This window comes from Paenibacillus sp. FSL P4-0127, assembly GCF_038007325.1.
Classification (GTDB): domain Bacteria; phylum Bacillota; class Bacilli; order Paenibacillales; family Paenibacillaceae; genus Fontibacillus; species Fontibacillus macerans.
Window position 1 is genome coordinate 1 of the sequence record NZ_JBBOWY010000001.1, and the last position, 57,671, is coordinate 57,671.

A 57,671-nucleotide genomic window follows, 5' to 3' on the forward strand; every position below is an offset into this window, starting at 1 on the left:
GCGAAAGCTGACACCGGGACGGATTACGCCCATACTGATCGCTGTTCACCTTCACGTCTCCGGAGAGCAGCTCCCGGGCATCGAACTCTCCCACGGCATGGCGTATTTTGTGCAGCATCGACCAGGCGGTCTTGTAGGCGACCCGGATCACCTGGCGCAGCCGCAGCGCCGAGATCCCATCAGGGAGTAGGAACAACTCCAGCGCCTGGAACCACTTCACCAGGGGGAGATGCGTTCCTTCAAAAATCGTGCCGACCAAAGGCGATGTTTGATGCTTGCACTTTCCGCACTCGAATAAGGGGATATGCCGGGAGGTCAGGCGGCTGCACCGGGTGTAAGTGCAGCGCGGGCAGACGAAGCCGTTTGGCCACTTCATCGCGATCAGCGCCTCCATGCAGTCCTGCTCGCTGTTAAAACGGCTGCTGAATGATTGAAGTTCCGTTCCCGCATTGATCTCCATGTTTACTCGCCCCCGAATCAATAATTTACGAACATAAGTTCCATTTATTTCATTATAACAAACATGTGTTCCCTTATCAAGCCGAAAATCTCACCTGAAACGCCTCATTTTTTCCTCATCTTTTTTGTTTTTTCTTCTCTCTTTTTTGGAACCTTTGCTCTAGCCCTCTCCCCCCCTGCTCCCTGCTCCTGAACGAAAGGAATAATCGTGCAAAGGCAAGCAACAGGCAGGGCCACCAAGATCACGAGCCCTTTAGACAACCCCCTCACCTAGCATCGATGTGACACTGCTCGAAACGGCCACGGTGCAAAAGGCAAATACACTGGCCCCACCGGATCGTGACGCTGCTACATCGTTGACGCTTCCTCAACGAAGCAGCCTAGAAAGCCGGGAGGACACTGTCCGCCTTTGATTCGGCGTCAACTCCGGCAATGGATTACTGCTTTACCCAGCTACATCAAGGCTTGTCTGCCGATGTTTTGCTGCGAATTTTGAAGTTATAAATTTTCAAAAAAAACCGGTCCTTTGAGGACCGGTTCTTCTCTCCGTCACTTTCGGCAGCTGTTTTATCCCGCTTGTTTGACGATATACTCCAAATCGCCCAGCATCAGCTTGGCAAAGCTGGAGTTGATGCCTTTTCCGCCTTGCGCGTTGATCGTCTGCTTCAATACATTGATTTTTCGCTTGCGCTCACGGTCTGTTTTCGCCTTTTGCAGGGAGCTGATCTTGGCGTCCAGGCTTTGGGCGATTCCCTTCTTCACGTAGCCTGCCGCTTCTCCGGCATCAACCAGCTCGTCCAGATGGGCGATGTCGATCGTAACCGTAAAGTCGAATTGCCCCGCAGAATGGAGCCCGGCCGCATCCGTCGCGCTGACGACCAGTTTATGTTTGCCCGCCGCCAAAGAAAGCGGCGTAATTTCGTGCAAACTGGCGATTTGGCGGCCGTCCAATTGATACACCGTATTTTTCACACCGCTGACGGCGTCCTCGACGTCAACTTGAATCGGAAGCTCGGTTTCGATTTGCAAAAACTGCCGTTCCCCGGAAAAATGAATCACCGGCGATCCGTGGTCGATATTAATGTATAGCGTTTTTGCCGTTTCGCTATTCCCGGCCCGATCCCACGACCGGTATTCGATCACGTATTTGCCGTCCTCGGTCAGCAGAATCGGTGAGGCATAGGCGAGCCACTCCCCGCCGTTGATCCGGTATTCGGTCCGTTCCAAACCGCTCCCGCCTTCGTCCTGTGCCGATAAGTAGACCGTAACGTCCTCCGGATTGTACAGCTCCTGCCCCGCGGCACCCGAAGCGTTCGCCTGGGTCACCGGAGCCAGCGTATCTTCTTCCGCACCGCTAAGCACAACGTGATCCAGAGAGAGCGGCTTCAGCTGGTACGTCCCGCGAAAAACCGAAGCGACGCCGGTGATGTCCACCTTGGAACCCGCCGGGAAAAGCGCGCTGAATGCCGCCATGTCCACGCCGGTTCGGCCATCGAAACGGACGCGCGTCGCAGCGCCGCCGCCTTTGACGGCGTTAAATTCAAACGAACCGGCCGGAGAAGCCGCGGCCATGTCTTGAACCGCCACATCGGTTAACGTGATGAACTGTCCCTGATTGCCGTCCGTGACCGCCTCCTGCTCGATCGGCTGCGGAAGCGGAGCGGTCCCTTTCTTTTCGATCGTGAGCGGATTTTCCAGCTCAACCTCCCCGTTGTACAAGGTCCGGGTGGCGCTGATGCGAATCAGATCGCCCGCATGGTAGCCGGAGGCCGTTTGGAACACGTAAACGCCGGCCGTATCGTCCTGGAGGTAAAACCCTTGTCCGCCAAACAGCCCCGGCTCGGACGTAATCACGCCCTCCACGGTAACGACCGTGCCGTCGGCCGCCGAACGGGCCGCGGCGATCGTGGCCAATTCCGGCACCTGCGGATGGTCGCCCGGCAGCGGCTCGGCAGCGACGTCGGCGATCGCCACCGTCTTCGTCAGCGCGTTGCCGCTCCCCTGCTTGAGCCGCAGGTTGGCGCTCGCGGCCGTCACGCCCGGCTTGAGCTGGACGGCCAAGTCCTTTGCCGCGTGCCCCCGGGCATCCCCCGTCAGTGAAAACGCCGGGCTGTAATTGTAGTCGGACCAGGTGCCGTCAGCGTTTTTGAAGCGGGCGATCTGTTCTCCGCCGGCCAGGTAAATGCCGACTTTAAGGTCCGATACCGTCTGGCCAGGCGTTAGGCCGTCGGCTGTCAAGCGGATCTGGAACTCCTGCGCGCTTGGCAGTTGCGCCTGGTGCACGAACGCGTACTTAGGCTCCGCGGCGGGCGCTTGTGCCGAGCCGTAGGAGCCCGGCTTGAACGTCGCCGGGTCGTACCATTTATAGCCGGGGGCCGGTTGGGCCCAAGGCTCCGGCTGCGGCTCGGTGGTGGCGGCCGGCTCCTCGGACGGCTTCAACTGGGTCGGTTCATCCAGCTCAAGCCCCGGCACCTCGGCGAAGGAAGTGTAGCTTTCGTCGTTGGCCAGCCACTTCACAATTTGCACCAGGAACAGCCCGTCGTCGACTTCCTTGAAGCCGTCGTACGTCGTTTTCTTCTGGCCGTTTTCTTCTCTTACATATTTTGGAGTTGCATCCTCCACGGGCGAAGAATCGCCGATAAAGGCCGCTTTGCCGAGCCCAAGCTTGGACACCGCCGCATACGCTCCTTCATCTCTGCCCCCGCCGTTGTAGACGCCTTCGTCTACCGCGTTCCCCCAGGCCGGAACGCCTTCAGGAACGTAAACTAGGCCTTTTGCTTGTTGCGGATTCAAAACCGCCAGCGTAGAGCCGGCATGCATGGCCACGGCCCCAACGCCTTTCGTGATGCCAAACGACTGCGACGGGCTGACGACGTCGTTCGCATTAACGTCCCCAAGGGCGTTATAGCGGAACCGCACGCCGAAATTGTCCGCCAGCCAATCGGAGCTCGTTACCCCCTGCATCGCCGGAGAGGCTGCTTCTTCCGCGCTCATGCCTTTAGCCGGATTCTCATATGCTCCGCGGCGGAAGCCGTTGAACACTTCGGAGGCGTCCCAGCGGTTTTTGTTGCGGTCGGCATTATAATGGTCGGATATGAAAAATACCGCTCCGCCGTCCTCGACATACTCCACCAGCGCCTCTTGCTCCGCGGCTTTAAAAGGCACATTCGCTTCGGGAATGACGAAGACATCGTAGTCACGAAGCGCGTCGTACGTGATCGCTGTTTCACCGAACGTATACGGGATCGGCCGCTCCAGCGCCTCGACCGTGAAGCCCGCCCCGCGCAGCCCGTCGGCGAAATCGGAAAACGCGCCGTCGATCACCCAATCGGCCGCGCCGGCGGTTTGGGCGTGCGTATTGTCAAACAGCACTTTTTTGCCGGTGCCGTCCGGCAATTCTGGGATTTGTCCCGGATCTCCCGGAGGTTGGCCCGGGTCTCCCGGATTTTCGCCAGGATTTTCTCCTGGATTCTCACCAGGGTTTCCGCCCGGGTTTTCCGGCTCTCCGGGGTTCTCGCCCGGTTCCCCCGGTTTTTCCGGTTCGCCTGGTTCGCCCGGCTGCGCTGCGGCAAACTCAAGCGCCGTCACGCTTTTTAATCCGGGAAAATTGTTGTACGCGGCCAGCATGCCGGACACCGAAACCTGCTTGCCGATGATATCCGGGTTGCTTTGCAGGCCGAATTCGGCTCTCGGTCCGGACGGAATCTGCACATCGACGAGTTTGGCTTTATCCCGCTCTCCGGCCGTATCCGCGATCAAAAAGTTATAATCATTGCCGAACGGCGCTTCGAAATCGGCGGTCTGCGACCCGGCGGCATGTCCGACGATATAACCGGTTACCGTAACGGATTCGCCGCTGTTTCCTTTGGCGATAGCTTCGGCTACGCTGATCCCTGCAGCTGCAGATTCGCCTTTCTCCGTTGTCATGGAAGTCGTTGGCTCCGTGACGGCTTCGTTGCCCGCGGCCGCCTCCGCTGTGATGTACTCTTGTTCCGCTGCATTTGCCGGCTCCGCCGCTTCCGCGGCCAAACCCGGTACTCCCGTTATGCCCAAAGCGCCGGCCAATATCAGGCCAAGCAGTTTCTTGCTCCAACGCCTCCTCATCATGGATCGACTCCTCCTCAAATTTAAGATGAACTACCTCCTCATCATAGAGATGGATCAAAAACAGACTGTTTACGTTTTGTTAAAGTATTGTAAAATTGTATTTTTTACTAATATATAGGCTTATTGTCTTATTTATAGAGTTTTGCGGCGGCTATTAAATAGATATTCCGACAGTCCGATATATAAGCAAGTTAGTTCTTTGGAACTATTTCATGACTTTTCATGAAAACTACTTTCATCAAGAGATGCGGACGGAGGTACATATGTATTGTTCAAACTGTGGAAAACTTTTGGAAAAAGAGGACAAATTTTGCGCGGGATGCGGAGCACCGGCCAAACCTCGGCAAAATGAGCCCGCTGTTCCCCTCCCCCCTGCCGAGCCAGGCAAGACCCCAGGGAAGGCCGGAGAAAGCCAACCTCCGTCAGAATTCGGAGTTCCTGCCGAGGAGCTTGAACTGTTCATAGGCAAACGCGCGGGCGCATATTTTCAAAAATGGCGCCAAGACCACCGCTGGAATTGGCCCGCTTTTCTGTTCGGCGGCTTTTGGCTGCTGTATCGGGGGATGTATTTGTACTGGCTGATCTATCTGATCGTATGCTCGCTTATTATCAACATCGTCGGCTCTCTTGTATTTCCGGGTTATCAGGTCTCTTTCAGCCTGGTCATCACGATGTTAACCTTGCAGCTTGCCTTAAAAATATCCTTTGCCGTGGCGGCCAATTCCATCTATCTGCATCATGCCCGGCGCAAAATAAAGGCTTTGGGCTACAGGTACCCAAACGACCGGGAAACCCGGGAGACAAAAATCGCACAAGCGGGTGAGACAAGCCTTTACATCCCGATTGCCTTGGCCCTGCTGCCTTTTTTGCTGGCGGTGGTTTACGGGCTGTTCTCCTTCCTGCATACGTATCAGCAAATCCAGCAAGTGATCGACTCCGAAGTTCAGGAAAGCCGGTATCCTTGACGGTGTGATCGAGGGGCATAACGGCAGTATGTTGGTTCCGGTTCACTTAACGTAACGGACCGGAAAGACGTTATTCGCTCATTTCCCGGATATTTCCCGCTGTAACGGACTCCAATGCCGCTAATCGGCTTCTTGGCGGGAGATTTTCTACGGTTTGGAGGAGATAAGGTCCCCTCGGTCCGTTAGACCGCATTGCGGCGCGTCAGCGGCGACGGCACTTAACCCGCGCCGCGCCGAAAAAGGGCTGTCCCAAAGACCATACATATGGCCTTCAGGACAGCCCTATTGCATTTCGTTTAGCGAAGAAGCCCGAAAGCCGCGTTTCTAAACCCCCGCCTTTTTCAGCATGCCGCGCGCGATCCAGACGCCCGCCGCGCCGGCCTGAGCCAGCCCGCGGGTGATGCCCGCTCCGTCGCCGCCGCAGAATAAGCCGCCGATTTCCGTTTCCAGCGACTCGGTCAGCTTCGGGCGGGCGGAATAAAACTTCGCTTCCACGCCGTAAAACAGCGTATGCTCGGAGGCGATCCCCGGCGTTACTTTATCGAGCGCTTCGACCATTTCGATCAGGCTTTTCATCGTATTGTACGGCAGCACGAGGCCAAGGTCGCCAGGCACGGCCTCTTTGAGCGTCGGCTCGAGAAAACCTTCGGCAATGCGGCCGGCGGTAGAGCGGCGGCCCCGGAGAATGTCGCCGTATTTTTGCACGATGACTCCGCCATTGGACAGGTCGTTGGCCCGCTGGCAAATCTCCCGCGCATATTCGTTGGGCTTATCGAACGGTTCGGTAAACTTGTGCGAAACGAGCAGGGCAAAGTTCGTGTTTTGCGAACCGAGCGCAGGGTCTTTAAACGAATGGCCGTTGGCGGCCATAACCCCGCTGTGGTTTTCGACGACCACATGCCCGGACGGATTGCTGCAAAACGTGCGCACCCGCGTGCCGACCGAAGTGTTGTAAATGAATTTCCCTTCGTACAGATGCTCGTTAATCTCGAGCATGACCACGTCCGACGTTTCCACGCGCACCCCGACATCCACCTGGTTGTTGGTCATTTTCAAGCGGCGTTTCTTCAAAATGTCCGTCAACCAGGCGGAGCCGTCCCGTCCGGGAGCGACCATGACCAGATCGGCCTCGTGCGTCTCCCCCGATTTAAGCTGAATTCCGCAAACTTGATGGCCCCCGTCGGATTTAACCGTGATCAGGTCCTCCACCTCCGCCTTGAACATCATGTCGATCCGGGTGTTCAAATACTCGTAGATCGATTTCAGAATTTCGAGGTTTTGTTCCGTCCCCAAATGGCGGACCTGCGCCCGCAGCAGCTTCAGCCCCGCGGCGTATCCGCGCTGCTCGATTCCGCGCACCGCTTCGGTCAGCGGGTCGGTGATGTTCGTCGCGGCGCCGTGCTCCAAATTGACCGCATCGACGTATTTGATCAGCTCCAGCACTTGGGAAGGAGCGATATAATCGCTCAGCCAGCCGCCGAATTCGGTCGTAATGTTGAACTTTCCGTCGCTGTACGCTCCCGCTCCGCCAAACCCGGCCGTAATCGAACAGGCCGGCAGGCAGCCGGCGTACTCTTTTTTTCCGGCCGGAGGCGGGCAAAGCGTAATTTTCTCCTCCAAAATCGGACAGCGGCGGCGGTAAATATCGTGCCCCTTATCCACCAGAAGCACCTTCCAGTGAGGCGCCTTCCGCGTCAGTTCATAACAGGCAAAAATCCCCGCCGGCCCGGCCCCAACCACAATTGCATCGTATTTACTCATCTGCTTCCTCCTGATAGGAATAATAGTCAACGGGCGAACAAACCCGGAAAAAACAAAAAATCCCGGCTATCCAATAGGTATGCGAAAGCTCCTATTCGTAGCCAGGAATTTAGGGTTCCTTGTAGAGACCCCCGATCCGTATTACCGGGGATATACGAAATCAAAATATTAACATATTCGGTTTCCAGCAACAATCCGAGTATATGAGAAACAAACGTATAAGTCAAGGGAAATTCCTTTTTATTATTCGGTTTTCGAAGTATTTGTGATGTTTTTTATTTTTAATGCCGTCATAAATTTTGCAAAACACGAACATTTCTCGAAAATCCCTCTTTATATCTAAACAATGCTGATTAGCATTGCTTCCGGATCATATTGTATAATAGTAAAGTAATTTATTTTATTTTAAATCATAAGGAGTAGATGCAAAGAATGGACAGTGACAGGCTTTTGGTGTTGAATTTGGTATTGGTCGTAATCCTTATCGCTTTAACGGCATTTTTCGTGGCGGTAGAGTTTGCGATTGTTCGTGTTCGGGGCAGCAGGGTGGATCAATTGATCGCCGAGGGACGCAAAAACGCGCTCGCGGTCAAAACGGTAACGACCCATCTGGACGGCTATCTATCCGCCTGCCAATTGGGGATTACGATCACCGCGCTCGGACTCGGGTGGCTCGGGGAGCCTACGGTGGAGAAGATACTGCATCCGCTGTTCCACAGCCTCCATGTACCTGATACACTAAGCAGTGCGCTATCTTTTATCATCGCTTTTGTAGTTATCACTTATTTGCACGTCGTTGTGGGTGAACTGGCGCCAAAAACGATGGCCATCCGCAAATCCGAGGAAATCGCCTTGCTTACGGCCAAACCGTTGATCCTGTTTACCAAAATCATGCGCCCGTTTATTTGGGCCTTGAACGGATCGGCGAACCAGCTCGTGCGCTTGTTCGGCATCAAGCCGGCTTCCGAGCATGAAGAGGCCCACTCCGAGGAAGAGCTGCAAATCATCATTAATGAAAGCTTTGAAAGCGGCAAAATCAATCAAAGCGAATACGGCTACGTAAGCCGGATTTTTGCCTTCGACAACTTGCTGGCCAAAGAAATTATGGTCCCCCGCACCGACATGGTGTGCTTATATACAGACAAGTCGCGGCAGGAAAATCTCGAAATTATCAAAGAGCAGCAATACACCCGATTCCCTGTCGTCGAAGGAAGCAAAGACAACGTCATCGGGATCATCAATACGAAACAGTTTTTCCTCGCCCACGAGAGCAACCCGAATCTGGATATCGCTTCGATCCTGCAGCCGGTCATGGCCGTCTCGGAAGTGATGCCGGTCAACGAGCTGCTCAAAAAAATGCAGCAGGAAGGTACTCACATCGCCATACTGATCGACGAATACGGGGGTACGGCCGGACTGGTAACGATTGAGGACATTCTCGAGGAAATCGTCGGGGAAATCCGCGACGAATTCGATAAAGAGGAAGAAGAGCCGGTCGTGCAGCTCAGCGACACCCATGTCATCGCCCAGGGAACGGTAACGGTTAACCAGATTAACGAGCTGCTGCTCACCGATCTCAGCACCGAGGAAGTCGATACGATCGGCGGCTGGCTGTTCGGGATGAACCCCGGCATGGACGTCGGCGAAACGCTGGAGCACGAGGATTTGACCTTTAAGCTGCTGGAAAAAGAACCGCACCGGTTCCGCAAGCTGGAAATCGTAAAAAGGGCCGCGGTAGAGGCCAGATAGCCGGATAATCGGGAGCCGGATCGCTTTAGGATAAAAAAGGCTGTCCGCAGGTTAACCAAAACTTGCGGCAGCCTTTTCGGTTTCTTCGGGAGGAAGGCTTTGAAGCTTAGACTCACGGGAGCTGCCGCCGGACTTCGGCCACTTCATCATCCCGGGGCATTTCATCGCCGTAACGGACTTTATAGTACAAGCGGACAAGGAGGCCCGCCCCCGTATTTTGCAGCTCCTTGACGCCGGCTGCCGCCAGCGGCGCCGGTCCCGGCCCATCGGCCGCGCGGGCTGCAAACAATTTAGGCCCGGCAGGCTTTGCGCCCTCGCCGGCAGCCGCGGGTTTGGCGAATACGGCCTCCCTTGCGGCCTTGGCGGCCTCCGCCTCCGCCGCGGCCGCGGCCAGCTTGCTGGCGTAGCCCGGCTTTTCCGCTTTCTCCTTCACCTTGCCCGCCGCCTTGCCGCGTCCCGTTTTTACGGCGCGTTCCCGCCTAATATCCAAGGCCGTTTCATAGGGCGTAAGATGCGGTTTGATCCGATACCCGCCTTTACGCTCCGCCTGCAGCATACGGCGGTACAAATAGCGGACTCTCTCCCGATTGTCCCGCAGCTCTTCCCAGCGTTCGGCTTTTCCGGGACGGAGCAGGGCCGTCCCCGCTTTTTTCCACTTTTTGAGCGCAGCTTCCCATGTGAAAATACGGACTTCCTCGTCGCGGTAGGCGGCGTTTTCCTCCACGGCCTTCTCCCGGCGCAGCAAATCCAGCAGGCGGTCGATCGCCCGGCGCCATACTCCGCCCGCGTTCCGGTAAAGCCAATACAAGCCGAAACCAAGGGCTGCCGCAAGGGCAAGGATGCCGATGGAATAAAAAGCGATGTCCAAGAGCCGCGACCAGATTCCCGGCTCGTGCGCCTCCGCCGCCGGCTGCATCGGCTGCATGGGCGGCAGCTCCACCGCTTGTTCCGGCGGCGGCTCCTGCTTCCCCGGGCGGGCCAGCCATTGGACAAACGTTTTCACCATGCCCCACAGCTGGCGGCCGAGCCACCCGCCCGCCCCGGCCGCCAGCGCCAGGGCGACGATGACGATAACGCCGATGAACAGGCGGTTATGGCGTTTCAAGCCGCCGGGAAGCCGCTCCGCTGGATCGCCGGACAGAAAGCTGTAGCGCAGGAGGCTGTCGTTCGTAACGAACAAGGCCAGCGCCAAGCAGGCCGCCCCCGACCAGGTGAGCAGCGGGACCGTTCCTTCGAGCCCGGGAATACGCGGGAAGACGATGCCGGCGACAAAGTATAAGGCGATGCCGGACCAGTACAGGCGGAAATTGCCGATCCGCAAAGCGGCCGTAAGCCCCTGGAGGCAGCTGAACGCGCCGGCGGCAAACCAGAAGCCGGCGCGCACCATCGCAAGCGCGAGGGCCATGGGCTTGGCCGGGCCAGCGATGGAACCCGCGGCCGCAGCCGCGCCGGTACCAGTGCCAACAATGGCATTGACATTAGTAGTAGCACCAGCATCCGCGTTGGCGACCGCGCCGGTCCACGTCCCGCTCCAAGCCTCTGCCCAGGCGCCGGCGCCTGCCCAAACCGCTGCCAGGGCAAGCACCGCTCCCAGCAGCAAGGCGGCGGCCCACCGCTGCCACACCCTGCGCAGCCGGTTGCGCAGCAGCACGCCCCCTAGCGATGCCAGCGGCAGCACTCCCAGCCAAACCGCCTCCCCCGGCCCCAGCAAATAGGCCTGAGCGGCGAGCCAAACCGGGAGCAGCAGGCCCAGTTCGACTTGGCAGGACAGCCAAAGCTTTAACGAGCTGTATATGTAAGCGGAACCATTGGGTTTCGCGCCAATCGCTTTCCCCTGGCTTGCATCTGGTTTCACGCCAATAACCTCCATTATTTTATAACTGGAACCGGCTCTTCAGAACATGTATATCAACTCATTCACCGATAAAATCATCATACCATAACCGTGGCGGATCCGGCGCCATTTCTGTCCGTGCATCGTCACTCATCACATAGAAAGGCGGCCTCCCCGGTTGCTATTCCGGAGAACGGCCGCTTTGTCGCTTTGTTGCCTTGGCGCCGATATCCATTTCATGCTTACATCGCCGCCGAGCCGGACGGCCAAGGTAAGGTCCATTGGAAAATTCCAATTAGGTTGACGGAAAGTGCGCGCCATCTTGAGATCTCATTGGAAATATCCAATCAAGCGGCTATATTTACCGGCAAATTTTAATTCTATTGGATATTTCCACTCAAAACGGCGGGTCAGCTCTCAGCATATGAACGATTAAACAACCAAGCTAGCAAAAAGACGTCTTTCCCAACAGTCAGCCAACCGAAGTTTCGGTATACTCGGCGCCATCCTCGGCGGCGGTGCCGACGCGTTGAACGAGCAGCGGGTTTTTGCGCGCTTCCGCTTCGAACTCCACCATTTCCTGCAGCCCGGCATAAAACGAGTAAGCCGGCTGCCACCACAACACGTCGCGGGCTTTGCCGTTATCCAGCACGCTATGCTCGATATCGCCCGATTGCGGGGGGCGGTGCTGCGGCGATACGTTTCTCCCGCTCAGCTCCCTGAGAACGTCGACGGCTTCCAGGAGGGAAATCCCGGTGCCGCTGCTGATGTTCATGACCTGCCGGGACCCGGTGCGCAGCGCCGCCGCGTTGGCCGCCGCCACATCCTTTACATAAATAAAGTCGCGCGTCTGGCTGCCGTCCCCGTACACTTCGAGCGGCAGCCCCGCTATCATGCGTTCCACGAACGCCGTGAGCACCCCGTCCTCCCCGGTCCGGGTTTCGCGTATTCCGTAGACGTTGGCATACCGGAGAATGGAATAATCCAAATTGTACCGCCCGGCAAAAGACTGGATGTACATTTCCGCGACCAGCTTGGAGACGCCGTAACAGGACAACGGCTCCGTCGCATGCGTTTCCTTGACGGGAACCTCCCGCGGATTGCCGTAAACCGCGGCGGATGAAGCGTAGATGATTTTCCGCACCTCGTAACGCGCGCACAGCTGAAGGAGCCGGATCGTCCCCATAATGTTCGTTTCCGCATCGTCCAGCGGTTTTTGCAAGGAGCGTTGGACGCTGATCTGCGCCGCGAGGTGAATGACGGAGTCCGGCCGTTCTAAGGCAAAAACATGCTCCAGCTCCTCCGACACGATATCCAGCTGATACACGGTCACCGACTTGTCCCTGCCCAGGTTCCTGACCGCCGCGGCCCGGTCGACCACCACCACTTGGTCTCCTTGCGCCACAAGAAGTTCTACCGTATGCCGCCCAATAAATCCCGCTCCCCCAGTTACTAACACTTTCATTGTTCCGACTCTCCCATTCCACGGTTTTCCGCCAGATTTCACTGTCTCAAACACCATATGTCAGCAATTTCCGGAATATACTCCGCGGTGCCGGATAATCGCAGGCCGGCGATCGCAGCCCGGCTCGCAAACTCGTGCGGCGCAGTTTTCCCCGCCTTTTTCCCGCACCCATAGAATAGAAGGCGCCAATGGCAAATATACTGCTATGAAGCTAGCAAAGAAGCCCGCAAATATACCTATTCCGGAGATGGAGAGGAACTATGAAAATACCCAAAAAACTGGTCATATCGATATTGATGCTGGTGCTTGTCCTGTGCGGAAGCACGCTATGGCTGTACTTGAAATTCGAGCCGTCCCGGCATTTTCGCAGCGCCGATATCCCGGTGTTGGCTTCGCCTTCGTCCGTCCCGGAAGCGAAAGCGAACGAAGGCGTAAATCCAAACGCCGGCCTTTCCGGCACAGATGGCCGCCCGGAAGCCGGCGGCCTTGGCGGCAACGAAGGAAACGCCCAAAACGAAGGGGCCGTTAAAAAAGCGGCCGGCAGCTTCAACATCCTGCTGCTGGCGACGGATGCGCGAGCCGCAGAAGCCTCCCGGACCGATGTGCTAATGCTGGTTCACGTCAATCCGAAAAACGGTTCCGTCCATCTGTTGTCGATTCCCAGGGACACCCGGGTCCGCCTGCCGGGCATCGGCCTGACCAAAATCAACCACGCCCACGCGATGGCGGAAGCGCGCGGCAAAAGCGCTCACGCCGGCACCGAAGCGGCGATCCAAGCGGTTAGCAATCTTTGCGGATGCTCCATCAACTATTACGTCAAAACCGATTTTGCAGGGTTCGAGCATTTCGTCGACACGATCGGCGGCATCGACATTGAGCTCGATTCCCCCGTCCGGCTGACCTATCACCATTTGACGCTGCCCGCCGGCAACCAGCATTGGGACGGCCAAACGGCGCTTCGCTTCGTCCGGGAGCGCAAATCGCTGCCGGACGGGGACAACGCCCGCCAGCAAAACCAGGCGCTGGTGCTCAAAGCGATCGCGCAAAAGCTGCTCGTCCCCGACAACCTGTCCCGGCTGCCCGACTTGGCCAACCAGGCGCTGAAGGACTTTCTCGACACGAATCTCACCAAAAGCGATATGATCAGCCTCGCCTGGATGGCCAAAAATATCGAAGCCGCCGACATCGGCTATACTCAGTTTCCGGGCAACAGCGGCAAAGCCTACGATCCGCTTGTGAAGACCGATCTGTATTATTGGATGCCGGATATGGCGGCCTGGGAGCAAATGTCCGGCGAAGTTTTGGGGGATTAAGCGATGCCTTTCGGGAACGGGGGCAAGCCGGGCCGGTTCAGCCGCCGAAGCAAACGGCCGCGATGGAATACGAAATTGGCCGTGTTGGCGCTGCTTGGCCTGGCCGTTTGCCTGGCGCCGGCGATCTGCCGCCTGCAAGCAACGTTCACTGCGCCTACGGCCGTATTGAACGTCAAGGATGCCGGAGCCAAAGGAGACGGTATCGCCGACGATACCGAGGCGTTTCGGCAAACGCTGCGTTTGGCCGCTGACTCAAGACGCGGCGCCGAAGTGATCGTTCCGGCGGGAACCTACCTGCTGCGGCCGGATCAACCGCTGCCGCTCGGCAACCATGTGTCCGTACGCGGACAGGGGAGTCCGGTGCTGAAATTCGCCGCCGCGCCCGATGCCGGACACGGCTTCGAAGCCATCAATATTGCCGGCCGGGACATCCGCCTGGAAGGTCTGGTTATCGACGGCGGTTACCGCCTCAACCGCGGCATCGGCATCCATACCGGCTCGTCCGACGTACGGATCACCGGCAGCGTCATTCGGCATTTCGGCCCTTCGGACGATCCGCAAAGCCCGCTTTTCAACTCCGTTGTTTCCGGCCTGATGATTTATGGCGGCACCGAACAGATCACAATCCGAGGCTGCACGATTACCGGCATCGCAGCGGCCCACCATCCTCCGGTGGCGCGCGGGATCATGGTCTGGAGCGAACCCGGCAAGCCGTTTGCCCGGTTCGTCAACATCACCGGCAACGTCATTTCGCATATTACGCCGCGGGAGGACGCGGATGGAATATTTTTTGACAAGCCGCCCGCCGAATCGCCATTATCCCGCTCCGTCATCGAAGGCAACCTCATCCACCACGCCGCCAAACGGGGGATAAAAATCTCCGCACCGGGGGTAACCGTCACCCGCAACCGTATAACCAATTCTTTTTCCGGCGATAACCGCTACTTGTTTCCGCCGGACGATCCGCTTCCGCAGGATATGTATTCGGCCATTTCCGTTTATGCCAGCTATGTGACCGTGTCGGGCAATTCGATCGGCGGAACGGGCAGCTACTACGCGGCGATTGAAGCCGATGCCGGGCCGCTGCATGATCTCGTCATCGAAAACAACAAAATTTCCGGCGGCACCGCGGCTTTCCGGCAAAATACGAGCGGAATCCGCCTGGGCGAGGTCCGCCGCTTCCGCATCACAGGGAACACGATCAGCCAGGTGGAAAAGGGAATCCGCCTGTCCCCGGAGGCGGAAGCGGAAAAGCGCAAGGGAACGGGAAAAATTGCGGACAATAGCATCGCAGACGATAATGTCGCGGAACCCCCGGAATAGCTGGCGGCTTGGGCGAAAAGGCGGAACGAACGAAAAAGCGGCCGACTTTCCCGTCGGCCGCCCAACTTTTTAATACCGTTTTATCTCAAAAGATGAACAATGCTTAATCTCGTTTACGCCTACGCCGGTTACGCTTGGTTGGACGAAGGATCGGCCATATGGAAAACTTCCCATATATGCCCGTTTATGTCCTGAAAACCCCACTGGTACATAAAGCCGTGATCCTGCGGATCACTCGACGGGACTGCCCCGGCGGCAAAGGCTTTATTGACGATTTCGTCCACGTGTTCGCGGCTGTCGGCGGCCAGGGAAACAAGCACTTCGCAGGTTTTCGCCGCATCGGCAAGCTCTTTTTTGATGAATGTTTGGAAATAAGGCTCCACGAGCAGCATGGCGTAGGTGGTGTCGTTGATGATCATGCAGGTAGCCTTGTCGTCCGTAAATTGCAAGTTGAACTCAAATCCGATTTTTCCGAAGAAATCCATCGTTTTCTGCAAATCTTTTACCGGCAGGTTAATAAATGTACTCTTCGCCTGAAAAGCCATGCGCGATCACCTCTTCAATTAAGTTCAATATCTCCCCCAGCATAAAGCATCATTTCAGAAACATCAAGAGAGAGATCGCGTACGAGAAACACCGCCTGGGGAGTTTGCTGCGGCTTTTTTTAAATGCGCAGCCAACCAAGCCTCTGCCGGAAAAAGAGGAGAAAGCGACTCAAACTCAACCTGCAAAAATCCGGACTGCCCGAGAAACTCCAGCGAGAAACTTAGAACATAAGGGCAAAAAGTGTTGCTATTCCGGCGATATCCGTCTGTTTGAGTGCAATAGAGGCATTTTATGTCGTTATTTCCCCCCGTCGCAAGGAAATGCCCGCGTTTCGGACCATACCTGGAAAATAAGTACACAAATTGCCGCTATTGGGAATGAACAGGCTTGGCTCCGGATAATAAGTACATAAAGTGCCGCTATTTTGCAGCCGATGGTTGGTCCTCTTCGCCGTTCCAGGAGCCAACCGCCAAGCGCCGATTTCCAGGTTAGTCAGGCTATTCATACGTGAAATTCCAGGACAAATGACCCGATTTCAGGCGGAGAGCGGAAGTTTGATTGGAAAAATCCAATCAGGCGGTCGTATTTACCATTGGATTTCCAATTCTATTGGATATATCCAATGGCCATGCCGGTAGGCTAGTCTCAACAACAAAAAAGCGCCGATCGCTGGCGCAATAAAGCTGAAGTGCGTTTAGCGGTTGTTTTTCTTTAGCCGGCCGCAAACCTTCTCCTCTCTGGTATGGGAGGACGATGCGGGGTCCTCGATGGCGGGGGCCGCGGCGGCGGTCTATGAAGTTCCCTCAAACGATGAGGACGAAGCCATAGGCGGCGGCGCCACCGGCAACGGAGCGGGCGACGGCGCCGGATGCTCCACCCCCTTTGCCTGCTCGCGCTGAAGAATGACCCGGATCGTCTGGAACAAAATCTGGATATCGAGCAGCAGCGAGTATCGTTTGATGTACATCAGATCGTAGCGAAGCTTGTCGGACGGCGTGGACGCATAGCCGGCCATCACCTGGGCGTAACCGGTCAGCCCGGGTTTGACCATCATGCGGTATGTATAGTGGGGCAGCTCCTCCTTGAACCGGTTGATGAAAAACGCCCGCTCCGGCCGGGGGCCAACCAGGCTCATCTGCCCAAGCAGCACGTTGAACAGCTGCGGCAGCTCGTCGATGCGGGTAGACCGCATGAACCGGCCCAGCCGCGTGATCCGGGGATCGTCCCGCCCCGCCAGCACGGGGCCGGTCATCCCCTCGGCGTCTTCCACCATGCTGCGGAATTTATAGAGCGGGAAAGGCTTTTCCGCAAGCCCGACGCGCTCCTGCACGTACAGCGCTTTGCCTTTGGATGTCAGCGGAATCGCCGCAAACATGAACAGCATGACGGGGGAGGCCGCCAGCAGCAGCAGCCCGGAGACCAGCAGGTCGAACAGGCGCTTGACGAGCCGCTCCGGCAGCGAAAGATGCGGCGGCATCAGCGAATAGACAAGCAGATCGTCGATTTGCTGCGGCTCGGCGTCGGCCAAATACAGCTCATAAAAGTCCGGAATCATGACGACCTCCACATTTCTCCGCCCGGCCAGTCGGACCCATTCCGCTTTCGCCGGGGAAGGCAGACCGGGGCCGACGATCAGCGCTTCGATGCCCGTCCAGACGTGCTCCGGCAGCCTCTCCCCCGCCTCGGCACTTTGGATGATCCGTTCAATGTGGAACCAAGGTTTGCCTTTGAGCATGATTTTGTGCAGCGTGGTCAAGTCCGAAGGCGAGCCGGGGCCGATGACGACCAACGTCCGTTTGCGGCCGATGCCCTGACTCTGTACAAAAAACAACAGCAGCCTCAGACCAAACGACAGCAGCAATTGTACAAAAAAAGTCACAAACAGCAGCCACGGCGGCAAAAAAAACGACCGCGTCCCATACCCGAAAACGATCAGTTCGGCCGCGATAAACAGCTGGGCCAATACGAGATTGAACAAAAACTGCGATGGTTTGCGCCGCCCGGCCAAATCATACAAATTAAAAAAATAGTATGTCACGATCGTAAACAGCACAAGCCACGGGGCATTGCGGAAAAAGGCCTCCTGGACCGCAACAAGCGGGAAGGCTCTGCCCGCCAGTACCAGCAGCCGCTCGGCAAGCAAACAGCCGGCATAAACCATCAGGCCGTCCAGCAGCCATAACACCACCTTCATTCCCCTGCTCCGATACAGTTTAATCAAAGGCTCCCCTCCTTTTCCCCGGCGCCGGTCCGCAGCGGCTGCGCATCATGCCGTGCGGGGACGCGGACATTCCCTTTCCCATTCCCTTTTCCTTCCGCTTCAGCATAAATTCCGGCCAGTTCCCGGCGCACCCTATCCAGATCGTACTCCGCGGCCAGTATCCGGCTGGCTGCGCCCATCCGCCGCCGCAGCCCGGGATGCTCATACAGCTCGGCCAAGGCCTCCGCGGCGGCCCGGGCGTCCCCTACCGGAACGAGATAGCCGTTGTGCCCCGGGACGGCCAAATCCCGGCTGCCCCGCACGTCCGTGGCCACCAGCGGTTTGCCTGCCGCCAGGCCTTCGAGCAGCGCGCGCGGCAGCCCTTCCCGGCGGGACGAAAGCACCAGCACGTCGGCGGCCTGAAGCAGCTGCGGAATATCCTTGCGGTAACCGAGGAAACGAACCGCTTCCCGCAGTCCGAGATCCTCCGCAAGCTGCCGGTAATGGCGCTCCCGGCCGCCGGTTCCCGCCAGCAGCAGGACGGCGGGAACCGCCCGCCCGCGCAGCTCCCGCAAAGCCTCCAGCAGCTGCCGCTGGTTTTTGTTGCCGTTCAGCTCGGCGATGCAAAGAATCGCAAAGTCTCCCGGCGCAAGGCCCAGCTCCCGGCGCAGCCGCGCCGCCTCGGCGGCGGAGGCCGGGGCAAACTCCCCAAGATCGACGCCGACGCCCGGCAAATACGCAGCCTTTCCGCGAACCGGAAAACGGGCGGCGCGTTCGTAATCCTCCCGGTTGATCGTAATCAGCACGTCCGTAAAACGAGCCATCAAGCGCTCCAGCGGATAATAAAGCAGCCAATTCCGCCACGGCGCGCCGCTGTAAAAGTGGAACCCGTGCGCGGTGTACAGAACCTTGCCGCCGCCGGCCCAAGCCGCCGCCAGCCGGCAGATGACGCCGGCGTTCGGGGTATGGACGTGGACCAACTCGTACCGCTCACGCCGCATCCATTTCGCGAGTTCAAGCAGCGCCTTGAAGTTGCCGGACGTAAGCGGCCGGCGGCTGAACGGAAGATCGCGGCAGACAAAGCCCGCCCCAAGCAATTCGTCGCGGCAGTGATCGGGAGCCGCATAGGCGTGCACCTCAAAGCCGCGGCTTTCCAAATCCCGCATAAACGGCAGGTGGAACGCGGCCAAGTGGGCGTAAACGGTCGCGACATAAGCCGCTTTGCCGCTCATCCTTCCCCCACCCCGCTTCCGAGCGCCGCTTCCGCGGGCGCCAGGCTCCGCCCTGCGGCTTGGCCGTAAAGCTCCGCCCATTTCGCCGCGACGCGCCCGATCTCGTAATGCTCCGCCACATGGATCCGGCCGCGCTCGCCCATCTCCTCCCGGTCTTCCGGGGCCAGGGCCATGATGCGCTCCATCGCTCCGGCGAGCTCATCGGGAGCCTCCGGTTCAACGATATAGCCGCTCACACCGTCCTGTACGGCCTCCGCGTTTCCGCCGACGCGGGTGGCGACGATCGGCAGACCGCTGGCGGCGGCCTCCAGCAGCACGATGGGCAATCCTTCCCATTTGGAGGAAAGCACGTAACCGTCGGCCGCGTTCATCAGTGCGGGGATGTCGGTGCGAATGCCGAGAAACCGCACCCGGTCTTCGATCCCCAGCTTCACGGCCAATTGTCCGGCGCGCGGCCGCTCCGGGCCGATTCCGGCGATCCACAGGCGGCTGTGCGGATAAGCCTGCAGCACCTTCGCGAAGGCGAGCAGCATGGCCGGGTAATCTTTCTCCGGGACAAAACGCCCGGCGGCCAGCCAAACGAACGGCTTCGGCGAGCCGCAGATGTCCATCTCGGCGCGTATCCGCGCGCACTCCCGCTCATCCTGTGCAAACCGGCTAAGATCGATCCCGTTTTCCATCAGAACGATTTTGCGGCGGGGCGCGATTTTCCGTTTAATATATTGTTCGACCGCTTCCCGGCTGACGTTCGTCAGCAAATCGCCGAGCGGGTCGCTGAGCCGGTACAGCAATTCCCGCCATCTTCCCCCCTCATTTATATTGTGGGCGGAGCAAATCAAGAACGGAATCCGCACGAACAAGCGGGTGGCCCGGGCCAGCAGGTTGGCGTGGACCAGATGGCTGTGGACGACGTCCGGCCGCATTTCCCGGATGATCCTCGCCAGGCGGAAAATGGCGCGGGGATCGGGGACGCCTTTCTTCATGTTCAGCGAGCGCACGTCCACGCCAAGCCCGCGCAATTCGTCAAGGTACGCGACCGGCGGAATCATCGTGACGAGCCTGACTTCGCAGCCTCTGGCCCGCAAATCCCGGCACAGCAGGACGACCTGGCTTTCCGCGCCGGCATAGTCAAACCCGGTGATAAGAAACAGGATTTTCATAGCGTACTAACGGCTCCTTTCGGTTGTCTTTGCGGCATAAGCGACAGGGCGGTAAACGCGATCACGACGTATTCGTAGTTGAATCCGAAGTCCCCGCTCACGAGCGCGTACCCGGCCGTCTGCAGCAGCAGGACGGCAAGCAGCGGCGACCGTCCGACGGCCGCCCCCAATGCGAATAAAACGGCGAAGGTCCATAACGTCAGCCCGGCGATTCCCCCTTCGGCGGCGATTTCCAGCACGATATTGTGCGGAAAATCCCGGGCCAGCGGTTGCGTCACACTCCCCAGTCCGGCCCCGAAAAAGGGCGATGCCGCAAACTTTTCCAGCGCCTTCGCCTGCAGCTCCAGCCGCCCGATGTAATTATCGTCGCCAAAGAGCTGATTGACGTCGAAAAGCACCATAAACCGGCTGCCGCCGATCCACTGCGCAAGCTGCGGTCCGTAAGCGGACAAGGCCGCGCCGGCCAGGGGAAGCAGGAGCAGCAGCGGCACCAGCAGCCGGGACAGCCCGAACCGTTTATTGCGGTATTTCCGGATCAGCCACACGGCGAACATGACGGCGTTGGCCGCCGCGAATACGACCACCGGACCGCGCGACTGCGTGGCAAAGGCCGAAACGAGCGCCGCCGCCAGCGCCGTCAACCGGAGCGGCAGCGGTATCGGCTTCGCCCACAAACAAACGGTTGCCGTCATCAGCGAAGCCCGCGCGTGGAAGATCGGGTTGCCGCCGGGCAGCGTCAGCCTGCCGGGATATTCCCCCGAGTATTCGCCCAGCAGCAGATGGGCGGCGGCAAACGCCAACCCAACCCAGGCGACGGCGGTCCAGGAGAACTTGCCGTATTTTTTATAAACAATGTAAATGTATGCCGCCGGGATCACGCCGTGGGCAAACAACACGATTTCTTTCGTCAGGCCCGCCGAATCGGATGGCGCCCAGGCCAGCGAGACCAGCGCGTAAACGAAAAAAATCGCCCAAAGCCAAACCCCGGGGTCCCGGAAAATATCTCGCGCTGAAGTAGGCCTATGAAACAGGGCGGCGAGCACCGGCAAAAGCGGAAGCGCGATCAGCAGCACGAGCGCTTGCCCCGGCGCCAAGAGCTTGTAAAAGTAGCCGAACAGGTCGAAGTAGATGCAGAAAGCAAACAGGTACGCGGCATCCACTTTCATTTTCAGAACCAGCAGGCACTGCAAAAAGAACACGGCTGCAGCCCCGCCAAGCAGCGCCAGCCAAAACAAGGTCAGCACCGGCATCCCTTAACTCCCTCTTTTCCGTTCCCTGATCCGTTCCATATATCCGACCCGGGCCGCCTCCTTGACGGCGGTGTCCAAATGCCCGATGCCGTTCGGCTCCACCCTGCGTCCTTTCCAGCTCCGCGCAAACCGCTCGATCGCCGGGAGGTTTTCCAGCACATTTCCCGGCCTGTTCGGCAGCTGCAGGACAAACGGAACCGGATCGGGAAAATCGGTCTCCCGGTACGCCGTAATGACCGGAAGCCCGTTGGCCAGGTATTCCCGGACCTTCAGCGGGGACGCTTCCTCCATCCCTTTGCGGTACAGCGCCAGCGTGCCGATCGCGATGTCGGCCCGGTCGAGCAGCGGCTGGTAGCCGCGCTGCAGCAGCCGGCCGTGGAACGTCATATTGGGCGGAATCGGCAGCGCCAGCTCCCCGCGCTCCACGCCGACGATGTCAAATCGCCAATGCGGTTTGGCCGCGGCCAGCTCGGCGATATGGTCCACCCCGTGCCAAGCCTGCCCGGCCGACCCGAGAAACACGAAGCGGACGGCGTCTTCGGCTCCGGCTAGGGAAGCCGCCGAGTGCGGGCCAGCCGCTGGCGCGTGCGGGCCGGCCGAAGATGCGCACGAATCGGTAAAACATGCGTCTTCGGCCATAGGTTCAGCTTCACTTCCGTCTTCTGCGGGGCTCGCCGCTTGGCCAACCTCCCGGCTGGACGGGTTGCACGCTCCAGCGGCCTGCGCCCCAACGGCCTGCGCTTCAGCAACCTGCACTTCAGCGGCTTGCGCTTCAACGGGCCGCACTTCGCCGCCCTCCCGTGCCAACGCGTACCGCGCCAGGTCGATCCCATTGCCGATGACCGCCTTGTCCTTCGCGTAACGGCGGAAGCACGGGGCTTCCGCCAGCTCGCCGCTGACGAACACGAACCCGCCGGCGGCCCCGAGCACGAAGCGGCGCGTCAGCCGGTGGTAGTAATAACGCAGCCGGCCCGGGCCGCGCTCCAGCGCCAGTTCGGACACATCGTTGGTGTTGATTTCAAGCACCGAAGGAAATTCCCGAAGCAGCCGGGGGAGCGAAGGGTAATACAGATCGAAGCGATGGTAAACGACATCGGGCCCCCAGGCGCGCAAGTCTGCAAGCAAGGCCCGAAAACGCGCCAACCTGCCGGGCTTTCCCCGATACGTTTCCACGATGACCGGGATTCCGCCGCCTGCCGCTTCCTCCCAGCTTTCGCCATGCCGGCTGGTGAACAGAAACAGCGCCGGCTCGTGGCCCAGCGATGCCCAAGCGAGCGCCTGGCCGGTCACTTTTTTGTACACCCCGCTGTCCGGTCCTTCGTTCCAGTGGATCAAATAGGCAATTTTCAAAACGGCTTCCTCCTAACGATTACGGTGAAGCGGCGATGAGCTCCAGGCATTTGCTGTAAACGGCGCGCTCCGAAGTTTTCAGCAGCTGGCTGTTATGCCACAGCATCGTAAAGTCCCCGCTGTATTTCATACATTCCCGATAATAGCCGCGGATTGCATCATAAGCCTGCTCATGGTCCAGCCCCATGTACTCCGGATGCAAAATCGTCTGATCCATGACGATCAGGGGGCGTTCCCGCAAGGCCAGCGCCTTCCGGGTTTTCAGATTAAACACCGGGAATTCGTAACAGACGCCGCAGCGAAAGCCCGCCCGGTCGGCATAGCTGAGCGTGCTGTCATACTGCAGTCCCGCGTCCTCCCAAAACTGCCACGTATCCGGGGCCTGCCAGCGCAAATAATGCTGTCTTCCACCCCAGCGGTCCTGCCTGATGCCGTTGGCCCGGGCGATTTCCACCAGCTTTTGAAATTGCTGGCGGATGCGGGCCGGGTTCAAGTAGGTGTTGTAGCTCGGATGCAGGCCGATTTCATGGCCCCGGGCGTGAATTTCGCGCAGCAGCTGCTGAATCCTCGGATCCTCGATCGCATAATTGCCGTCAATGCCCGGTTTGGTCTTCTCGGTGATGAAATAAAAAGCGCTGCGGATTCCGGCCCGTTCGCTCTGGTCCATCAGCCAGGAGAAGGTGTTGTACGGATCTCCGGCCAGGCTCTCCCGCCCCCGGTACAGCATTCTGGCCTTCTTCCGGCCGGATTCGAGATCCCGCCGCCGAAGCACATCCATGACGATATCCCGAAACACGCGCAGCCGGCTGCGGCCATAGATGTAAAAGGGAAAATCGACGTCATGGGTTATGCGGACCGCCGGCGTTCTCACTTTTCGGGTCAGACCGGGCCACAGCCGCTTCATGAACCGCCACAGCACCTCCACGTATTCGTTGACGATCGGCCGGTCCAGGAAGGACTCGCGGTAGGCGAGCGACGCCGTGGCCGGAAACCGGTCGATCGGGTCGCGCTCGCGGATGACCAGCTCCTCGTAGCGCGTCAGCATAAACAGGCTGCTGCCGAACACATCGATCCCCAGGTAAAATCCCTCTACGTCCGCCTCGACATATTCGCCCTTCCCGCCTTTCCGCCCGTAAATAACCGGGAGCGGCGGTTCCGCCTCGCCGCTGCCCGGCGGCCGAAACCGGTCCAACGGAAGGCGCGGCAGGGAAGCCTCCTTTAGCCAGAGCGCATCGGGGGTTTGCAGCAGCACGTCCGGCATCCGCAGCCTTTTGGCGGACACCGGCGTTACAGTGCGCGTGTCCGAAGAGCGGCCCGAACCTGCGGCCCCCGAGGCATCCGAGGCATTCGAGGCATTCGAGGCCCCCGAGGCCCCCGAGGCACCCGAGGCACCCGAAATATCCGAAGTTTCCGATGTTTTCGAAGTTTTCGAAATATCCGAAGCCGCCGTAGCTTCAATCATGACCAGTTCGATCTGTTTGCCGTCCCCGTAAACCACGTTGTATTCAAGTCCCAGAAATTCCCCCAAAACCACGCGGTAGATGTATTCTCTTTCCGGCAGGCGTGACAGGGGAGAGTATACCGTCAACATTCCCTTATCCTCGCTCCTTGCTCTGTATTGGTTCGCTCCCCGCTTCGCCCTGCGCCTTGTATTTCCGCACCGAATGCCAGGAGAGCATCAGATGCAGCACATAGCCAAGCGTCGAAGCGCCGCTGAACAGCCAGATCGCCGTTTCCGCCGTCTGATGGGTGAACCAGGCGAACGTCAGGGAACCGAGAATCAGAAACGTACGGATGATTTCCCGGTACAGGTGAAGGTCCTGCCGCTCCATCACGTCGATCGTCGAGCCGACCGAATTGGCGACGAACTGGCTCAAATACATGACCGACAAGATGCGGATATAGCTGCCGGACTCGGCCCATTCGCCGCCGAACAGAAACGGAAACAGAAAAGGGCCGACGCCAACGAGCGCCAGAATAATCAGCAGACCGACAAGGAAAACATTGCGGACCGTTTTGCGAAACAAGGGGTAAAGCCGGCTCGGATCATTGATCATATAGTCCAATGATTCCGACAAATACACATTGCGGACAGAAGTCATAATCAGCGTCATCGGCGACCCGAGAATGCGCTGGCACAGCGCAAACCACCCGGCCACTTGAGTCCCGTACAACGAGGCCAGCAAAATCGCCGGTATGTACAGCACGATGCTGTTCAACACGTTGGACGACATCGACAGCAGCGGAAACCTCCGGTACCGGTACGCGCTGTCCCGCAGATCGGCCCAGCCCGAGACGATTTGCTGCCGCTTCACATCGCGCCGCCACAGCTTCCACTGCGGAACGAGGCCACCGAAGCGGCCGATAATGTCGCCGACGATAAGGCCAAGCGGGCCCAGTTGAAACAGGCTGAGCCCGATCTGCGAAGATACCTGGGCGATGCTTTGCGTGTATTTCGTTCGCGCCAGCTCGCGGAAATATTTTTTGCGGATGGACCAATAATTCAAAATTTGATAAAAACCGGCGCCAAACAGGCTGACGATAAACAGCAGGTAATAATGGGCAACGTAGGATTCATGCATCCAAGCCGCCAGCGGCCCCTCCAAAATGTGAATGCCGATGCCGCTGGCGATGCTGACGCCGATGCAAATCCTAAGCGACAGGCTTAGCACGCTCGAGGCCGTGCGGTCGTCCTCCGGCAAGGTAATGGCGTTTTCGTACGAAAAGGAAATGACCATGAGCAGAATGCCGATGATCGACAGGTACATCGAATACGTCCCGTATTCCGAAGGCGAATAAAGCCGGGTTAAAATCGGCAGCGTCGCCAGAATGATGACCTGGCTGACGATCGTTCCGCTGGCCAGCACGAACACGTTGCGCAAAAAGCCGTCGCCGGCCAGCTTGCGGAACAAACTGACGGCATGGCGGACATGAAACAGCTCCCGCAGGCCGTAAATTTGCCGCGCGAAGGGTAACTTTTTGAACATGTTTCGCTTCTCAATCCTTACTTGATTTCATGAAACGCTCGATATGCCCGGCGATGTAACGCTGCGCATCCTCTCCGAGGTGCGGCCCGATCGGCAGCGACAGCACCTCCTGCGACAGCTGTTCGGCCATCGGCAGCGGCGTCCCCCCGTTATCGGCCATATAAACGGGAAGCTTGTGGACCGGCAGCGGATAATACGCGATCGTGCTGATCCCCGCGGCGGCCAGGGCGGCCTTAAGCTCGTCTCTTTTCCCGTTCAGCACCCTGATCGTGTATTGATGATATACGTGCTTGACACCGCCCTCGCATTTCTCCGGCAAAATAAGCCCATCCAGCCCATGCAGCAGTTCCCCGTAGCGGTCCGCGGCAAGTCGGCGCTGCTCGTTCCAGGCGTCGACGTGCGGGAGCTTCACCCGCAATATGGCCGCCTGCAGCTCGTCGAGCCGGGAATTGAAGCCGATCCGCTCGTTGTAGTACTTCCGCTTCGAGCCGTGCGTCCGCAGCATCGCCGCCGTCTCGGCCAGCGCCGGATCGTCCGTCGCCAGCATGCCGCCGTCGCCGTAGGCGCCGAGATTTTTGGAAGGAAAAAAGGAATAGCAGCCCGCGTGCCCGATCGTTCCCGCCTTGCGTCCGCCCGTTTCCGCGCCGAACGCCTGAGCGGCGTCCTCGATGACGATCAGCCCATGCGCCCGTGCGATGTCCATAATCCGGCCCATCTCCGCCGGACGGCCGAACAAATGCACCGGGAGGAGCGCTTTTGTCCGCGGCGTGATGGCCGCCTCCAGGCTGTCCGGGTTCAGGTTGAACGTCGCGGGATCGACGTCGGCAAACACCGGAACCGCCTGCACTCGGCTGATCGCCTCCGCGGTGGCAAAAAACGTGAACGGCGTCGTGATCACTTCGTCGCCGGGGCCGATTCCGGCCGCCAGCAGGGCGATGACGAGCGCGTCCGTGCCGGAATTCAGGGCGATCGCGTGCCGTACGCCCAGGTAATCGGCGGCTTCCCGCTCCAGTTGCTTCACCTGGTTCCCCATAATAAACGCCGCTTCGTCCAATACGGCCTCAATCGCTTCCAGCAGCCGCGGCTTCAGCTCGGCGACCTCCCGCTTCAGATCCAACACGGGAATGGGATCGGCGGTTTGATCGCCATCACCTGTCCCGTAACCGTTTAAGCCCTGCGCCTGATTCATGCCGGATTCGCCTCCTTCAACATGGCGATGCGATCCTGCTCCAGCCGGTATTCCCTGCCGCAGTCCCCGCAGGCCGCAAGCCCCGCCTTAAAGCCAAGCGTTTGCCCGCAGCGGCAGACCCAGCCGATTTGCCGCGCGGGCACCCCGGCGACCAGCGCATGCGGCGCGACGTCCCGGGTGACGACGGCCCCCGCGCCCACCAAAGCCCATTCCCCGATCGCCACCCCGCAGACGACGGTCGCGTTCGCGCCGATCGAAACGCCCCGCCCGACCCGGGTTACCTGGTAATCGGTGCTGCGGTTGCGCGGAAAAGCCGCACGCGGGGTCAGCACGTTGGTGAACACCATACTCGGCCCGCAAAACACTTCATCCTCCAAAATGACTCCTTCGTAAACGGAAACATTGTTTTGGATTTTCACCCCGTCCCCGATCGTCACGCGGTCGGCGACATACACGTTTTGCCCGAGGCTGCAGCGCTTTCCGATCACGGACGTGGCCGACACATGCGTGAAATGCCATATTTTCGTCCCCTCCCCGATTTGCGCGCCGGGATCGACTACCGCGGTTGAATGCACATATCCGTTTCCCATTCCACTGACTCCTCAACTTAAATTTTTAAAATCAGAGCAAATAATAATTGTCCGGCTTCCGCCGGCCCCGCATACCGTTACGGGTGTCGAGCAAAATACGGCTGGCTCTGCCGATCAGGTCGTAGTCAAATCCGGAGTGATCGGTCGTGATCACCGCAATGTCCGCCTCGCCGACCCGCCGCTCCGTCACTTCCTCGCACACGTAACGCTTCCCGCGCCAGTGGAATTCGGGGATATGCGTGTCGCTGACCCGCACGTTCGCGCCCCGTTCCTCCAGCAGGCCGATCATGGTCAACACCGGCGACTCCCGGTAATCGTCGATGTCTTTTTTGTAAGCCACGCCCAGCAAATATACGGTCGAGCCGCGCAGCGGCTTGCCGTCCCGGTTCAGGATCTCGGCGATTTTCTGCACGACGAATTCCGGCATTGCGTTGTTGATTTCGCCGGCCAGTTCGATAAGCCGCGTATGGTAGCCGTATTCCCGCGCTTTCCAGGTCAAATAAAACGGATCGATCGGGATGCAGTGTCCGCCGAGCCCCGGTCCCGGATAAAAAGCCATAAACCCGTAGGGCTTGGATTTCGCCGCGTCGATGACTTCCCATACGTTGATCCCCATGCGGCTGCAAAGGACGGCCATTTCGTTGGCCAGCGCGATGTTGATATGGCGGAACGTGTTTTCGTAAATTTTCTCCATTTCCGCCACCGCCGGGCTGGACACGACATGAACGTCCCCGTTGAGCACCTGCCGGTACAGCGTTTCCGCCACCTCCGAGCAGGCCGGAGTTACGCCGCCGACCACCTTGGGCGTGTTTTTCGTATTAAACGTTTTGTTTCCGGGATCCACTCGTTCCGGCGAATAAGCCAGAAAAAAATCGCTGCCGCAGCGCAGCCCCGTCGCTTCGAGAATCGGCCTGACCAGTTCATCCGTCGTGCCGGGATAGGTCGTGCTTTCTAGGACGACGAGCATCCCCGGATGCAGGAATTTGGCGATCTCGCGGGCCGAGTTCTCCACGTAGCTCGTGTCCGGCTGCCGGTAAATATCGAGCGGGGTCGGCACGCAGACGGCGACCGCGTCCACGCCTTTCAAAAAGGAATAGTCCGCCGTCGCGCTAAGCCGTCCGTCCCTCACCATTTCCCGCAAATCCTCATCGACTACGTCGCCGATGTAGTTATGCCCGCTGTTTAACATGTCGATTTTCCGGGCTTGCACGTCAAAGCCGATGACGCGGTAGCCGGCCTTCGCTTTTTCCACGGCCAGCGGCAGCCCGACGTAACCGAGGCCGATCACGCCGATGACCGCCGTTTTGTCCTCCAGCTTGCGCAGCAGCTCCATGCGGCCATAACGGGAAGACCCGGCTCTCAAGACTTCCGTTCGCATTCAAACTTCCCCCTTTCCCGCGCCTTCGGGAACCAGACGGAAATCTCCGCCGCGGCCGCCCCCGGTCATCTGCAGCGCCAGCTCGACGGCGCGGATGCCGTCCTCCAGCGTGACCGCCGGCTCGCGGCCTTCGGCTACCGCGCCTACCAGGTCGGCGATGATGCACTGATGCCCCGGAATGCCGTACGGGTCCTGCTCCACCTCGCGGATCAGCGCCGCCGTCTCCTCTTCCGACATGCCCGCGCACGCCCAATGGCGGATCCAGTTGGCCGTTCGTCCGCCGATGACGGCATAGCCGGTTTCGCCGAAGACGGCGATCGTCTCCTCCAGGTTGTGCCCGTACACCGTCGTGGCCGCTTCGATCACGCCAAGCGCCCCGCTCTCCAGCCGGATCGCGGCGATCGCCACGTCCTCCGCTTCGATCCGCCTGACGCGCGTGGCGACGAGCGATTTGACTTCGGCCACCGGGCCGAACAGCCACTGCAGCAAATCGAGGCCATGGATCGCCTGATTCATCAGCACGCCGCCGTCCATCGCTTTGGTTCCCCGCCAGGCGGCCTGATCGTAATACGCCTGGCTGCGGTTCCAGCGGACCGTGACGTTTACGTGGCTCAGCTTGCCGAACCGGTTTTGCGCCAGCGCGTTTTTTAAATGCCGGATCGCCGGCCTGAACCGGTTCGGGTGCACGACCGCCGCCCGTACCCCGGCGGCGCGCACGGCCTGCCGCAGCCGCTCCGCTTCCTCCAGATCAAGCGTCACCGGCTTCTCCAGCACCAGATGCTTGCCGGCGGCCGCGGCTTTCAGCGCCAGCTGCGCGTGCAGCCCGCTCGGCGCGCAGACGCACACCGCGTCCACGTCCGGCTCCCGTTCCAGCAGCGTGCCGAGCTCGGCATAGCAGGCCGCGTCCGGCAGCCGCATCCGCATCTCCGCCAGCCGCCCCGGATTCGGGTCGCATACGGCAACCAGCCGGGCTCCCTCCGTATTCTCGATCGCCTCGATATGTTTGCCCGCGATATGTCCGCATCCCGCGATCGCAAAATTCATCGTATCGCCCCTCCTCTATAATTTCTTCCATCCGGACCAATGTCTCTCAGGGTGCCCGGGTAATCTTCCGGCAAATAGCGCCGCGCCTTTTTTCGCTCGTCCCTTTTTTCCAGAGCCAACGCCAGGCTTAACGCCGCAAACAAACCGGCGAAGGCCGCCAGCGCGATATTGAGCATTTTGCGCGGGCTGACCGGGATCGCCGCCTCCTCCATGCTCGCCGAATCCAAAATCGAGACGTTGGCGTCCGCGATGATTTCCTTGGATCTCGCCACGAACGTTTCCGCAAAAGCGTTGGCGATAGCTACCGCTTCTTTGGGGTCGCTCCCGGTGTAAGACAGCAAGATGACCAGCGTTCCCGGATCGGTCCGCACCCTGACTTTCTTCAGCAGTTCGGTGGCGGATTGCGGCGCGGAAACCTTGTTTTTGACCTCGGAGGCGATATACCGGCTTTGGATCGTATCCTCGTATGTTTTCGTCAGCATTTGGCTGGCCAAAAATTCGTTATATGTACTGGAATCCGGCTTGGATACGATATTGGCCACCAGGCTGACGTCGGCCCGGTAAGCCGGGCTTACAAGCTCGTTCGCCAGCACGGCCGCGCCGATGCATAGCGCGATTACGGCCGCAAAAGCGATACAATGGCGTTTGACCGCTCTGCCCAAAAACTCAATGTCCATGAAGCTTCACCTCATTTGCGGAATAACTTGGCCCGGGGGAAGTCCGGCAAGCGGACACCGTTTCTTCCGCACGCGCCGGGAAAGCATCAGCCTCGGCCCCCGCTCCTTCCGCCGGCCTTCCTCCCTGCTCCGCTGCCGGCCGGCCGGCAAGCACAGCCTCGGCAAGCTCCTCCATGTTCAGGCTGATCATGCCGTAGCGTTCGGCAAGCCGGCGAAAATGGTTCGCCAGCCGTTTCAGCGCCCGCATGCCCGCCTCCTCCGCGGCGTTGTAGGGATGAAACCACAGGTGGTACACCTGCCCGTGTTTCGCCGCGTGCGTCATGCTGCGCCGCATCCGGTACAGCCTCAGCGGCTCCAGCCAGCCGAGCCAACGCGGCGGCGAGCGGAAGAAAAAGCTGGCCGGCAAGCTCAAAGGCGCCTTGGGGGCGAGCGACTCCGCCGGATAGGTATGGTGGCCGGTCAGGTTGAAATAGCTGTCCGCCAGCCTAAGCGCTCGCTTCAGCGGGGGATCGGAAACGGAATATCCGTCCCGGTACAGCCGGTGCTGCGGGTTGCCGCGATACGTCTTGATGCCAAGCTCCGCAAGCCGGCCGACGTATTTGCGGCGGATCTGATTGCGGGGCAGCACCAGGCTTTCGAGGGGGATTCCCCGTTTAGCGGCAACGTCCGCCGCGGCCTGCAGGTCGCTGTAAAATTGCCGTTCGGTTTGTCCTTTTTCCAATGAATAATAATGCGAAAACGTGTGGGAACCGATTCTTTGGCCGGGGGTGGAGCGAATCCGCTCGATCAGCGACAGCGCAAAATGATGGGGATCATCGTCCTCCCCTTGTCCGACGCCGCCGCCCGCGATATGCCCGTAAGGGGACAAACGGGGATCCGAGTATGCCGGCTTAAGCGCGGGCAGCCCCTGAAGCATCTCTTCCTTGCCGGCAAAAAAGAGCAGCCCCACGGTCGCCCAAGTGGCATGAATGCCGCGATCGCGGAATAAATCTAGTATTTCGGCAATTCTTTCGCGTTCGCCGCCCCATTTATCCGCATACTCATCAATGCTGCAAAGATCCCGGACGCCCCAATACAGTTCGAAATCCAGCGATACCACCAAAATCCCCCGTTTAGTCTCCATACCTACCATTCCTTTGTTGGAATAATCCGCATCCTATCGTCCGCATAACGTTTTGCTATATTGTGTTATATTCAGGGCGCCGCCGTTTTAGTAGTCAAATGCAAAAAAAGAACGCCCGGGGGGCGCTCCTTAAGTGGTTTTGTCAACCGGATTTATTTGATGACGACGCCGGAATTGGTCGCGGACGACGTCTTGATGGTGTAGGAGGAGGCGGAAATTCTATTATTTGCCAAGGTGATGTTTTTTTGCACGTAGCTGCGGAGATACGTCGTGAGGTCGATGCCTCCCCCCCGCCGCACGCGGATGACGTTATCCTTGATCAGCCCTTGGTCGGCGTTTTGCCAGGTCCAAATTCCCCGTTCCCCGTTGTTGATCGTATTGGACAAAACCCGGAAATCGCGGATACTGCCGAGCCGGATGGCGGTCGTACCCTTGACGTTGCTGCGTTCCCCCATGGCGATGTTGTTGTTTTGGATCACGATGTCCGCCACTTCGGCTCCGGCCCCGACTTCGATCGCGGCATAATAGCTGCCGTTTCCGTAAATCCGGTTGCCTTCCACCGTGTTGCCGCCGCCGTAAACGCTGATCGCCGCGTACATGTCCGGCGCGCGCTTTCCTTTTTCCGTACCCCTAAAGTAATTGTCGTTTAAATAAGGATTATGAATGTCGTTGCCTTTAACGGTGATGCCTTGGGCAAAAATTTTGATCGCCCGCTTGGCGCAATAGTCAAACCGGTTCCCGGCAATGACGCTGTCGACATCCGTTCCCCGGTTGTTTTCCATCGCCGGGTCCTCGTAGTATATCCCGTCGCCGTCATCGGCCGGGCTGATATGATGGATGTAGCAGTTCGTGACGGATACTTTTTTCGCGGCCAGTTCTTTGCTCCCCCAGGTCGTGGTGACGAAAATGCCCCGGGCCACCAGGCTGCTTCCCACCAAATTGCGGGCGGCAACGTTCGCAACCTCCGTATTATCAATCGTGATCGACTCCGTATTTCCGTAGACGACGATGCCGGCCACGACTCCGGCGTAATATTCGCTCCGCCGGTCGGTGTCGTGGGTTGCGCCCGTCACGAGCGTATCGCGGACCGTCACCCGCGAGCTGCCCCCGCCGATGGCGAGAACGCGGTTTACGCGCTCGTTGCCGTCCAGCACGATCCCGCTGACGTTCACCTCCTTGCCGGCGATTCGCATCAGCTCCCAGCCGAAGCTGTCCGGCGCCGCCTTGATGACGGAGGAACGGCCGTCGCCTTTGATGAGCGTATTTCCCCCGACCATCAGCGCTTTGGCCGGATTCACCTTGTAAACGCCGCTGGGAAAATATACGGTCTCCCCGGTTTTGGCCGCTTGGTTCAGCGCTTGCTGGATCGCGGCGGTATCGTCGGCCGCTCCGTCGCCCCGGGCGCCCCATTTTGTAACTTGTATCACGGTAATCCCTCCTTCGACGAAAAAACTATGCTGCCGAATCCCCTATGATAGAAGTTGAGCTAATGATATAAGTTGAGCTAATGATAGAAGGTATATTTTTTCTCACAATATATTAAATGGCCGGGAGCAAAGAAGGGATACCGGCAAAAAGCCCGATCCGCCCTTGCTCATATTCGCGGGGACAAGATCATACGTTAGAACTGGTAAAGGGAACAAGTCGAAGGAGGCTTTGTATCATGGAGTTAAACCGCCGCGAGCTGCTGATGCAGTGGGCTGAGTTCAACGAGCGAAAATGGGGCTGCCGGGCGCGTCTTGCCGAGTTCGAGGCGCCCAATTCCCCGGCCCGGGGGGAAGGGTTGTTTTTCTATAACGCAAAAGGCAAGCTGTATCTCCCGCCGCTGAACCCCTATCATCCGTTTGTGTTTCATTCCACGCCGACGGACAAGCCGTTCAAAATCGACCGGCAGTGGCGGGAGGTGGCGGAAGCGGTGGCGGCGGATATGCTGAAATCGCCCAGCAGCGCCAGCTTCGTTTTTCCTACGGACATTACGGACATCCGCCCTTTTTTGTGGAGCGGATTTATCGCGGATATCAAATACACGTATGTAATGGAGCTGCCTTATAGCTTGGATCGCGCCAGCGCGGACGTCCGGGCGAAGGTGCGCAAGGCCGGCGCGGCCGGCTACCGGGCGGCCAGAACCGAAGATATGGCGGAGGTGCACCAATGCCTCGCCGGAACGGAAGCCCGCCAAGGCTTCACCCACCGGCTGGGCCTGGAGGATTTGCGGCTGGCCCGGAGCCTGCTCGGGCCGGAGGCCTTTCGCGCGTATGTTTGTTATGCGCCCTCCGGGGAGCCGGTCAGCGCCAGCATCACGATTTGCCTTGACGATCAAAAAGCGTTCGGCTGGATCGCCGCCAGCAAGACGGAGCATTTGAATCAAGGCGTCGTGCAGCTGCTGCAAAGCTTTGAGCTGGGCGATTTATCGGACAACGGGCTGAAAACGTTCGATTTCGCCGGGGCCAACATCCCTTCGGTCGCCAGTTCCAAAGCGAACTGGGGCGGCGTGATCACCCCGTATTACCTCGTCAGACCTCCGGGATATAAGGAAATTTTGCGGGCCGGCCGGAACTGGCTGTCCTTTGTCAGGGGGAGGGGCAGGAGATAGTTTCTAAAATAGCGGTATTTTTTCACCTCAACCTCGGAATCGGCACTTGACGTCCGGCCGGCTACTGGAACGATGATGCAAAGTCGACCGTCGACCGTCGTCTAGATTCAGACAACAGGCCATTAATCGCCAGTCCCAGACACTAGGCTGTTAATCGTCTAGATCCAGATACCCTGCTGTTAATTCGTCTAGATTCAGACACCAGACCGTTAAAATAGCGGCGCTTTATGTACTTATTATCCGTAGCCAGGCCTGTTCATCCCCGTTAGCGGCATTTTTTGTCCTTATTTCCTATGATTCGTCATGAACGCAGGCATTTCGGCAGCGATTCGAGAAAATAGCGGCATAAAATGTCTCTATTGCACTCAAAAGGGGTGATATCGCCGAAATAGCGACATTTTTTGTCCTTATGTTTTCGCCCAAGCTGCCGTTATGAGCTGATGAAGCTCATCCATTCATCAAATTCGCCCGCTTCTCCCGAACCTTGATCGGCCCAATCGGGAATTTCCATCCATTCCACGCCGTTGCCGCCGCGCCGCAGCAGCTCCGCCGTTTCCGCGAGCTTCTCGCCCCAGTGGCAGGAAATGATCAAATAATCGGTATCGGCCGCCCCCGCCTCAAGCTCCAGTTCGAGCAGCCGAACCATCGAAACCGTTCGGTCCAGCACCAGCCGCGCCATCGTTTCCAGCAACAGCTCCAGTTGATCGGTTGCCGCCTGCGGCTCAATGCGGACCGGCTCCGCCGGGCCGTCCGTCAGCCGAGCATTGCATATAAAGCCCGCGCTCAGCCCATTGCGCAGGGCATGCTCCGCCACCGATGCGGCATAACGAATCCCCAGCTCGATCCGCTCCGGCGCGGTCACCGTTTTCCACATCGAATCGCTAACCTCCGCATTAAGGCAGATCACCAGCCGGTGGTCGGCGGTGTAATCCCGCTTGTGCACCTGCAGCTCCCCGGTCCGGGCCGTCGCTTTCCAGTTGATCTGGCTCAGCGGATCGCCGGGACGATAGGCGCGGATCCCTGCGGTCAGAAACGGGTCCTCCACGATCCAGCGCCGGACGGTGACTTCCCCCAGCCAGCTGTGGTTCGGCAGCGGCAGCTCCTCCAGCGGAACCGCCCGCGGATAGACGAGCAGCTCCAGATCCAGCGGGAAGCGTTTGACCTCCGAGTTTAGTCCCAGCGGATCGCCCGTCGTCATCGTGGCCGATTCCAGCCGGTAAAGCCCCCTGTGGGCGCACCCGACCTTATGGCGCCTTGTGATTTGCCGGTACGGACGAAGGTGAAATAGACTGCTGTGGTTCTGATAGATTTCCCCGGCATGAATCGCCAGGTTGCTCTGCTTTCCGAACGCAAGCCCGGCGGGAATGCTCGATTCCAGGCGAAGCCAAGGCAGCGGCAGCAGCTTGGCGTTGGCGATGACCTCGATCATTTCGACTTCATCGCCTTCAAATGCGGCCCGTTTGGAAAAATACCGCTCATACCGGATCCCCTTCAGCGCGCGCCGGCGGTATACCGCGGCAACCAGCCCGATAAGGAGAACCGCGCTTATAATAAGCCAAGGCAGCTGCATGGGTTCAATCCTCCCGCGTTCCCCGGACCGTCAGCAGCGGCTCGGTCAGCGGAGGCTCAGTCGGCGGGAGCCCGGTCAACAGCGGCTCGGCCGGCACCTCCACCTGCTGCAGCGCCTGGCGGACGACTTCGCTGCCTTGCTCCTGCGCGCTCCGAAGGCCTTGCCGCAGCACCAGCCGATGGGCCAGCACCGGCACGGCCGCCGCTTTGATGTCGTCGGGGGTGACGTAATCCCGGCCCCGAATCAGCGCCAGGCCCTGGGAAGCGCGCAGCAGCGCCGCGCTCGCCCGCGGGCTGGCCCCCAGCTTCACCTCCGGATGCTTCCGGGTCGCTTCGGCAACGGCCACGATGTAGCCGAGCAGATCGTCCTGGACGCGGATGGTCCGCGTATACCGCTGGGCCGCCGCCACCTCTTCGGCCGAGGCGGCCGCCCCGATTTCCGCCAGCGGCTGGCGCTCCTTAAACCGCTGCAGGATGGCGACCCCTTCGCCGTGCGACGGGTATCCCATGGCAATCCGCATCAGGAACCGGTCCAGCTGCGCCTCCGGCAGGGGAAAGGTCCCCTGCTGGTCGATCGGGTTTTGCGTGGCCATGACAAAAAACGGAGACGCCAGCTCGTGCGTGACGCCGTCGATCGTCACCTGGCGCTCCTCCATGCATTCCAGCAAGCTGGATTGCGTGCGCGGCGTCGCCCGGTTGATCTCGTCCGCCAGCAGCACGTGCGTAAACACCGGACCCGGGCGAAACTCGAACTCCCCCGTTTTCTGATTGAAAAAATGAATGCCGCTCAGATCCGAAGGCAGCAGGTCCGGCGTAAACTGGACTCGCTTGAACCCGCCGCCGAGCGATTTAGCAAGCGCTTTCGCAAGCAGCGTTTTGCCTGTGCCGGGCACGTCCTCCAAGAGCACATGACCGTCCCCGAGCAGCGCAGCAAGCAGCAGATCGACCACCTCCTCCTTGCCGACGACCACCTCGCCGATATTGCGGCGAATCCGCCCGGTCAAATCCATCGCTTCCCGCAGTTCCATAAGTACCGACACCGCCTTTACCGATTTCTTCCTTTCTCCTTTCCATCTTACCAAAAAGCCCGGCCGCTTTATAGCTGAAGTCCGGGGGCTTCCTAAACCTTCAGCCGCTCCCGCAAATCGACGACCGACCGCATCGCATACTCCTTTTGTACCGGCTGGCCGTCCCGCAGGACGATCAGGCAGGGAACGCTGGAAATTTCCCATTGATCGCGAAGCCGCGGACTATAGTTAATATTCAGCTTGGATACCGGGATGCTCGGACCGGCCGCCAAAGCGATATCCAGCATTTTTTCCGCCAGTTTGCAGGTTCCGCACAGCGCCGTGAAGAAAAACAACGCCTCCTTGCCGGAGGCTGGTTCCGCGCGGTCGAGCCACTCCTGTTCCGTAATTTCGCGAATCGCCATAAGCCGCCTCTCCTTTAGGGGATTAAATTTTCAGCAGGTTAAACAACAATCTAATACCGCGAATTGCCGCGAAAAAACTGCCGCCAATGCGGCCAAGCTTTCGAGAAAACACCGTCGATAGACGTATCTTACCACAAAAAGCGGCCCTGCTCGCATCTGCATGCGAACGGGCCGCTCCTTTCGGCAATCCGGCAGCGGGGATAACCCGTCCTTTAAGCCGGGCGATTGGTGAACAGGTGGAAAGTTACTCCGAACTTGTCGGTAACTACAGCGTAAGCCGGGCTGAAATAAATGGACTGCAGCGGCAAATCGACGCGTCCGCCCTCTTTTAGGGCCTCGTAAAGCTGCTGCGTATAATCCGCCGTACTCGACGTGAGGCACACCGTAACCTGGCTGCCCGGTTGATGCGGCTCGCCCGGAAAAATATCGCACACATAAAGCTCCGTTTCCCCCAGCTTTAATATGGAATGCGCGATGCGCTTCTTCACTTCGTCAGTCATCGGCTGCTGGGGTTCGGGCATTTCGCCGAAGGTTTGCTTAAACGCCACCTTGGCCTGCAGCGCCTGCTCATAAAAAGCAATCGCTTCTTCGGCTTGTCCATTCAGGGCAATCAGGGGGGTTGTCAACAGAATCATGTAAACACACTCCTTAAGGATCAAATTGGCGGAACCCGAAAAGCGAAAGAGGCGATCTCCGTTTCCGCTTGATTCGATTCTTATTGTAGCCGATAATAGTGACAAGTATTGTCATAAATAAGAAACGCATACCGGCGTTTTTTTGATTTTTTATGCCCAATAAAAGAAACGGAGCGCTCCCCCATGTCCAAATCGAAACGTCTGATGGAATTGATGATGACCGTCAACCGCAAGCGAAAATTCACCGTGAAGGAATTGGCCCGGGAATTCGGCGTTTCTCCGCGCACGATCCTCAGGGACCTGCAGGAGCTGAGCGAACTGGGCGTACCGCTGTACTCCGAGGTCGGACCGCATGGCGGCTACCAGGTGCTGAACGAAAGAGTGCTGCCCCCCATCGCTTTTACCGAAGAGGAGGCGGTGTCCATCTTTTTCGCCAGCCATGCCTTGCGCCATTACCGCTTTCTCCCGTTTGAAACGGAAGCATCCTCCGCGCTCAGCAAGTTTTATCATTATATGCCCGGAGACGTCCGGGACCGCATCGATCAGATGAAAAACCGGGTCGACTTCGTGACGCCGGAAAGGCAGTCGGCTTTTCCTTATTTGGCGGTTCTGCTGGACGGCGCCGTCCGCCAAAAAGTGCTCCGCATCGGCTACGCCTCGCGTTCCGGCGCAACGAGCACCCGGCACATTCAGCCGATCGGGATCTACGCCAGCCGCGGTTTATGGTATTGCCCGGCGTATTGCTTCGAGCGCAAAGATTTCCGCTTGTTCCGCTGCGACCGCATCGGCTCGGCCGTCATCGAGGAAGCGGACGCCGCGCTGAAGCCGCTTGATCTGCGGCAGGTCCATCTCGGCAATTGGGAATCGTTCATCGGGAGAAAGCCGATGTACGCGGATTGCACCATCGAGCTGACTCCGCTGGGGATCGAGGCCTGCGAGGGCGAGATGCTGCGCCACTTCCGGCTTGAACTTCGCGAGGATGGCACGGGCCTGCTGCGGGGGCAAATTCCGCCGGGGGAAATTCCTTTTATGGCCGCCTTTTTCATCGGCTTGGGGCGGGAAGCGACCGTCATCCGGCCGCCGGAGCTTATCGCGGCGATCAAGCGCAAATTGACCGAACTGCTGGATCAATACAGCTGAGCGCAAAACCCGGGTGAGCCGCTGAACCAGCACGCTGGAGCGTGCTGGGCCATGCTGGATCATGCTGGACCATACTGGATCACGCTGAATCATACTGGATCACGCTGGGCCATACTGGTGACGCTGGACCATACTGGACCATGCTGAACTTTCAGAGCTCAAGCAAGAACATAAGGACAAAAAATGGCGTTATCCCGGCGAGATTACCCACTTTAATTAAAATAAAGGCAATTTATGCCGCTATTTTCTCGAACCGCAGAGTGAAGGCCGCCTTTTGTACGATTCATAGGAAAATAAGCACAAAAAATGCCGCTAATGGGGACAAGCAGGCCCGTATCCGAATAATAAGTACATAAAGTGCACTAGCGTTGCATAAAACCTAACGCGAATAATCAAATATTAGTTAAATATGGGTAATTATGATCATTTTTCATGGAAAAAGCATAAAAAATCTCCTATTGTAAAGAGGTAGGTACGTTGTCCATAACTCTCTACAAAAGGAGACCATCCATGGATAACGTTAAAGCTAAAACGGTCATTCGTCAACTGATTTCCTTACTGCCCATCGATGTGCATCAACGTTTACTCTTCGACCATTACACCAAGAAACTTACCACGATGAAAGCGATCATGCTCTTCATCAATGCTCAGTTGAAACAATGGTCATCTTACGGTGAAATGGAAATTGCACTTCGTGCTGAGCCGAAACTTCAGCAGCTTCTACAGTTGGAGAGTATCAGCGGCTCGCAATTATCCCGAAAACTCGATCAGATCCCAACGGAGCTGTTGGAGTGGATGTTTCAGCATCTGGCATCACAAACACAGCAACGTGCTTGCCACCAGGGCCAGAGCGGGAAATTGCACATCATTGATTCTTCCAGCATTCGACTGCCGCTTCAACTTGGAAGTTGGGCCAAGATGTCAAATAAGAGTAGCGGCGTCAAGATGCATCTGCGCCTCGTTGTTACAGCTCCCGACAAGCTATTTCCTGATGCCATGATCCCCAGTTCGCTCAATGTAGGGGATCGTGCGGGGGCCGTTGAACTGGTCGTCCCCTCGGATGCGATTTATGTGATGGATCGCGGTTATGATGATTATGCCCGGATGGATCAATGGGTCCAGGACAACATCCAGTTTGTGATCCGTATGCGAGATCGCGCGCTTGCCACCGTCATTGAGGAGTATCCTGTTCCGGAAGGCTCGAACATCACGCGGGACGCCAAGGTTTGCGTGGGCAGTTCCTTCCGATCCATGGAACATTCCGTTCGTTTGGTGGAGTTTTATGACGAGCAGGAACGGACTTATCGTATTTTTACATCGGTATGGGATAAGACCGCTGAAGAAATCGCGCAGATCTACAAAAATCGCTGGCTCATCGAGTTGTATTTTAAATGGCTGAAGCAACATTTGCGATTGAAGAAGCTGCACAGTCATAAACCACAGGCTATTTGGAACCAGTTATTCTTGGCTTTAATTACTGCCTTGCTCGTGGAGCACATCCGGCACAGCACCCAAACGGCAAAAACAAACTGGCAAGTGCTCCGGATTCTCCGCGAGTATTTGTACCGTTCATGGCGATCCTTTCGAACCGAACTGGATCGGAAACCCAGTCGAAGTAGTCCGGGGAGACGTCCGGGGTCAGGTCCCAAAGCGTTATCGGTGCGCACAATGGTTGGGATAATTAAGCCAAGCAAGTTCAAGGAATAATATCCATTATATACATTTAATGGGACATCGCGACCTACGCATTAGGTAACCTTGACTTTTTGGTCTTAAGCTTAAAAAATGACTGTAAAAAAATCCATTTATAGTTTCAATAATCCAAATGTGGGTTTTGCTGAAAATTGATGTTAGTGTTCTTGCAACGCTAGTACATAAAGTGCCGCTATTCTTGTGATATGGTGCTCCTCAGGCGGCCTGATCGCACACGATGATCATGCGGAGCCGCGGTTTCACTGCCCGCCCCGGTTCCGGTAGCCGCTGGGGGAATGGCCGGTAATTCTTTTGAACACCCGGGAAAAATAAAACATATCGCGATAGCCGAGCGCTTCCCCGATTTCCTTGATGCTCATTTCCGTATTGAGCAAAATGTTTTTCGCTTCGGCCACCTTCAGCCGGTGTATGAATTCATTTAACGGATACCCCGTGTATTCGTGGACGATCCTGCGCAGCGTCGACACGGAAATATGATGTCTGGCCGCCAGTTCCTCCGGCTCCCGGCGGGCGTACAGCGACCCGGAGATGTCCTCGATCACCTTGAGCACGAACCGCCCCCGGTTGCCCGTTTCGGCCTGGTCGGCCTGGGCGACCAGCTCGTACAGGAACGCTTCGAGCAGCAGCGAGGCGCGGTCCAGATTGCTCGGTACGCCGCTCTCCAGAAGCATGAACATCATTTCCATCCGGTTTACCGCCGAATCGTCGATCGCCGCCTTTTGGACCTGCGCCGGATGCTGCAGCCAGCTGCCCAGCCATTCTCCAACCCGCTCCCCCTCGACGGTAAAATAATACTCGTCCCAATACCCGTCCGCATGAGGGCCATAGTTGAACTCGGCACCGGGGAACAGGCAAAACCAGGAGCCCGCGGGAACCTCCTGCTTCTCCCCGCCGTCAACCTGGTAATACCCGCCCCCGCCGGTAATCACCACAAAAGCCCAATAGCTGAACTTCGCCTGAACGCGCCGCATCGTTCTGCCGGGTAAATGGCCGGCGTTGACCACCGTCAGCGAGCGGATTTTCCGCTTGCTGGCGTCGACGACCGGGTTGAACACGCGGATCGGATGCGGACTGATCATATAATCCAGATATTTTGTCATCCTGCACATTCTCCCTTTGGAATTCCTGTGCTAAATTAAGGGTGCCTGAACAAATAAAACAAACTCGCGGCGAATTTTGCTTCATTGTAGCAAATTCGCACCGCTGACGAAAGGGAGCGAAGTGCGGAATATGAGCGAACTCAAAATCGGACTGATCGGCGCCGGATCGATCTCGGAATCCCACCTGCTGGCCTATCAGGCCAACCCGAAAGCCGCGCTGTGGGCCATCTGCGACCTCAATGAAAGCAGAGCCCGGGCCATGGCGCGGAAGTACAACATTCCTCATGTGTACACTGACTATCGCGACCTGCTCGCGAACCCCGATGTACAGGCGGTCAGCATCTGCACCTGGAACAACAGCCACGCCGAAATCAGCATCGCCGCCCTCGAAGCGGGCAAAAACGTCCTTTGCGAGAAGCCGCTCTGCATTACCGTAGACGAAGCGCTCCAGGTACAGGCAGCGGTGGAGCGGACCGGCAGGCTGCTGCAGGTCGGCTACGTGCGGCGTTATGCCTCGAACATCGCCGTGCTCAAAAAATTCATCGCTGCCGGGGACATCGGGGAGATCTATTTTGCCAAAGCGAGCCTGGTCCGGCGCCTCGGCAATCCCGGCGGCTGGTTTGCCGACAAAGCCCGCTCCGGCGGCGGCCCGCTGATCGATATCGGCGTGCACGTGATCGACCTGTGCTGGTATCTGATGGGCCGGCCCAAAGTGAAGTCGGTTAGCGGCAACACCTATTACAAGCTCGGCAACCGCTCCAACATCGAGAATTACGCGTTTTACCAAGCAGCGGACTACGACGCATCCCTCAACACGGTGGAGGATATGGCCAATGCGCTGATCCGCTTCGAAAACGGGGCCTCCCTGCTGGTGGACGTCAGCTTTTCGCTGCATGCCAAGCAGAATTCCGCCCTGGTCAACATTTACGGAGAAAAAGGCGGCGCCGAGATTGAACCGGAGCTGTCGATCGTTACGGAACGCCATAATACGATCATCAATATCGATCCGCAAATCAGCACGCCCGCATTCGATTTCCAAGGCAGCTTCCAGAACGAAATCAACCATTTTGTGGACAGCTGTCTGGACGGCGTGCCGCCGATCAGCCCGGTGGAGGACGGTGTGGAGATCATCAAAATATTAAACGCGATTTACCAATCGGCCGAGGAAGGCCGAGAAATCCGGTTTTAGGAGGGCGCTGGTATATGAAGCTGAACAATAAGATCGGTATCATCGTCGACAGTTTGGGCCTGGGCGTCACGGAAGGCCTGAAAAAAGCGAAGGAACTGGGCGCCGAAGGCGTGCAAATCTACGCCGTGTCCGGCGAAATGGACCCGGCCGCGCTGACCGCGGCCAAACGCAAAGAGCTGCGAAGCTATATCGAAGGGCTGGGCCTGGAAATATCCGCCCTCTGCGGCGATCTGGGCGGCCACGGATTCCAGGACGCCGCCGCCAATCCGGCCAAAATCGAAAAGTCGAAGCGCATACTCGATTTGGCCGTTGAGCTCGGCACGAACATCGTGACGACCCATATCGGCATCGTGCCGGAGGACCTAAGCAGCCCGATCTACGCTGCTATGCAGCAGGCCTGCGAGGAGCTAGGCGTCTACGCCAAAAGCTTGAACGCCTATTTTGCCATCGAAACGGGGCCGGAACCGGCCGCTCATTTGAAAAGCTTCCTGGACACGCTGAGCACAAACGGCGTTTCCGTCAATTTCGACCCGGCCAATATGGTCATGGTGACGGGCGACGATCCGGTGCAGGGCGTCAAGACGCTGCGGGACTATATCGTGCATACGCACGTAAAGGACGGGGTGCGCCTGCGCCCGGTCGATCCCCGGGACGTATACGGCTTCCTCGGCTACGAGGCGATGGATCACGAAAAGATCGCCGACATGGCTTCCTCCGGCGGCGCCGGGTTTGCGGAGGTTCCGCTGGGCGAAGGCCGGGTGGATTTCCCGGCTTATTTTGCCGCCCTGCAGGAGATCGGCTACACCGGCTATCTGACGATCGAGCGGGAAGTCGGCGACAAGCCGGAGGAAGACATCAGAAAAGCGGTCGAGTTCATCCGGTCTTTCCGGGGATGACCCGAGGGCAAAGCGGATGTGATTCGCAAGAGCAGCAAGAGCCGTGAGCCGCAAGAGCCGAGCCGCGCACAGCGGCCTTAAGCCGGAACGATCTTAGGATGGAAGGAGACGCGCTGTAAAACATGAAACTCGGAATAAGCTCTTATAGTCTTTATCAGGCCATGCAGATGGACGGCATGACTATTCTGGAGGCGATCGACTGGATCGCCGGCATCGGCGGGGAGCATGTCGAAATCGTGCCGCTGGGTTTCGATTTGAAGCAAACCCCCGAACTCATCGGGCAAATCCGCGAGCGGGCCGCCAAAGCGGGAATCGCCGTTTCCAACTATGCCATCGGCGCCAACTTCATTACGGACACGGAAGAAGCTTACGAGTCGGAAATCCGCCGGGTCATGCGGGAAGTCGACATTGCCCATGCCCTCGGCGTCAAGCTGATGCGCCATGACGTCGCTTCCCGGCAGGACACCTCGATCATACGCTTTCAGGAGGATCTTCCGCGCATCGCCGAAGCCTGCCGGCGGATCGCCGATTACGCTGCGCAGTACGGCATTACGACCAGCCTGGAGAACCACGGCTATTACGTTCAGGCCAGCGACCGGGTACAGGCGGTGCTCCACGCGGTCGGCCGGCCGAATTACAAGACGACGCTGGACGTCGGCAACTTTGTGTGCGTGGACGAACAGCCCGTGATCGCGGTGAAGAAAAACATCGCCTACGCATCGATGGTTCACGTCAAAGACTTCTACATCCGTCCGGCGGACCGCAACCCTGGAGAAGGCTGGTTCCGCAGCGCGGGCGGCGGGTATTTGCGCGGCGCGATCGCCGGCCAGGGCGACCTCGATCTGCGGGAGATTCTCCGCATCGTCAAGCGCTCCGGCTATGACGGCTTCCTGTCCATCGAATACGAAGGCATGGAGGAGTGCCGCAAAGGAACCAAAATCGCCTTCGAGAATGTGCGGCGAATTTGGGAGGAAGTGTAGCCGCCCGCTTGGTCCGTGTTCGGCGGATTAAAGCGCAAACTTCATTGGAACTTGCGTTTATACGGACGAGGTATACTTTAGTATACCTCGTTTTTTGGGCGGTACATGGCCGCCGGGATGGCGGCTCCGGACTTCAGAAATTCGGCCCACAGCCGCCACATCACCTGGTCATAAGAGCGTTTGTCCTTTTTCCTATCTTGTGCATTTCGGGAAGAACCACTCCAATTAGAATCAGTATAACACCGCACCATTGTACCGGGCTGACGTTTTCATGAAGCACTATCGAAGAAAGCATTACGGCAACCGGCAATTCGGCAGCGCCCAAAATCCCTCCCATCGCCTCTCCGATATGAGGTATTCCGATGGCGAAGAGCAGCGGCGGAATAAACGCTCCAAATAAGCCTAACAGAAATCCGTACATTAGCAGCGGTCCGAACAGCAACCCGTTAAACAAGAAATAAGGCGGGAATAACACGATAAGTAAAATAAATCCGCCGGTAACCATCCAAGCGCTCCGGTATGCCGGATGAACGGAAGGAACCGCTTTTCCGCTGAACAGAAGAAACATGGAATAGCTCACTGCCGAAAATAAACCGAAAATAATGCCGGTTCGCTCGATGTTTGCCGAACCTTGCGCGTTTAGGCCGGCCGCCAGCAAAGTACCCACAAACAACACGAACAGGGTCGCCACCATCATCTTTCCGGGACGCCGCCGCTTGCTTACCGCTTGGATCAGTGCGCTGATCCACGTGAATTGAAACAATAAAATAATCGCCAGCGAAGCGGGGATATACTGAAGGGAATGATAGTAAAGCAATCCCGTAACAACTGTTGGGGCCCCCGCCAACATAAGCAGCAATCTTTGCTTCCACGTTAACCCTTTATCCGCAATGACGGCGGAAAAAGTCTCCGGTTGCCTCCGCTTTTTACGCAACGCCTTGCGTTTCGTGTACAAGGCCATCAACCAGGATAAAATTAAACCGATCAATAGCTGCGCTCCTACCACTTCCCCTAGTTTAAAACCTTCGCCGTAAGCCAACACGACAATGGTCGATAACACACCGTAACTCATGGCTCCTGCTAAAACGGAAATCCAATACTTCATAAAAACCCGATCCTCCTGCACCAAATTGTATCGATTTATGAACAACGCAAAAAATCCTAACCACGCGATAAGGAAGAAGTTCTGAATTCCTTGTCATCGTAGTTAGGAAGTAAAGGCTCCCTGTAGAAACCCCCGCCCTGTCGGCATTGGCCGATTACGGGGTTATACGAGAAAGTATGATTTTTTTCGCAACAGATTAGATATTAAACGAATATAAAATTACTGTCAACCGTGATGTCCGTGACGACTAAGTCCGGCTTGGGGCGGTTGAGCCTGTCCAAAGCTGTGAAACGGTTAACGCCGGGGCGATTACGGAATCAGGTCCAGCGCCTGCTGCGGCACAAAAGCTTCAACCCCGTTGTACACGACCACACCTTCCAGTTGCGTTTTCTTGCCGTTCAGGACAGCGATACTTTGGTGCAGCGGCAGTTCCAGCTTGTCGCCGCCTTTAGTAACGATGATCTTGCCGTTTTTGTCATCCAGTGTGTAAGTTGCGCCCTTGGCCGTGAAGGCCGGCTTGGCTTTAACAAACAATCTGTCCGTCGCTGCGTCCAAATCAAGCCCCATCACGCGCGCCATGTATTTGGCCACGCCGGTGTTGTCGATCACGCCCGTCGGACGGTCGCCGTTCGGCGCGTAGGTGTACAGAACCACATCGCCGCCCGTATGTCCGCCCGTCGTCCAGCCGATCCCCGACCGCTTGCTGATCATCGGACCTACCGTATAATTCAGGCTGCCGGCTTCGGCCTCTTTTATGGCTTTAATTTCTTCCGCCGTCAGGTCGGCAATGCCGAAATATCGGGCCATCACTTCTTTGATGTTGGTCCGCTTCGCGTTCAGCTTGGCTTCCAGTCCTTCGCCGGTCAGCTTCGCTTTTTTGAGCGGGCCGATGAACGTGGACAGCGGTTCCTTGTCATAGCTTCCGGTTGTCGACGCGTTGCCGATCGTCAATCCGCCGTTGCCATGGTCGGTTACGGCCACAATCGCGGTCTGCCCGTCGTCTTTGGCGAAATCGAGCGCAACTTTGACCGCCTCGTCAAAAGCCAGTACATCGCTAATGACTCCGATCGGATCGTTGGCGTGGGCGGCCCAGTCGACTTTGCTGCCTTCCACCATGAGGAAGAAACCGTCCTCGTCTTTGGACAGAACTTCAATCGCTTTGGCGGTCATCTCGGCCAGACTCGGCTCCGTGGAAGGATCGCGGTCCATGTCGTAGGCCAACCCGGCAGGCGCAAAAGCTCCCCATATCTTGTTTGATTTGGAAGCCTTCAGCGCGGCCGGAGTCGTTACATAATCGTAACCGAGAGCTTTGATGGATGCAATCAGGTCGGCCCCGTCTTTGCGGCCTTGGGGGCTCAGATATTCGGCGCCCCCGCCCAGCACAACGTCCATTCCGTTATATACCTGCTGCATGCTTAGCGCGTCATAATTTTTACGGTCCGGATAATGGGCGGAAAAGTCCGCCGGAGTGGCGTGCATAATTTCAGACGTTGCGATAATCCCCGTGGCTTTGCCGGACAGCTTCGCCGCCTCGAGCACCGAAGCCACCGGTTTTTTCTCGTCCCCCGGTTGGATTTTGGCTTGTCCCGGCATCGTCGCTTTGTCCGGCAGCACGCCAACATAACCTGTATGCGATTTATGCCCGGTCGCAAAAGCGGTTCCCGCCGGAGCCGAATCCGCAATCGCCGCGTCGGCCGAATGGGTACGTACGAGACCGCTTGCCATTTGATCCAGCGTCAGACTGCTGCCTTTATACCATCTGGACAACGCCGTAGCGTCATTCGCCATCCCGTCCGGAATAAGAATAATGACATTTTTGATAGCCGCCCCCGTCTCCTGCGCTGCGGCGGTACCGCTTCCACCCGTCGAAACCGTCAAAACGAGCGCCGAGGCGATTAACAAACTTGCCACCCTTTTCAAACCTTGTCCAAGCATGAACCATCCTCCATCCCATGAAATTCGTATATTTTACATTTTTCAGTATAGAGGACGTATATTAGAATAACGTAAATTTATTCCCATATTCATGTAAAAATGCAAATTGCCTCCCGGATGATCTGACTAACGCCCATATCCAAAGCGGGCAATATGAAGCGGGCCGGATCGTATGATAATAAGCGCGGCAGTTATGAACGCGGCTATCTCTTAAGCGCAGAAATGTTAATAAAATAGTCAATGTTTTTAATACAATTGTATTAATTGTTCACCTCTCATAGGCGATAAATATGATGGCAGCACCACAATCATTAGGCAGAAAGGGGGTGAAATCGATGAATATACTTACGCCGGGAGTGATCAGCGGATTGATAGGAGCTTCCAACTATATGCATGCGTCCAATGCGCCTATGGCGGTTTACAATAAGGAAGCGGCGAAAATTAATCCCGATACGGAAAAAATGGGAAGGGCTTTAGGCGTTGCCGGCAACGCTCTCAACTCGGCCAGAAGCGAAAGCGATACTGCGGCGGAGGAATTGGAAAAGGCACAGGAACAAGCAAAAAAGCAAGAAAAGGCCGAGCAGGAAGCAAAACTGCAAAAGGATATGGAAGCGAAAATAAAGGCGCAGCAAGAGTATGCAAACCAACCTGCCGATACGGTAGAGATCAGCAAAGAAGGGCAGTTAGCACTCAATGGCAACGATCCGGCCGGCGCGCAACAAAATCCGGATGCTGTTGAGATCAAGAGCCAACCCGCAGTTGAGCCCAAAATATACACATCCGACGGTACGGCCTTCACAGTATCCGCAGACATAAATGTATCGCCGGCGATTTCGGTAAGGGTATAGCTTGGAGAAAAAAGAGGCTACGTCCCAATTCGGCGCCTGACCGATGGGACCGTAGCCCGTATTGTTTGTCCGCTAAAAACCTTCGTCCGGCAGCGTCAGCACCGAATCCCGATCGTGACGATTTCGCAGGGTCCGGTCATCAGGGACAGACAACCGACGGCGTCTTTGCTCAGCGGAGTTCCCTCCTCTTCCAGAATCGTCGTTTTGTAAAAATGCTCATGTTCGAAATCCGCGCAAAATGTCAGCTCTCCCGGCTGCCGGCTCATATTGTACCAGCGGAACATCAGGTCGCCGGTTTCTTCGTTTATTTTCAGCGAAGAAAAGGCCAGCTCTTTGCTTTCCCAGCGGAACGGCGCTGAGCTTGGAGCGAGCGTTCCTTCATGTATGCCGGTTTGGCACACGGTCCAAGGCACCTGGAACTGGTACGCCTCCGCAAATGCGCCGGAAACGATGCCGTCGCCTGTATGCGGGATCAGCTCCATACGCATCGTATGGGTACCGAGACACTGGGCTTCCGGCGTCGGAAACAAGCCCCAGTCGCCAAGCTCGCCTACGCAGCGCAGAAGCGTGACCGCGATTGTGTTCCGGCCATCAAGCAGCACTTCGTATTCGTTCAGTCCGAGATTGGCGACCGTTAAACCGGCCTTCTCCCCGCTTACGTCCACAAAAGCTTGCTGATGCTGGGTATTGCTCGGATTTTCCCACTCCGGCGCCGGAACGTTGCCGCGCTCCGCGATTTCAAACATCGAATCGGCGCGATGCACGGAAGCTTCCAGGTCCGTAGGGAACAGCACCCGAATGCGGTGGTCTTTCGCCGTGTTGTCGATCGTCGTTTCGATCTCTACACCTCTGCTGCCGGCTTCAAGCGAAATGACCGTGCGCAGCTTCAGCGTCGTCAGCTTGCCGCTGCGCTGCGCCTTGCGCTGCGGATAATACACCAGCTCGCGCATCTCCTCGTCCAGCTTGTCGTCGGCGGAAGCCGGGATCTCCCATGCGTGGCACACTTCCACTGCGGCCCGGTACGGCGTATCCTCCAGCACGCGGATCTGCGCCGGCAGACCTTTGGTGGTCAGCGGCTGTTCGCCTTCCGGCTGCTTGTACATGTATTCGTTGCCGATATCGCCGGTATCCTCATAGATGCCGAGGTCGCGGTAGATTTGGCCGGTCGCTTTATCGGTCAGCGCAAACGAACCGTCGCCGGCGATCTCCACTTTCAGCCCGGCGTTTTCCATGACCAGGCCGCCGGTAAACAGCGAGGCCGGTGCTGCCGCGGCGGCCGTTTGGGGGCGCACCCAGGCGTACGCGCGGTGCCCCAGCGCCGGTACCTGCTCCGCCTGGAACGTCAGCTTCACCCGGCGGCACATGTACGGCTGCCGGAACTTGTCGTCCGGCAGGTCGTAGCCGAACAGCAAGCCGAGGTCTTCCACCGTGCAAGGCACGGCGTTCCCCGCCTCGTCCACCAGCTCGCGGCCGGACAAGTCGACCGCCTTCATGCGGCGGGCGGTTTCCTCAAGGCCGAGCTCCTCGCGCAGATACAGGCGGGCGGCGTCCAGCTCCACGGTCACCGTGCCGGTGCGGTTCCAACCGGTCGTGTTCATGACGACCAGCGGCAGCGGATCCTTGCCGTACCCGGCGAAGATCGACGTGTTCACCGCCTCGGCGACGGCCCGCTTGCTGTCGTCGATGATCGCCTCGGCAACGTGGCGGCTTTTGGCGAAGCGGGTGACCATCTCGCGGTGCACCTCGTCCACGCTGCAGCCGCAGATGCTGTCATGCGGATGGTTTTGCATCAGCGTTTTCCAAGCATAGGTGAACAGATGATGCGGGTAGTTTTTGCCCAGCATCTTCGCCACCGCAGCGAGCGGCTCGGCGACTTTTTCCAGCAAGGTCTGGCCTTCCTGGTTCATCTGCTTCAAATACACGCGCGAAGAAGCGGTGTTAACCAGCGTACCCCAGCCATCGGTGCGCTGACTGCGCAGCTCGCCTTTGACGGTGGACAGCTCGCGGCCGCCCAGCGCCCCCTCCAGCGCCTGCAGGTAGTCCGGCAGGGTCGAATGCACGAACTTCGTGTCCGGGTACAGCTTCTCGGCCGTGCGGATCGCCTCCGGCAAATCAAGCTGCAGCGGCTGGTGGTCGCAGCCGTTCATGAACAGCAGTTCATCCGTCGCCGCGTATTTTTCCGCGTCCGCCAGCTTGCGGTCCCAGAACGCCTTCGCTTCCGCTTCGTCCACCGGCACCTCGTTGCCGTTGGAGTACCAGTTGGCGAACAAAATGCCCAGCACTTTCGAGCCGTCCGGCCCTTCCCAAATCAGCTCGGAGAAGGAGGACTCATACCCGCCGTCGGAAACGGTGTTGTTGAAGCCGGTCGGCTTCACGCCGCGGCCGAAAAAGGCGTTGTCGATGCCGGATTGCCGCATCAGCTGCGGCGTTTGGCCGACGAGCCCGAACGTGTCGGGGAAATAGCCGATTTTCGCCGGTGCGCCGTATTTTTTCGCGTCCTGATGGCCGATCTGCATGTTGCGGATATTCGCTTCCCCGCTCGTCAAAAAAGCGTCCTGCAAAATGTACCACGGCCCGATCAAAATGCGCCCTTTGCGGATATACTTCTCCAGCCGCTCCTTGTTTTCGGGGCGTACCTGCAGGTAATCCTCCAAAATAATCGTTTGCCCGTCGAGGTAAAAGCTTTTAAACGCCGTATCGCCGTCCAGCTTGTCGAGCAGCGCGTCCACCAGCTGAACGAGCCGGACATGGTGCTTCTCGTAAGGCAGATACCATTCCCGGTCCCAGTGCGTATGGGAAATGATATGCGCCGTTCTTTTCTTCTTCATTCCGTTACCCCCTCATTAAAATAGCGGAAAATTATGGTCTTATTTTCGAATTTGAGCTTGATTTATCACCATTAGCGGAATTTTTTGTTCTTATTTTCCAACGAACGGCTCAAAATGCGGCCATAGCCCTGCGATTCGAAAAAATAGCGACCTAAAATTCCTCTATTGCACTCTAGTGGGTGATGTTTCCATATTAGCGACATTTTTTCCCTTTATTTGTTTAACAGACTAACATTTGCAGTTATTCGGCGGTTCGGTACGTTCAAGCTTCCGTTTCTAAAGGATATTCTTCCATGTAACTCAGCAGTTCGTCCACGGTTGTGAACGCCAGGCCGGTCACCGTGTCGGCGCAGCCGTAGTAAATGGCGATCCGGCCGGTTTCGGCGTCGGTCAAAGCCGCGCACGGGAACGTCACGTTCGGCACGTCGCCCACGCATTCGTACAGCGTTTCCGGGCCGAGGATGTAATTGCGCGACCGCGCTTTAACGATCCAGGGCTTGTCGATGTCCAGCAGGGCGCAGCCCATGCGGTAAACGAATCCGTTGCACGTATTGATAACGCCGTGGTAGATCAGCAGCCAGCCTTTGTCCGTTTCGATCGGAACCGGCCCCGGGCCGATTTTTTTGGACTGCCATGCGGACGCGTCGCCGTTAATCGTCCCCATCACATAGCGGTGTTTGCCCCAGAACGTGAGGTCCGGGCTTTCGCTGTAAAAAATATCGCCGAACGGCGTGTGCCCGGTATCGCTCGGGCGGCTGAGCATGGCGTAACGTTCGCCGATCTTGCGCGGGAACAGCACGCCGTTGCGGTTATACGGCAAAAAGGCGTTTTCCAGCTGGTGGAACGTTTTGAAATCGGTCGTATACGCGATGCCGATTGTCGGGCCGTGGTAGCCGTTGCACCAGGTGATGTAATAGCGGTCGCCGATTTTGCAGACGCGCGGATCGTAGCGGTATTCCCGCTTGGTCACTTCCTCGTCCCCTTCGAACTGAATCGGATCGTGGTTGATTTTCCAGTTGATCCCGTCGTCGCTGAATCCGGCAAAAATGTCCATGCTCACCGAACGGGAATCGCAGCGGAACACGCCGGCAAATCCGCCTTCAAAAGGCACAACGGCCGAGTTGAACACGCTGTTGGAACTCGGGATCGCGTGGCGTTCGATAATCGGGTTCTGCGAGTAACGCCAAACCGGGGCGTTCAGGCCGGCCGGTTTGTCTTGCCAAGGGATGTTTTTCAGGGCTTCGCCAATAATTTTGCTCATCGTCGTCATGTCTCCTTCTTGTATAAAAGGTTATTTATCAGATATGATGCCAGTTCCGGTCTGATCGAGTCCGATCGAGTCTGATCAAGCCTTATCGAGTCCGATCGAGTCCGGTCCGCCGGCTTGCGTCTCATCCTAACGGGCCCCAGCGCCGGGTTTTCGGCACTAGCGTTGCATTAATTTTTGCTCAGATTTCCTTAAAAGCTTAGGCTTTCGAATCGATACTGTCGCCCGCCGGAAATCTAACGGTTGTAGCAGCGGCTATTTTCCAAAAAAAACCTTTTCTAAATTCTAACGGTTGTGAGTGCCGTTATTTGCCTGAATCTAAGCAAAAATAGCCCGATTTAAGTGAAATAAGCGCCATGGCAACCGTTACAATTTGAAATCAACGTTTTTGGAACAAATAGCGCTTGTGGCAACCGTTAGAAAATTTGTGTGGCTAGAAAATGTATCTTGTCAGATCGCCCTACAAATATGTCCTACCGACACGCCCTACTGACCATGCCCTACTGACATGCCCATCGGACAAGCCCATCGGACAACCCCCTACAAAATGCCTTCCTGCATGGCCCGGTACACGAGCTGCGAGAACAGGCTGTTCGACCAGGCGAACCATTTGCGCGTGAACGTGTTCGGATCGTCGGCGTGGAAGCCTTCGTGCATGTAGCCTGTGCCGGCGTCCGTCGCTTCCAGCATCGCGATCATCTCCAGCTTTTCTTCCTTCGTCCGCGCCGTCAGGCCCTGCATCGACAAAGCCATATGCCAAATGTAATCCTTCGGCGTATGCGGGCTGCCGATGCCTTTTGCCGCTTTGCCTTCGAAGTAGAACGGATTTTCCTTGCTCAGGGCAAAACGCCGCGTATTTTGATAAACCGGATCGTCCGCGCCGACATAACCGAGATACGGAATGGACATCAGGCCCGGCGTGCCGGCGTCGTCCATCAGGCAGTAATTGCCGAAGCCGTCGGTTTCATAAGCGTAAATCGGGCCGAATTCCGGGTGGCGGTAGATGCCGTACAACTTAATCCCGTGATCGACTTCGAATTCCAGCTCCTTGAGCTCAGCCAGGAAATCCATGTCGCGGAAAACCCATTCGGCGAATTCCTGCATCTGGCGTAGCGCGACGACGGCGAACATGTTGCCCGGGATATTGTAATGGAAATCGCAGGAGTCGTCGCTCGAGCGGAAGCCCGACCAGATCATCCCGGTGTAATTGACCGGCATGCCCAGACCGCCGTTCCGCAAGGAATCGGCCGGAATGCCGTTGTTGCGGGTGAACCGGTACGGCGACTGCTCAAAATGGCGCTGCTCGGTTTTGAACAGCTCGTAAATTTTCCGCATCGCCGCTTTGAAGCCGGCGTCGAAAATATCGGTCAGCTCGGTCTCTTTCCAGTACGCATAAGCGAGCCGGACGACGAAGCAGAGGGAGTCGATTTCGAATTTCCGCTCCCACACCCAAGGCGACATCTCCGTTTCGTCCGTCGTGTTCCAGTGCCAATCGTTCGCCGTTTCATTAAAAGCGTTGGCATACGGGTCGATATGGACGTATTGGATATGGCGCTTGATCAATCCGCCGATGATGCGCTGCAACTCGGGATCGTTTTTGGCCAGCGGCACGTAGTGGATGACCTGTTCCACCGAATCGCGCAGCCAGGAGGCCGGAATGTCCCCGGTGATGACGAAGGTCGTGCCGTCGTCCATCAGCTTGGTCGTCGTTTCCAGGGTGTTCGGGAAGCAGTTTTTGAACAGCTGCAAAAGCTTCGGACGAAACGCGAGCTTCACCTCGGCTTCGGCCAGCACATCCTGAACGGCCTGCGGCAGCTCCAGCTTCGGCATCGGGATTTTCGGGAGTCTAAATTGTTCCATGAGCAGTCTCGCTCCTTTAATGGTCTGGTTTCTTCATGAGTTGAATTATTAATTGCACGAAATAGGATCCATTACTTTAATCGTCTTGATCTCGTACGGGGCAAAATCGAGCCGGATCGGGCCCGCTTCGGCCGCCAGCAGATCAAGCTCCTGTTCGAGCGCATTCGATACGTATACCTTGCTGTACAGCTGGTTCCATCTCAGCTCCACGCGTTCGCGTCCGCCGGCGGATTCGTAGAACCGCAGGATAACGCCGCTTCCGTCCTCGGCCGGTTTCACCGTATCGAGCACGACGTGCTCGCCGGTAAAGCCGATCAGCGATTGAGCGGGCGGCAGCGTTCCCGGATGCGCCTCTACGGCAAGGGCCGCCGGGATGTGGTTCAGTTCGGCCGCGGCGCGCACCGTATGAGCCGTCTGCCAATCGCCGAGGTGCGGGTACAGCGAATACGTGAATTCGTGTTCGCCCAGGTCCGCCGTGACGTCCGGCCATTTCGGCGCGCGCAGCAGGGACAGGCGGATGGTGCTGCCCTGAACGTCGTAGCCGTATTTGCAGTCGTTCAACAGGCTCACGCCGTACCCCCGTTCCGATACGTCCACAAAACGGTGACCGCACACTTCATACTGCGCCTGCTCCCAGCTTGTATTGCGGTGCGTGACGCGCTCAAGCGCGCCGAACGGAATCTCGTAGGTCGCTTTGTCGGTCACCACATCGATCGGGAAACCGACCTTCAGCAGCTTGTGAGCTTCGTTCCAATTCACCTTCGTCCGGAAATCGATCCGCCGGTCATGATGATACAGGATCAGGTCCTGCGTGATTTCCGACTGGCCGATACGCCAGCGGAATTGCAGCACATCCTTGATCTTACCGCGGGCGGCGAGCCGGCTTTCCAGCAATTTCGTTTGCCCGGCCGGCTGCTGTTCGTAGCGGCTGTCGATATCCCAGGCGTCCCACAGCGTCGGGCGGTCATGGAAGAAGTGGAACCGGTTAGCCGCTTCGCCCGGTTTCACGATTTCATGGTCCGCCGCTTTGTCCCAAAGGCTAACGATTTCGCCGCACTCATTAAACGTTAAGCGGTAGTGCTCCGTTTCCCAACGGTCAGTGAACATCCGTTCCTTGGCGGCAAGGCCCTTCTCCTGCAGGATCTGGCCGACGGCAGCAAGGATATCCGCCTTATCCGCCCCTCCGTCTGCCGCTCCTCCAACTGACGCCGCTGCCATCGAACCCGCTTCGCTTCTCAGCCAGATCGTCTTGTAACCGAACGCCGGAACCTCCGGTACGCGCACCCAAGCCGCCTCGGCATTTCCGCCCGTTCCCGGCAGCAAGTCGAGCGCAAGCCGCGCGCCGTTTTCGTCATAGGCGGCGACGGAGCGGCCGAAGCCGTGCCCGGAAACCTCGATCACCGCGTCGCGGGACCAGCCGAGGCTGTTAAACACGATGTAGGGCTTGCCTTCGCCCGCCGTGGCGATCTGCCCGGCCAGCGCCGTCAGGCCATGCCGCAATCCGGAATCCCCTTTTGCGAAAATTTCCGTATATTCTTTTTCCGACGTTTCGTAAGCTTCCGTAATCGCCGAACCCGGGATGATGTCGTGGAACTGGTTCAGCAAAATCAGCTTCCAGCCGTCATGCAGCGTGCTTTGCACCTCGCGCTGACGTTCCGCCGGCAGCGACGAAGCCCCCAGCGTGTTCCACACTTCCGCTTCGCGGTACAAAATTTCCGCTTTCCGGTTGTTCCGCTTGTTGCGGCCATGGGTCGTGTACGTTCCGCGGTGCAGCTCCAGGTACAAGTCTCCGTGCCACGACGGCAACTGCGGCCCCGCCACTTCAATCCCGGCAAAAAACGCCGCCGCCGTGCTGTATTCACTGGCCGGCTGGCCGATCATCAGCCCGGAACGGCCGATGTACTCCAGCATTTCGCGGGTTACGCCGCCCCCGCCGTCGCCGTGCCCGTACAGCAGCATCTGCTCGGGATGCACAGCTTTTTGCCGGTAAGACTGCCAATGGTCGTGCACGTCTTTTGGCAGCGTATTTTCGTTAACGCCGTGGTTCAGGTAAGACAACATCGGCGTGCCGTCGATGCCGACCCAATGGAACAGGTCGTACGGGAACACGTTCGTGTCGTTCCAGCCAAGCTTCGTCGTCATAAAATAGCGGATGCCGCCATGCCGCAAAATTTGCGGCAAGGAAGCGCAATAGCCAAACGTGTCCGGCAGCCATTCGATGTCCGAGGTTTGGCCGAACTCCTCCAGGTAGAAGCGCTGCCCGTACAGCATTTGCCGCATCAGCGACTCGCCGCTCGGCAGGTTGAGGTCGGGCTCGACCCACATGCCGCCGACCAGTTCCCAACGCCCTTCCTTGATTCTCCCTTTGACACGCTCGTACAACTCGGGGTCGTTGTCCTTCAAATAAGCGAACAGCTGCGGCTGGCTTTGCGCGTACCGGTACTGCGGGTATTCGCGCATTAAAGCGTCGACCGTCGCGAACGTGCGGCTCGTTTTCCGCACCGTCTCGCGCGCCGGCCACAGCCAGGCGATATCGATATGCGACTGGCCGATCATATGGATCAGGCCTTCGGCGTTGCCGCCGATCGCCTTGACCCGCTCAGCCAGCCGCCGCTCGATTTCGGCGATCCCTTCGCCATCTTGAATCGCATCAGGATCAAGCGCCACAAACTCGTCCATCGCAGCCTGCAGCGCCTCGATCAGCCGCGAGCGCCGCATATCCTGCTCCGGCAGCAGCACGGCGGAATCGCGGATCACGGTCGCCGTGTACATCAGACTCTGCACCGGACGGTTGACCAACACCAGCTTGCTCTGAATCGAAGAAATCGGCGGCTGAATGACCGCCTGCCGGTTCAACGGATCGACCGGCTCCGGAATCG

42 protein-coding genes and 2 riboswitches (1 of these 44 running past the window's edge) are annotated in these 57,671 nt (G+C 57.9%); of the genes, 11 read left to right on the plus strand and 31 right to left on the minus strand.

Going from position 1 to position 57,671, the window contains the following annotated elements:
- Positions 1-460: IS1595 family transposase (locus NYE74_RS00005; RefSeq protein ID WP_341004531.1), on the minus strand; the 460-nt coding region annotated here is incomplete at its 3' end.
- A 566-nt stretch (positions 461-1,026) separates the two neighbouring features.
- Positions 1,027-4,386: a DUF6359 domain-containing protein gene (locus NYE74_RS00010; protein ID WP_411831588.1), complete on the minus strand. Its 3,360-nt coding sequence runs from the start codon at positions 4,384-4,386 to the stop codon at positions 1,027-1,029.
- A gap of 443 nt (positions 4,387-4,829) precedes the next feature.
- On the opposite strand from NYE74_RS00010, the gene NYE74_RS00015 reads away from it, so the two are divergent.
- Positions 4,830-5,531, plus strand: a complete 702-nt coding sequence (locus NYE74_RS00015; RefSeq protein ID WP_227872873.1) for a DUF2628 domain-containing protein — start codon at positions 4,830-4,832, stop codon at positions 5,529-5,531.
- Positions 5,532-5,855: 324 nt separating this feature from the next.
- Here the strand turns inward: NYE74_RS00015 and NYE74_RS00020 are convergent, their stop codons facing one another.
- Positions 5,856-7,292 carry an NAD(P)/FAD-dependent oxidoreductase gene (locus NYE74_RS00020; protein ID WP_270618892.1) on the minus strand — a complete coding sequence of 479 codons (1,437 nt, stop codon included), beginning with the start codon at positions 7,290-7,292 and terminating at the stop codon, positions 5,856-5,858.
- A gap of 78 nt (positions 7,293-7,370) precedes the next feature.
- Positions 7,371-7,470, minus strand: a riboswitch (purine riboswitch).
- Between the two features lie 254 nt (positions 7,471-7,724).
- Here NYE74_RS00020 and NYE74_RS00025 point away from each other — a divergent pair.
- Positions 7,725-9,041, plus strand: a complete 1,317-nt coding sequence (locus tag NYE74_RS00025) for a hemolysin family protein (RefSeq protein WP_036626571.1) — start codon at positions 7,725-7,727, stop codon at positions 9,039-9,041.
- A gap of 112 nt (positions 9,042-9,153) precedes the next feature.
- Here NYE74_RS00025 and NYE74_RS00030 read toward each other — a convergent pair whose 3' ends face one another.
- Positions 9,154-10,896 carry a hypothetical protein gene (locus NYE74_RS00030; RefSeq protein WP_270618894.1) on the minus strand — a complete coding sequence of 581 codons (1,743 nt, stop codon included), beginning with the start codon at positions 10,894-10,896 and terminating at the stop codon, positions 9,154-9,156.
- A 451-nt stretch (positions 10,897-11,347) separates the two neighbouring features.
- On the minus strand, positions 11,348-12,340 hold the full coding sequence (locus NYE74_RS00035) for an NAD-dependent epimerase/dehydratase family protein (RefSeq protein WP_051985745.1): 993 nt from the start codon (positions 12,338-12,340) through the stop codon (positions 11,348-11,350).
- Between the two features lie 260 nt (positions 12,341-12,600).
- Between NYE74_RS00035 and NYE74_RS00040 the strand changes: the two genes are divergently transcribed.
- Positions 12,601-13,653, plus strand: a complete 1,053-nt coding sequence (locus NYE74_RS00040) for an LCP family protein (RefSeq protein ID WP_036626574.1) — start codon at positions 12,601-12,603, stop codon at positions 13,651-13,653.
- Between the two features lie 3 nt (positions 13,654-13,656).
- Complete coding sequence (locus NYE74_RS00045; RefSeq protein WP_240752331.1) at positions 13,657-14,976, plus strand: right-handed parallel beta-helix repeat-containing protein; 1,320 nt, start codon at positions 13,657-13,659, stop codon at positions 14,974-14,976.
- Positions 14,977-15,104: 128 nt separating this feature from the next.
- Here the strand turns inward: NYE74_RS00045 and NYE74_RS00050 are convergent, their stop codons facing one another.
- The 15 genes from NYE74_RS00050 to NYE74_RS00120 form a co-directional block, all read right to left on the minus strand.
- Positions 15,105-15,521, minus strand: a complete 417-nt coding sequence (locus NYE74_RS00050) for a VOC family protein (protein WP_036626577.1) — start codon at positions 15,519-15,521, stop codon at positions 15,105-15,107.
- Between the two features lie 791 nt (positions 15,522-16,312).
- Positions 16,313-17,743 (minus strand): sugar transferase, encoded by a 1,431-nt coding sequence (locus NYE74_RS00055; RefSeq protein ID WP_124332812.1) that lies wholly within the window; start codon positions 17,741-17,743, stop codon positions 16,313-16,315.
- A complete protein-coding gene (locus tag NYE74_RS00060) occupies positions 17,740-18,954 on the minus strand; it encodes a glycosyltransferase family 4 protein (protein WP_051985746.1) in 1,215 nt (404 codons plus the stop codon). The genes NYE74_RS00055 and NYE74_RS00060 overlap by 4 nt, the downstream gene beginning before the upstream one ends.
- A complete protein-coding gene (locus NYE74_RS00065; RefSeq protein ID WP_036626581.1) occupies positions 18,951-20,114 on the minus strand; it encodes a glycosyltransferase in 1,164 nt (387 codons plus the stop codon). Before NYE74_RS00065 ends, NYE74_RS00060 begins: the two co-directional genes overlap by 4 nt.
- Entirely contained in the window at positions 20,111-21,364 is a 1,254-nt protein-coding gene (locus tag NYE74_RS00070; RefSeq protein ID WP_124332814.1) for an O-antigen ligase family protein, read from the minus strand. Before NYE74_RS00070 ends, NYE74_RS00065 begins: the two co-directional genes overlap by 4 nt.
- A 3-nt stretch (positions 21,365-21,367) precedes the next feature.
- The gene (locus NYE74_RS00075; RefSeq protein ID WP_124332815.1) at positions 21,368-22,714 is read right to left on the minus strand and encodes a glycosyltransferase; all 1,347 of its coding nucleotides are present in this window, start codon (positions 22,712-22,714) and stop codon (positions 21,368-21,370) included.
- A gap of 19 nt (positions 22,715-22,733) precedes the next feature.
- Complete coding sequence (locus NYE74_RS00080; protein WP_051985748.1) at positions 22,734-24,305, minus strand: polysaccharide deacetylase family protein; 1,572 nt, start codon at positions 24,303-24,305, stop codon at positions 22,734-22,736.
- A gap of 4 nt (positions 24,306-24,309) precedes the next feature.
- Positions 24,310-25,701: a lipopolysaccharide biosynthesis protein gene (locus NYE74_RS00085; protein ID WP_341004532.1), complete on the minus strand. Its 1,392-nt coding sequence runs from the start codon at positions 25,699-25,701 to the stop codon at positions 24,310-24,312.
- 10 nt (positions 25,702-25,711) lie between these two features.
- Positions 25,712-26,890 carry a DegT/DnrJ/EryC1/StrS family aminotransferase gene (locus NYE74_RS00090; RefSeq protein WP_051985749.1) on the minus strand — a complete coding sequence of 393 codons (1,179 nt, stop codon included), beginning with the start codon at positions 26,888-26,890 and terminating at the stop codon, positions 25,712-25,714.
- Complete coding sequence (locus NYE74_RS00095; RefSeq protein WP_124332816.1) at positions 26,887-27,480, minus strand: acyltransferase; 594 nt, start codon at positions 27,478-27,480, stop codon at positions 26,887-26,889. The genes NYE74_RS00090 and NYE74_RS00095 overlap by 4 nt, the downstream gene beginning before the upstream one ends.
- A 31-nt stretch (positions 27,481-27,511) precedes the next feature.
- Positions 27,512-28,858 (minus strand): nucleotide sugar dehydrogenase, encoded by a 1,347-nt coding sequence (locus NYE74_RS00100; RefSeq protein WP_227872875.1) that lies wholly within the window; start codon positions 28,856-28,858, stop codon positions 27,512-27,514.
- Positions 28,859-29,902 (minus strand): Gfo/Idh/MocA family protein, encoded by a 1,044-nt coding sequence (locus NYE74_RS00105; RefSeq protein WP_051985750.1) that lies wholly within the window; start codon positions 29,900-29,902, stop codon positions 28,859-28,861.
- Positions 29,899-30,579: a YveK family protein gene (locus tag NYE74_RS00110; protein WP_051985751.1), complete on the minus strand. Its 681-nt coding sequence runs from the start codon at positions 30,577-30,579 to the stop codon at positions 29,899-29,901. The genes NYE74_RS00105 and NYE74_RS00110 overlap by 4 nt, the downstream gene beginning before the upstream one ends.
- Entirely contained in the window at positions 30,569-31,702 is a 1,134-nt protein-coding gene (locus tag NYE74_RS00115) for a polysaccharide deacetylase family protein (protein ID WP_341004533.1), read from the minus strand. Before NYE74_RS00115 ends, NYE74_RS00110 begins: the two co-directional genes overlap by 11 nt.
- A 152-nt stretch (positions 31,703-31,854) precedes the next feature.
- Positions 31,855-33,129: a glycosyl hydrolase family 28-related protein gene (locus tag NYE74_RS00120; protein WP_341004534.1), complete on the minus strand. Its 1,275-nt coding sequence runs from the start codon at positions 33,127-33,129 to the stop codon at positions 31,855-31,857.
- Positions 33,130-33,365: 236 nt separating this feature from the next.
- On the opposite strand from NYE74_RS00120, the gene NYE74_RS00125 reads away from it, so the two are divergent.
- Positions 33,366-34,295, plus strand: a complete 930-nt coding sequence (locus tag NYE74_RS00125) for a GNAT family N-acetyltransferase (protein WP_170180016.1) — start codon at positions 33,366-33,368, stop codon at positions 34,293-34,295.
- A gap of 430 nt (positions 34,296-34,725) precedes the next feature.
- Here NYE74_RS00125 and NYE74_RS00130 read toward each other — a convergent pair whose 3' ends face one another.
- The 4 genes from NYE74_RS00130 to NYE74_RS00145 all read right to left on the minus strand — a co-directional run bounded on the left by NYE74_RS00130 (position 34,726) and on the right by NYE74_RS00145 (position 37,931).
- The gene (locus NYE74_RS00130) at positions 34,726-35,865 is read right to left on the minus strand and encodes a DUF58 domain-containing protein (protein WP_051985753.1); all 1,140 of its coding nucleotides are present in this window, start codon (positions 35,863-35,865) and stop codon (positions 34,726-34,728) included.
- Positions 35,866-35,869: 4 nt separating this feature from the next.
- Positions 35,870-36,892: an AAA family ATPase gene (locus tag NYE74_RS00135; protein ID WP_082207959.1), complete on the minus strand. Its 1,023-nt coding sequence runs from the start codon at positions 36,890-36,892 to the stop codon at positions 35,870-35,872.
- A gap of 92 nt (positions 36,893-36,984) precedes the next feature.
- On the minus strand, positions 36,985-37,296 hold the full coding sequence (locus NYE74_RS00140; protein WP_051985754.1) for a thioredoxin family protein: 312 nt from the start codon (positions 37,294-37,296) through the stop codon (positions 36,985-36,987).
- A 212-nt stretch (positions 37,297-37,508) separates the two neighbouring features.
- On the minus strand, positions 37,509-37,931 hold the full coding sequence (locus NYE74_RS00145) for a VOC family protein (protein WP_036626593.1): 423 nt from the start codon (positions 37,929-37,931) through the stop codon (positions 37,509-37,511).
- Positions 37,932-38,114: 183 nt separating this feature from the next.
- Between NYE74_RS00145 and NYE74_RS00150 the strand changes: the two genes are divergently transcribed.
- Entirely contained in the window at positions 38,115-39,071 is a 957-nt protein-coding gene (locus NYE74_RS00150) for a helix-turn-helix transcriptional regulator (protein WP_036626595.1), read from the plus strand.
- A 510-nt stretch (positions 39,072-39,581) separates the two neighbouring features.
- A complete protein-coding gene (locus tag NYE74_RS00155; protein WP_115311341.1) occupies positions 39,582-40,778 on the plus strand; it encodes an IS4 family transposase in 1,197 nt (398 codons plus the stop codon).
- A gap of 245 nt (positions 40,779-41,023) precedes the next feature.
- Here the strand turns inward: NYE74_RS00155 and NYE74_RS00160 are convergent, their stop codons facing one another.
- Complete coding sequence (locus NYE74_RS00160) at positions 41,024-41,884, minus strand: helix-turn-helix domain-containing protein (RefSeq protein ID WP_124332821.1); 861 nt, start codon at positions 41,882-41,884, stop codon at positions 41,024-41,026.
- Between the two features lie 130 nt (positions 41,885-42,014).
- On the opposite strand from NYE74_RS00160, the gene NYE74_RS00165 reads away from it, so the two are divergent.
- From NYE74_RS00165 to NYE74_RS00175, 3 genes are all read left to right on the plus strand, one after another.
- The gene (locus NYE74_RS00165) at positions 42,015-43,073 is read left to right on the plus strand and encodes a Gfo/Idh/MocA family protein (protein WP_036626598.1); all 1,059 of its coding nucleotides are present in this window, start codon (positions 42,015-42,017) and stop codon (positions 43,071-43,073) included.
- A gap of 14 nt (positions 43,074-43,087) precedes the next feature.
- Entirely contained in the window at positions 43,088-43,969 is an 882-nt protein-coding gene (locus NYE74_RS00170; protein ID WP_036626599.1) for a sugar phosphate isomerase/epimerase family protein, read from the plus strand.
- Between the two features lie 122 nt (positions 43,970-44,091).
- On the plus strand, positions 44,092-44,949 hold the full coding sequence (locus NYE74_RS00175; RefSeq protein ID WP_036626600.1) for a sugar phosphate isomerase/epimerase family protein: 858 nt from the start codon (positions 44,092-44,094) through the stop codon (positions 44,947-44,949).
- Between the two features lie 160 nt (positions 44,950-45,109).
- On the opposite strand, the gene NYE74_RS00180 is transcribed toward NYE74_RS00175, so the two are convergent.
- Together NYE74_RS00180 and NYE74_RS00185 are read right to left on the minus strand one after the other, a co-directional pair.
- The gene (locus NYE74_RS00180; RefSeq protein ID WP_036626601.1) at positions 45,110-46,054 is read right to left on the minus strand and encodes an EamA family transporter; all 945 of its coding nucleotides are present in this window, start codon (positions 46,052-46,054) and stop codon (positions 45,110-45,112) included.
- Between the two features lie 79 nt (positions 46,055-46,133).
- Positions 46,134-46,244, minus strand: a riboswitch (purine riboswitch).
- A 119-nt stretch (positions 46,245-46,363) separates the two neighbouring features.
- Positions 46,364-47,989, minus strand: a complete 1,626-nt coding sequence (locus NYE74_RS00185) for an alkaline phosphatase (RefSeq protein ID WP_124332823.1) — start codon at positions 47,987-47,989, stop codon at positions 46,364-46,366.
- Positions 47,990-48,324: 335 nt separating this feature from the next.
- Between NYE74_RS00185 and NYE74_RS00190 the strand changes: the two genes are divergently transcribed.
- Entirely contained in the window at positions 48,325-48,837 is a 513-nt protein-coding gene (locus tag NYE74_RS00190; RefSeq protein ID WP_036626603.1) for a hypothetical protein, read from the plus strand.
- A 95-nt stretch (positions 48,838-48,932) separates the two neighbouring features.
- Here NYE74_RS00190 and NYE74_RS00195 read toward each other — a convergent pair whose 3' ends face one another.
- From NYE74_RS00195 to NYE74_RS00210, 4 genes are all read right to left on the minus strand, one after another.
- Positions 48,933-51,665, minus strand: coding sequence for an alpha-mannosidase (locus NYE74_RS00195; protein ID WP_155620973.1), 2,733 nt, complete (start codon positions 51,663-51,665; stop codon positions 48,933-48,935).
- Between the two features lie 262 nt (positions 51,666-51,927).
- A complete protein-coding gene (locus NYE74_RS00200) occupies positions 51,928-52,926 on the minus strand; it encodes a glycoside hydrolase family 130 protein (RefSeq protein ID WP_124332825.1) in 999 nt (332 codons plus the stop codon).
- A gap of 546 nt (positions 52,927-53,472) precedes the next feature.
- Positions 53,473-54,792 carry a glycoside hydrolase family 125 protein gene (locus NYE74_RS00205; RefSeq protein ID WP_341004536.1) on the minus strand — a complete coding sequence of 440 codons (1,320 nt, stop codon included), beginning with the start codon at positions 54,790-54,792 and terminating at the stop codon, positions 53,473-53,475.
- 48 nt (positions 54,793-54,840) lie between these two features.
- Positions 54,841-57,671, minus strand: partial view of an alpha-mannosidase gene (locus tag NYE74_RS00210; RefSeq protein ID WP_341004537.1) — the 3' portion only. The gene runs 379 nt beyond the window's last position; 2,831 of the gene's 3,210 nt are visible here — the last part of the coding sequence; its start codon lies off the right edge, out of view; it ends in the stop codon at positions 54,841-54,843.

Excerpts from the sequence above, each read along its gene's own strand:
- NYE74_RS00185 (WP_124332823.1), bottom strand. The coding sequence starts at position 47,989 with ATGCTTGGACAAGGTTTGAAAAGGGTGGCAAGTTTGTTAATCGCCTCG.
- NYE74_RS00175 (WP_036626600.1), top strand. The coding sequence starts at position 44,092 with ATGAAACTCGGAATAAGCTCTTATAGTCTTTATCAGGCCATGCAGATG.
- NYE74_RS00205 (WP_341004536.1), bottom strand. The coding sequence starts at position 54,792 with ATGGAACAATTTAGACTCCCGAAAATCCCGATGCCGAAGCTGGAGCTG.
- NYE74_RS00070 (WP_124332814.1), bottom strand. The coding sequence starts at position 21,364 with ATGCCGGTGCTGACCTTGTTTTGGCTGGCGCTGCTTGGCGGGGCTGCA.
- NYE74_RS00160 (WP_124332821.1), bottom strand. The coding sequence starts at position 41,884 with ATGACAAAATATCTGGATTATATGATCAGTCCGCATCCGATCCGCGTG.
- NYE74_RS00135 (WP_082207959.1), bottom strand. The coding sequence starts at position 36,892 with ATGGAACTGCGGGAAGCGATGGATTTGACCGGGCGGATTCGCCGCAAT.
- NYE74_RS00190 (WP_036626603.1), top strand. The coding sequence starts at position 48,325 with ATGAATATACTTACGCCGGGAGTGATCAGCGGATTGATAGGAGCTTCC.
- NYE74_RS00165 (WP_036626598.1), top strand. The coding sequence starts at position 42,015 with ATGAGCGAACTCAAAATCGGACTGATCGGCGCCGGATCGATCTCGGAA.
- NYE74_RS00145 (WP_036626593.1), bottom strand. The coding sequence starts at position 37,931 with ATGATTCTGTTGACAACCCCCCTGATTGCCCTGAATGGACAAGCCGAA.
- NYE74_RS00035 (WP_051985745.1), bottom strand. The coding sequence starts at position 12,340 with ATGAAAGTGTTAGTAACTGGGGGAGCGGGATTTATTGGGCGGCATACG.
- NYE74_RS00010 (WP_411831588.1), bottom strand. The coding sequence starts at position 4,386 with ATGACAACGGAGAAAGGCGAATCTGCAGCTGCAGGGATCAGCGTAGCC.
- NYE74_RS00050 (WP_036626577.1), bottom strand. The coding sequence starts at position 15,521 with ATGGCTTTTCAGGCGAAGAGTACATTTATTAACCTGCCGGTAAAAGAT.
- NYE74_RS00065 (WP_036626581.1), bottom strand. The coding sequence starts at position 20,114 with ATGAAAATCCTGTTTCTTATCACCGGGTTTGACTATGCCGGCGCGGAA.
- NYE74_RS00045 (WP_240752331.1), top strand. The coding sequence starts at position 13,657 with ATGCCTTTCGGGAACGGGGGCAAGCCGGGCCGGTTCAGCCGCCGAAGC.
- NYE74_RS00195 (WP_155620973.1), bottom strand. The coding sequence starts at position 51,665 with ATGAAGAAGAAAAGAACGGCGCATATCATTTCCCATACGCACTGGGAC.
- NYE74_RS00200 (WP_124332825.1), bottom strand. The coding sequence starts at position 52,926 with ATGAGCAAAATTATTGGCGAAGCCCTGAAAAACATCCCTTGGCAAGAC.
- NYE74_RS00095 (WP_124332816.1), bottom strand. The coding sequence starts at position 27,480 with ATGGGAAACGGATATGTGCATTCAACCGCGGTAGTCGATCCCGGCGCG.
- NYE74_RS00020 (WP_270618892.1), bottom strand. The coding sequence starts at position 7,292 with ATGAGTAAATACGATGCAATTGTGGTTGGGGCCGGGCCGGCGGGGATT.
- NYE74_RS00100 (WP_227872875.1), bottom strand. The coding sequence starts at position 28,858 with ATGCGAACGGAAGTCTTGAGAGCCGGGTCTTCCCGTTATGGCCGCATG.
- NYE74_RS00130 (WP_051985753.1), bottom strand. The coding sequence starts at position 35,865 with ATGCAGCTGCCTTGGCTTATTATAAGCGCGGTTCTCCTTATCGGGCTG.
- NYE74_RS00085 (WP_341004532.1), bottom strand. The coding sequence starts at position 25,701 with ATGTTCAAAAAGTTACCCTTCGCGCGGCAAATTTACGGCCTGCGGGAG.
- NYE74_RS00110 (WP_051985751.1), bottom strand. The coding sequence starts at position 30,579 with ATGGACATTGAGTTTTTGGGCAGAGCGGTCAAACGCCATTGTATCGCT.
- NYE74_RS00150 (WP_036626595.1), top strand. The coding sequence starts at position 38,115 with ATGTCCAAATCGAAACGTCTGATGGAATTGATGATGACCGTCAACCGC.
- NYE74_RS00015 (WP_227872873.1), top strand. The coding sequence starts at position 4,830 with ATGTATTGTTCAAACTGTGGAAAACTTTTGGAAAAAGAGGACAAATTT.
- NYE74_RS00105 (WP_051985750.1), bottom strand. The coding sequence starts at position 29,902 with ATGAATTTTGCGATCGCGGGATGCGGACATATCGCGGGCAAACATATC.
- NYE74_RS00040 (WP_036626574.1), top strand. The coding sequence starts at position 12,601 with ATGAAAATACCCAAAAAACTGGTCATATCGATATTGATGCTGGTGCTT.
- NYE74_RS00170 (WP_036626599.1), top strand. The coding sequence starts at position 43,088 with ATGAAGCTGAACAATAAGATCGGTATCATCGTCGACAGTTTGGGCCTG.
- NYE74_RS00180 (WP_036626601.1), bottom strand. The coding sequence starts at position 46,054 with ATGAAGTATTGGATTTCCGTTTTAGCAGGAGCCATGAGTTACGGTGTG.
- NYE74_RS00025 (WP_036626571.1), top strand. The coding sequence starts at position 7,725 with ATGGACAGTGACAGGCTTTTGGTGTTGAATTTGGTATTGGTCGTAATC.
- NYE74_RS00155 (WP_115311341.1), top strand. The coding sequence starts at position 39,582 with ATGGATAACGTTAAAGCTAAAACGGTCATTCGTCAACTGATTTCCTTA.
- NYE74_RS00060 (WP_051985746.1), bottom strand. The coding sequence starts at position 18,954 with ATGAGCGGCAAAGCGGCTTATGTCGCGACCGTTTACGCCCACTTGGCC.
- NYE74_RS00090 (WP_051985749.1), bottom strand. The coding sequence starts at position 26,890 with ATGAATCAGGCGCAGGGCTTAAACGGTTACGGGACAGGTGATGGCGAT.
- NYE74_RS00115 (WP_341004533.1), bottom strand. The coding sequence starts at position 31,702 with ATGGAGACTAAACGGGGGATTTTGGTGGTATCGCTGGATTTCGAACTG.
- NYE74_RS00080 (WP_051985748.1), bottom strand. The coding sequence starts at position 24,305 with ATGTTGACGGTATACTCTCCCCTGTCACGCCTGCCGGAAAGAGAATAC.
- NYE74_RS00125 (WP_170180016.1), top strand. The coding sequence starts at position 33,366 with ATGGAGTTAAACCGCCGCGAGCTGCTGATGCAGTGGGCTGAGTTCAAC.
- NYE74_RS00140 (WP_051985754.1), bottom strand. The coding sequence starts at position 37,296 with ATGGCGATTCGCGAAATTACGGAACAGGAGTGGCTCGACCGCGCGGAA.